Origin of the sequence: Cellulomonas sp. P24, assembly GCF_024704385.1 — a bacterium.
GTDB lineage: Bacteria > Actinomycetota > Actinomycetes > Actinomycetales > Cellulomonadaceae > JAJDFX01.
On sequence record NZ_JAJDFX010000002.1, the window covers coordinates 519,045 to 576,477 of the forward strand.

Sequence of the window (57,433 nt, forward strand, 5' to 3'; positions counted from 1 at the left end):
CGACCACGGATCAGCCCCGCGCGCGGACGCGCCTCGTCGCGGTACTTGGTCTGGATCTGGTACAGCGCGAGGGGAAGGTCCTTGTACGACGAGTAGAGGTCCTTGACGAGGAGGGTGAAGACCTCCTCGTGCGTCGGCGCCAGGAGGTAGTCCGCCTCACGGCGGTCCTTGAGTCGGAAGATGTTCGGGCCGTACTCGGTCCACCGTCCGGTGGCCTCGTAGGGCTCGCGCGGGAGCAGCGCCGGGAAGTGGACCTCCTGCGCACCGGCGGCCGCCATCTCGTCGCGGACGACCTGCTCGATCTTGCCGAGCACCCGCAGCCCGAGCGGCAACCACGTGTAGATCCCCGGCGCCGCGCGCCGGATGTAGCCGGCCCGCACGAGCAGGCGATGGCTCGCGACCTCGGCATCGACCGGGTCCTCCCGCAGGGTCCGCACGAACAGGGTCGACATCCGCAGCAGCATGGGGATCAGCCTACTGGGGCGCAGCACCTGCCCCGGTCCGCCGTCGTCAGAAGAGCACGGTCGCGAAGGTCCCGACCTGCCGGAAGCCCACGGCCCGGTACGCCGCGATCGCGCGCACGTTGTAGCTGTTGACGTAGAGCGAGACGACCGGGGCCACGTCGTGCCGGGTCGCGAGGACCACCGCCGCCATCCCGGACTCGGACAGGCGATTCCCACGGTGACGGGGCGGTACCCAGACGCCCTGGATCTGGGCGACGCCGCCCGCCACCGCGCCGATCTCCGCCTTGAAGACGACCTCCCGCCGAGGGGCCCGACCGTTGCGGCCGGTCGGCGTGGGGGGAAGGTCGTCGATCCTCGAGTACGACATCCCGGTGCCGACGAGCGTCCGCACCCGCGACTCGTACGGCCCACCGGGTCCTGAGACCGGCGAGTACCCCACCTCTTCCTCGAACATCGCGACGCACGCGGGAAGGAGCAGTCCGAAGTCGGCCGGTGACGACCGGACGACCCGGGGGTCCGGGGCGACGAGCGGTGCGTGGTCGATCATGAGCGACGGCTGGTCCGCGCGGATCTCGCGCGGCCGAGACCACCCGCGCGCGAGCCTGCTCCAGAGCCCCAGCACGACCTCGGCGTCGCCGACGATCGAGGAGCAGCGGCGCCCGTGCGCGAGGGCGAGGCTCGCGAACGCATCGAGGGCCTCGGGATCCGCGCCGGGCACGACCGGCGACAGGTTCGCACCGACCCAGCAGAACGCGGTCAACCGTTCCTCACGGAAGAACCCCCAGAACAGACCGCCGACGCTCCAGAGCCCCCGGGCGACCGCCGACTCGACGCGCGTCGCCGCCAGCACGGAACCGACCGGGTCGAGCGCGCACAGCCGGAGAGCCGACGGCAGGTCCGACTCCTGCAGGACCCGGGCCGGAGCGACCCCGTCCGCGAGAGGCGTCATGCGCCACCGTGCCATGAGCCGATTGTGCCGGACAGTGCTGTCCCCGGCACGGGCGCAGCGCCGATCGGGTCGCCGATGCCGGACGTCCTCGCGGGTCTCAGCTGACGGTGACGACCGGGGCGCCGTCCTCGACCGGGGTCATCGACTCCGCGAGTCGCATGGCTTCCTCGATCAGCGTCTCCACGATCTGCGCCTCCGGGACGGTCTTGACGACGACCCCCTTGACGAAGATCTGTCCCTTGCCGTTCCCCGACGCCACGCCGAGGTCGGCCTCCCGTGCCTCACCCGGTCCGTTGACGACGCAGCCCATGACGGCCACGCGCAGCGGGACGTCGAGCCCCTCGAGGCCGGCGGTCACCCGCTCGGCGAGCGAGTACACGTCGACCTGCGCGCGCCCGCACGACGGGCACGAGACGATCTCGAGCTTCCGCGGCCGGAGGTTGAGCGACTGGAGGATCTGGATGCCGACCTTGACCTCCTCGACCGGCGGTGCCGACAGCGAGACCCGGATCGTGTCCCCGATGCCCTGGCTGAGCAGCGCACCGAACGCGGTCGCGGACTTGATCGTGCCCTGGAACGCCGGTCCCGCCTCGGTGACCCCGAGGTGCAGGGGCCAGTCCCCGCGTGCGGAGAGCAGCTCGTAGGCGCGCACCATGACGACGGGGTCGTTGTGCTTGACCGAGATCTTGAAGTCGTGGAAGTCGTGCTCCTCGAAGAGCGACGCCTCCCAGACGGCCGACTCGACGAGCGCCTCGGGCGTCGCCTTGCCGTACTTGGCCAGCAGGCGCGGGTCCAGCGAGCCGGCGTTGACGCCGATGCGGATCGACACGCCGGCGTCGGCCGCCGCCTGGGCGATCTGCTTGACCTGGTCGTCGAACTTCCGGATGTTGCCCGGGTTCACCCGGACGGCCGCGCACCCCGCGTCGATCGCCGCGAACACGTACTTGGGCTGGAAGTGGATGTCGGCGATCACCGGGATCTGCGACTTGCGTGCGATCGCCGGGAGCGCCTCGGCGTCGTCCTGGGTCGGGACGGCGACACGCACGATGTCGCACCCGGCCGCCGTCAGCTCGGCGATCTGCTGCAGGGTGGCGTTGACGTCCGACGTCGGGGTCGTGCACATCGACTGGACGCTCACCGGGGCGTCGCCGCCGACCTCGACCTTGCCGACCTTGATCTTGCGGGTCGGGCGACGTGCTGACAGCACCGGGGCAGGGGCCTCCGGCATTCCGAGACTGATCGATGGGCTCACACGCGCCATTATCCCCCCGGCACCGGGGTCGCCCCTCGTCGGGCCGTGGACGTCACGATGTCCTCACTCAGCGGACACCCGACAGCCACCAGCGGTCGAGGTGATCCTCAGAGGTTCACCGGGCGCACGATGTCCGCATAGATCAGCAGCACACCCATGCCGGCGAGAAGGACGAACACGCCGTAGGCGATCGGCGTCATCCGGGCGATGTCGACGGGCCGCGGTCGCGGAAGCCCCCGCACCCGGGCGAGCTGCCGCCGAGCGCCCTCCCAGAGCGCACCGAGGACGTGACCGCCGTCGAGCGGGAGGAGCGGGATCATGTTGAACGCGAACAGGGCGAGGTTGAGGCCCGCGATCAGGCCGAGCATGTCGCGGATCCGCGCGCCGAGGTCGTAGCCGCTCACGTTCTCCGAGGCGATCTCCCCGGCGAACCTGCCGATGCCGACCACTCCGATCACGCTGGTGGTGTCACGCGGAGCGGTGCCGAAGGCCGCACGAGCCACGTCGACCACGCGCGCCGGGAGAGTCCCGATGACCGCGAACGTCTGCCCCAGCGCGTTCCCGACGTACGCCGGCACGCTGCTCAGCGGCTGCGGGACGAGGGCGGTGCTCGGGCTGATACCGGCGAAGCCGACCGAGGAGGTCAGCATGGTGCCGTCCGGGGCCGTGAGGACGGCGCCGTCGGCACCCACCCGGGGACGCTGGGCCTCGATCGGGGTGAGCGTGGTGGTGATCCGCTGACCGTCGCGCTTGACGACGACAGGGACGGAGCGGCCGCCGGAGTGCTGGATCAGTCCCTGCAGCTGGCTCCACGACGACACCTCGACACCGTCGTAGCTGACCACCGTGTCACCGGCCCGAAGGCCCGCCTCGGCAGCAGGGGCGACCTGGTCCGACGACGTGCAGGCACGTGCGGGAGCATCGGCGGGGAGGACGCACTGAGACACCTGGGAGAGCGTGGTGGTGCTCTCCGGGAGCCCGAACCCGGCGAGCACGATCGTGAACAGGACCACGGCGATGGCGAGGTTCATCGTCGGGCCGCCGAGCATCACGACGAGCTTCTTGGGCGCCGAGAGCCGGTAGAACGCGCGCGCGTCCTCGCCGGGACGGATCTCCTCGGCGCTGGCCTGCCGAGCCTGCTCGACCATCCGCCCGATGGCGCCCTTCGCCTCGGGGTTCCCGACCGCCTCGGCCGGTGGGTACATCCCGATGAGCCGCACGTAACCGCCGAGCGGGATCGCCTTGACCCCGTACTCGGTCTCCCCCTTGGTGCGGGACCAGAGCGTCGGGCCGAATCCCACCATGTACTGGCTCACGCGCACGCCGAACTTCTTGGCGGGCACCATGTGACCCACCTCGTGCAGGGCGATCGAGAGCAGCAGCCCGACGATCATCACCAGTACGCCGATCGCGTATGCCATTCCCGCTCCTCGCGTGCCCGTCGTCCCACCGTGCGTCGAGCCGCCAGGTCGCGCAGGGCGGCGGCCCCGGTCCGCACACCATCATCCCCTGCTGCCCTGAGAATTGTCCCAGCGCGTCGCCGGGCGTGATCGCGCGACCGGTTCGGGCTGCCTCGACGCTCTCTTCAGCGCGACGAATATCGTCGATGACGTCTCCACATCCGGCGCAATCCGCATTACAGTCACCCCATGACGCCGGAATCCGCGCTGAGCTCCCTGATCCCCGCAGACCTGCCGCAGCGCCGGCAGCTCGTGACACCGATACCCGGCCCCCGGTCCGCCGAGCTCGCCGCGCGTCGCGCGACGTCCGTCGCCGCCGGTGTCTCCTCCAGCCTGCCGGTGTACGTCGAACGCGCCGGTGGCGGCGTGATCCAGGACGTCGACGGCAACTCGTTCATCGACCTCGGCGCCGGGATCGCCGTCACCTCGGTGGGCAACGCCGCGCCCGCCGTCGTCGCCGCGGTCGCCCGACAGGCGCAGGACTTCACCCACACGTGCTTCATGGTCGGGCCGTACGAGGAGTACATCGCGGTGTGCGAGCAGCTCGCCCGCCTCACTCCCGGCACCCACGCGAAGCGCTCCGTCCTGGTGAACTCGGGCGCCGAGGCCGTCGAGAACGCCGTCAAGATCGCCCGCTCGGCGACCGGACGGCCCGCGGTCGTCGTCTTCGACCACGCCTACCACGGCCGCACGAACCTCACGATGGCGATGACGGCGAAGGCGATGCCGTACAAGTCCGGGTTCGGCCCGTTCGCCGGCGAGGTGTACCGGGCGCCGGTCTCCTACCCGCTGCGCGAGGCCGCGCCGATCACCGGGGAGCAGGCGGCCGCCCGCACGATCTCGATGATCGAGAAGCAGATCGGGGCGGACCAGGTCGCCGCTGTCGTCATCGAGCCGATCCTCGGCGAGGGCGGGTTCATCGTCCCGGCGCGCGGCTTCCTGCCGGCGCTCTCCGCCTGGTGCACCGCGAACGGTGTCGTCTTCGTCGCCGACGAGATCCAGACCGGGTTCGCGCGCACCGGAACCATGTTCGCGTGCGAGGACGAAGGCGTGGTCCCGGACCTCATCACGCTCGCCAAGGGGATCGGTGGCGGTCTGCCGCTCGCGGCGGTCACCGGCCGCGCCGACCTCATGGACGCCGTCCACACCGGCGGCCTCGGCGGCACGTTCGGCGGGAACCCCGTCGCCTGCGCCGCCGCCCTCGCCACGTTCGAGGCGTACGAGAGCGCCGACCTCGCCGGCGCCGCGCGTGCGATCGAGGCGCAGGTGGTCCCGCGCCTGCGGTCGATCGCCGAGCGCGCGCCGCAGATCGCCGAGGTCCGCGGTCGGGGGGCGATGATCGCGATCGAGCTGGTACGACCCGGGACCCTCGAGCCGGACGCCGCCGAGGCAGGACGGGTGGCGCGCGAGTGCGCCGCGCAGGGCGTACTCGTGCTCACCTGCGGCACCTACGGGAACGTCATCCGGCTGCTGCCGCCCCTCGTCATCCCGCCCGAGCTGCTGGACGACGCCCTCGACGTGCTCGAGAGCGCCCTGATGTCGGTCGTCCGGTGAGCACGGGCGTCGACCGCGCTCGCGTGGACGCGGCGTACCGCGCCGAGACCGACCGGCTGGTGGTCGACCACCCCCGGTGCGCCGCGCTCGCCGAGGCCGGACGCGCCCACATGCCCGGTGGGGTCCCGATGCTCTGGATGGAGAAGTGGCCCGGGCCCTTCCCGTTGCACGTCACCGAGGCCACCGGCGCGCACTTCGTGTGCGCGGACGGCATCGAGCACGTCGACCTCTGCCTCGGCGACACCGGGGCCATGTGCGGGCACTCCCCCGCACCGACGGTCGCGGCCATCCGGAAGCAGGCCGCGATCGGGCTGACGGCGATGCTCCCCACCGCCGACGCCGCTGTCGTCGCAGCCGAGCTCACCCGCCGCTTCGGCGCGGCGCCGTCGTCGGTGACGAGCTGGCAGTTCACGCTCTCGGCCACCGACGCCAACCGCCACCTGCTCCGCTACGCGCGGCAGGTCACCGGCCGACCGAAGGTCGTGGTCGTCGACTACTGCTACCACGGCTCGGTCGACGAGAGCTTCGCGACCCTCAGCGAACCGGACGCGACCGGCACGCGTCACGTCGTCCCCCGTCGCGGCACGATCGGTGCACCCGTGCCACCGAGCGAGACGACCCGCGTCGTCCCCTTCAACGACGTCGAGGCTCTGGCCGCCGCCCTGGCCGCCGGGGACGTCGCCGCCGTGCTGCTCGAACCGGCCATGACCAACATCGGCATCGTCCTCCCGGAACCGGGCTACCTGGACGCCGTCCGCCGCCTGACCCGAACCACCGGCGCCGTGCTGATCGTCGACGAGACCCACACCTTGTGCGCCGGTCCGGGCGGGTGCACCCGCGCCTGGGGCCTGGACCCCGATGCCGTGGTCGTCGGCAAGACCATCGGTGGTGGCGTTCCGGCGGCGGCCCTCGGGACGACCGCCGACCTCGCCGACCGGATCGCGGCGAGCCTCGCCCTCGAGGACATCGACGTCGGCGGGGTCGGTGGGACGCTCGCGGGCAACGCCCTGTCGCTCGCCGCGATGCGCGCCACGCTCACCGAGGTGCTCACCGACGACGTGTTCCCGGCGATGACGGCACGCGCGGACCGCTGGGCCGACGGTGTCCGGTCGGTGATCGACCGGCACTCCCTGCCGTGGCACGTCACCCGGCTGGGGGCACGCGCCGAGTACGCGTTCTCGGCGCAGGAGCCCCGCGACGGTGCCGAGGCGGCCGCCGCCGACGACTTCCCCCTCCAGCAGTACCTCCACCTGCAGGCGCTCAACCGGCGGGTGCTGCTGACGCCGTTCCACAACATGGCGCTGATGAGCCCCGCGACCACCGACGCCGACGTGGACGCGCACACCGCGGCGTTCGCCGAGGCGGCCGACGTCCTCGCGGGCTCGTGACCGCTGTCAGAACCAGCGGGCTCGTGACCGCTGTCAGAACCAGCGGGCGCTGACGCCGGTCATCGGCGCCGAGGCCTCGGGTTACCGGTCAGCCCCGCGGTTCGCGCTCTTCCATGCCCCACGGTGACCCGAAGCCGGCCGGCTCCGGTGCGCGGAGCAGGTCGAGGAACGGCACCGCGTCGAAGGCCTCCGGCCCGAGCACCCCGGACCCGGACCACACCCCGGTCGCGAGCAGCTCGAGAGCGACGACCGGGTTGACGGCCGTCTGCCAGACGACGCACTGGGCGCCGTACTCCGCCATCGACCACGCGTTGTCGACCACGTGGTACAGGTAGACCTCACGCGCGGCGCCATCCGGCCCGGTGCCCGTCACGAGCAGACCCGCACACGTCTTGCCCCGCATCCGCGGCCCGAGCGTCGCCGGGTCGGGCAGCACGGCCGCGACGACGTCCCGCGGGCTGACCGCCACCGGTCCGGGGTGCTCGGGATCCGCAGACCGGACCCGCACCGGTGCCGTGCTGTCGAGACCGAGCGTGTGCAGGGTGCGCAGCACGCCGATGAACTCCTCGCCGAGCCCGTACTTGAACGTCACCTTGCGCGCGTCGAGCCACCGCGGCATGAGGAGCACCTCCTCGTGCTCCACGTGCACGCACTCGACCGGGCCGATCCCCTCGGGGAACACGAAGACCTCGGGCTCGGTGAACGGCGGGACCGTGTACCAGCCACGGTCGGCCTCCCAGATCACCGGCGGGTTCAGGCACTCCTCGATCGTGGTCCAGATCGAGAACGACGGGGCGAACACGGGGTTGCCGTCGTCGTCGAGGACTTCGAGGTCCGCACCGTCCCGGGTGCCGAGCTCGTCGACGGTGGAGAACAGGTGGTCGGTCGCGTACCGCGCGAACACGTCGGACAGACCCGGTTCGACCCCCATCCCGACCAGGGCGAGACGTCCGGCGTCCTCCCACTGCTGGGCCTGCCCGAACTGCTCGTCGCCGAGCTTGACCCCGGTTCGCGCGTAGGGCTGCTCGGGGTCCGGTCGGGACAGGGACATCGCCATGTCGAGGTAGTCCGCACCGGCCGCGAGCGCCCCCTCGAACACCGGGAGCACGAACCTCGGGTCCACGGCGTTGAGCACGTGCGTGATGGCGTACCGGCGGGCCAGCGCGGTGATCGCGGCCGCGTCGGACGCGTCGACGGTCTCCGCGATGAACCTCTCGTCGCCCGGCTCCCCTGCCGTCGCGGCGCCGCGCGCACGCCCGGCCCGCGCTGCCTCGACGGTGCGCTCGGCGCGCGCGAGGTTCACGTCGGCGACGACCATCACCTCGAAGAAGTCCCGCCGGGCCGCGATCCGTGCGACCGCGTCACCGACCCCGCCGCTGCCGACGACCAGGATGCGCATCTGAGCTCCTTCTTGACGGCCGGGTCGTCGACCCGGCGGGATCGTGCCGATTGACGCCGTGCCGACTAGCGCCGGGCCGCGCGGCGCCGGGCCGCCGCGATGACCTGGATCGCGACGACGAGGATCAGCGCGAGGGCGAACATGGACGACCCGATGACGTTCGCCTGCGGGGGGATGCCTCGCGTCGCGGACACGTACACGAACTTCGGGAACGTCGTGAAGTTGCCCGAGTTGAAGTTCGTGATGATGAAGTCGTCGAAGCTCAGGGAGAACGCGAGCAGCGCGGCGGCCGCGATGCCCGGGACGAGCAGCGGGAACGTGACCTTCCAGAACGCCTGCCAGTTCGAGGCGTAGAGGTCTGCCGCGGCTTCCTCGAGCTTCGGGTCGAGGCTGGCGACCCGTGCCTTGACCGTCACGACGACGAACGAGATGCAGAACATGATGTGCGCGATGACCACGGTGCCGAAGCCCGGCTGCACGCGCAGCGCGAGGAACTGGGCGAGCAGCGCCGCACCGAGGACGACCTCGGGGGTGGACATCGGCAGGAAGATCAGCAGGTTCGCGAGCGCCCGGCCACGGAACTTGTAGCGCACCAGCGCGAGCGCGATGAGCGTCCCGAGGATCGTGGAGATCACGGTGGCGAGGATGCCGACCTTGAGGGAGTTGCCGAACGCCTCGCACACCTGCGGCGCACCGCACGGGTTCTTCCAGGCGTCGAGGGTGAAGCCCTTCCAGATCAGGTTCGACTTCCCGGCGTTGTTGAACGAGAAGGCCACGGTGTAGCCGATCGGCACCATGAGGTAGATGAAGGCGATGCCCGCGAACACCGGGACGATCACCTCGCCGAGCGACCACCGCCGCCGACGCCGGGTCATGGTCGGGTTCGCAGCGGTCACGGCGCTCACAGCAGGTCCTCCGTACCGGCGCGTCGGACGTACAGCCCGACGAGGATGAGGATCGCGACCATCAGGACGACCGAGAGCACCGAGGCCGTCGGGTAGTCGTTCACCACGAAGAAGCGCGAGTCGATGATCTGGCCGACCATCGCGGTGCTCGTCGGGTTGCCGAGCAGGACCGCGTTGACGTAGTCGCCGGAGGCCGGGATGAAGGTCAGCAGCGTCCCCGACACGACGCCGGGCATCGACAGCGGCAGGGTCACGCGCCAGAAGGTCGTCGGACCGTTGGCGTACAGGTCGCCCCCGGCCTCGAGGAGGCGGGAGTCCATCCGTTCGAGGCTCGCGTAGATCGGCAGCGCCATGAACGGCAGGAAGTTGTAGGTCAGGCCGGCGACCACGGCGAACGCGGTCGCGGTCAGCCGGCCGTCGGGCGGCAGCAGGTGCAGCCACTTCATCGCGTGGACGACGAACGAGTCGTCCGCGAGGATCTGCTTCCAGGCGATCGTCCGGAGGATGAAGCTCGTGAAGAACGGGGCGATGAGGAGCACGAGCAGCATGCCCTGGAGGAAGGTCTTCCCCCGCGCTCGCACCGCGATCACGTAGGCGATCGGGTACCCGATCACCAGAGCCGCCAGGGTGGCGATGATCGCGAACACGAACGACCGGACGATCTGCGGCCAGAACTCCTGGAGCGACGTCACGTAGTTCTGCCAGTGGAACGCGGGCTCGAACTGACCGATGTCCCCTCCGGGCACCGGGACGTACAGCGAGGTCGCGAGCAACGAGAACACCGGCAGGACGAAGAACACGACCAGGTAGGCGAGGCCGGGCAGGAGCATCAGGTAGGCGCCGCTGCGCGCGGGCTTGGTCGCTACCGCTGCCGGCGCCCCACCGACGGGACCTTCTTCGGCACCCTGGCTGAGTGCTGCGGCGATGCTCATGCGACCCCGTCCAGCGCCAGCGCGCCCGAGCTGACGTCGTCGTGCCCGTCGAGGCCGAACGTGAAGCCGGTCTGCCAGGCGAGCCGCACCGTGTCGCCCCAGGCGATGGTGGCGCCCCCGACGAGGTTCTGCACGAAGACCCCGAACGTCCCCAGGCCCGGGAGCATCACCTGGTACTGCGTGCTGACCCCGCTGAACGACACGTCGACGACGGTGCCGGGACCGAGGACGTTGCAGCCCGGAGGCAGCGGGTCCCGTTCGGTCAGGATCATGACCTTCTCGGGTCGGACCCCGACCAGGACGTTGCCGTCGTGCGAGACGGCACGGGCGGCCGGGACCTGGATGCGGGTCCCGGCGACGTCGACACCGAGCACGTCGCCACGCTCGACGACGGTTCCTCCGAGGAGGTTCGACTGCCCGAGGAAGTTCGCCACGAACGCCGTGCGCGGCAGCTCGTAGAGCTCGGCGGGCGCGCCCATCTGCTCGACGCGCCCGGCGTTCATCACCGCGACCGTGTCGGCCATCGTCATGGCCTCCTCCTGGTCGTGGGTCACGTGCACGAACGTCAGCCCGACCTCGGTCTGGATCCGCTTGAGCTCGACCTGCATCTGCCGTCGCAGCTTGAGGTCGAGCGCGCCGAGAGGCTCGTCGAGCAGCAGCACCGCCGGGCTGTTCACGAGCGCTCGGGCAAGCGCCACGCGCTGCTGCTGCCCGCCGGAGAGCTGGGACGGCTTGCGGTCGGCGAGGTGACGGAGCTCGACGAGGTCGAGACCGTCGCCCGCCTTCGCCAGCGCATCCTTCGCGTGGGTCCGGCGCAGCCCGAACGCGACGTTCTCCAGCACGGTCAGGTGCGGGAACAACGCGTAGCTCTGGAACACCGTGTTCACCGGCCGCTGGTACGCCTTGGTGGCGGTGATGTCCTTCCCGCCGATGCGGATCTGGCCCGCCGACGGCCGCTCGAGACCGGCGACCATGCGCAGCGTCGTCGTCTTCCCGCACCCCGACGGTCCCAGGAGCGCGAAGAACGATCCCGAGGGGATGGTCAGGGTGAGGTCGTCGACCGCAGTGAAGGCGCCGAACTCCTTGGTGACCCGGATGAGCTCGAGGTCCGCTCCGGACTCGGCCCCGGCGCCAACGACTCCCATCAGGCCCCGATCACGGCGAGGAACGCCTTGTTGTACCGCGTCTCCTCGTCCGAGGTCAGCGTGCGGAACACGTGCGCCTTGGCGAGCGTGCTCGCGCTCGGGAAGATCAGCTCGTTGTCGACGAGGGTGCTGTCGATCGACGCCATCGCCTCCTTGGCCCCCTCGACCGGGCAGATGTAGTTGACGTAGGCGGCGACCGTGGCGGCCACCTCGGGCTCGTAGTAGTAGTTCATGAGGGTCTCGGCGTTCTTCTTGTGCGTCGCCGCGATCGGCACCATGAGGTTGTCGCTCCAGAGCGTGCCGCCGGCCTCGGGCAGCTTGAACTCCCACTTGTCGCCCTGCTCGAAGTTGATCTGCGTGATGTCGCCCGACCAGCCGATCACCGCCACGGCGTCACCCGAGATCAGGTCCTCCTTGTAGGAGTTGCCCTTGACCTGACGGATCTGGCCCGAGCTGATCTGCGCCTTGAGGACGTCGAGCGCCGCGTTGAACTCGTTGTCGCCCCACTTGCCGGTGATGTCCACGCCCTGGTCGAGCATGATCAGGCCCATCGTGTCGCGCATCTCCGAGAGGACCTCGATGCGGCCCTTGAACTCCGGCTTCCAGAGGTCGGAGACGGTCCCGATCCCGCCGGGGACCTTGTCCTTGGTCCACGCGATGCCGGCGAAGCCCGACTGCCACGTGAGCGAGTAGTTGCGGCCGTTGTCGAAGTCGACCTTCTGGAGGTCCGGCAGGAGGTTCTTCCAGTTCGGGATGTTCGCGTGGTCGAGCTTCTGGGCGTAGCCCAGGCGGATCATCCGCGAGGCCATCCAGTCCGTGAACACCACGATGTCCTGGCCGATGTCCTGGTGGTTCGAGAGCTGGGCCTGGATCTTGCCGAAGTACGTGTTGTTGTCGTCGATGTCCTCGGCGTACGTGACCTTGATACCGGTCTGCTTGGTGAACGCCTCGAGCGTCGGGTACGTCTTGGTCTTGTCGTCGTAGTCGAGGTACAACGTCCAGTTCGCCCAGTGCACCGTCTTGTCGGTGTCCGAGACGTCCTTGACGGCGGCGGCCGACGCCGTCGGGGACGTGGTCCCGCCGGTGCCGCACGCAGCCAGCAGGGCTGCGCCGCCGATGCCGAGAGCGCCGCCGAGAACGGTCCGTCGGGAGACGGTGCGGGCTGCCGCCTGGGCGCGCGCGGCAGTGGCCTGCCGGACGAGCTCCTGGAGCATCGGGTCCTCGGGCGGCTGCATGCGGTGGGGGGTCATCGGGTGCTCCTGTCGACGGATGGTGCGGCGGTCACTTCGTCCATGAACGGGTCTCGTTGCGGATCGTTGCAGCAGATGTGGCGTCCGACAAGAGAATCCGTCGTCTGTGTACACGTCTGCAACGAAATGGTTTCCTGCCTGGAACATTCGCGACGATTACCGCGGCCCAGGCAGGAGGCGGGTCAGGCGTCCAGCGAGCTCATCACGTGCTTGATCCTGGTGTAGTCCTCGAACCCGTACATGGACAGGTCCTTGCCGTAGCCGGAGTGCTTGAACCCGCCGTGCGGCATCTCGGAGACGAACGGGATGTGCGTGTTGATCCAGACCACGCCGAAGTCGAGCCCCTTGGACATCCGCAGGGCCGTCCCGTGGTCCTTGGTCCAGACGGAGCTCGCCAGCGCGTACTGCACGCCGTTCGCGAGGATCAGCGCCTCGGCCTCGTCGCGGAACGTCTGCACCGTGATGACCGGACCGAAGATCTCGGTCTGGATCGCCTCGTCGTCCTGGTGCAGGCCGTCCACCACGGTGGCCTCGTGGAAGTACCCGTGGGTACCGACGCGACCGCCACCGACCACGATCTCGGCGTGGTCCGGCAACCGGTCGAGGAAGCCCTGCACGCGGTCGAGCTGGGCCGCGTTGTTGAGCGGACCGAACGCGACCGCCGGGTCGTCGGGCATCCCGGTGCGCTGGCCACGTGCCTGCTCCGCGAGCGCGGCGACGAACTCGTCGTGCACCGAGGCCTGCACGAGGATGCGCGTCGCGGCCGTGCAGTCCTGCCCCGCGTTGAAGTAGCCGCCGAGGGCGATCGCCTCCGCCGCCGCCGCGAGGTCCGCGTCGGCGAACACGACGACCGGCGCCTTGCCGCCCAGCTCGAGGTGGACCCGCTTGACGTCGCGCGCGGCGCTGCCGGCGACCTCCATCCCCGCACGCACGGACCCGGTGATCGACACCATCCCGGGGACGGGGTGGTCGACGAGCGCGCGACCCGAGTCACGGTCGCCGCACACGACGTTGAAGGTGCCTTCTGGCAGGAACTCCGCGGCGACCTCGGCGAGCAGGAGCGTCGAGGCGGGCGTGGTGTCCGACGGCTTGAGGACCACGGCGTTCCCGGCCGCGAGCGCCGGGGCGATCTTCCAGACCGCCATCATCAGGGGGTAGTTCCAGGGGGTGACCTGGGCACACACGCCGATCGGCTCGCGCCGGACGTACGACGTGAATCCCCGCATGTACTCACCGGCGGACGCCCCCTCGAGGATCCGCGCCGCACCGGCGAAGAACCGGAGCTGGTCGCCGCAGAGCGGGACCTCCTCGGTGGCCGTCAGACCGAGTGGCTTCCCGGTGTCCTTCGACTCGACGTCGACGAACTCCTGGGCCCGTGCGTCGATCGCGTCGGCGAACCGCAGCAGGGCGAGCTGGCGCTCTCCCGGCGTGGTCTCACGCCAGACCTCGAAGGCCGACGACGCGGCGCGCATCGCCGCGTCGACATCGGCGGCGCCCGACACCGGTGCGGTCGCGTAGGCCTCACCGGTCGTCGGATCGATGACCTCCGACGTCCGTCCCTCGGCGGCGGGTACATGCCTGCCGCCGATGAAGTTCTCGAACCTGAGCAGGGATGTGCTGGCCTCGGCCACGGCTGGCTCCTTCGTGACGGTCCTACGGGGATCCTCTGGCGGGTCGTGCGGCAGCGCACTCGGGGCGTCTTTGCCCCGCTGTCAGCAGGTTAACGCCGATCTCGCCGAAATCAACGGTTGAAACGAAGAAGTTACATGGATTTCGCAGTTCCATCGGCCCGGTTCGACGGAATCGCTTGCGCAGCGAACCTCTCCGAGGCACCATCAAGCGGTGAAGCCACGCCACAACGGGACCACGCCCCCCGCGCTCGACGACGTCTCGAAGGCGATCGTCGAACAGCTCCAGGAGGATGGTCGCCGACCATACGCCACCATCGGTCGAGCGGTCGGGCTCTCGGAGGCCGCCGTCCGACAACGGGTCCAGCGCCTGATCGACACGGGCGTCATGCAGATCGTCGCGGTCACCGACCCGACCCAGGTGGGCTTCTCCCGCCAGGCGATGATCGGCATCCGCGCCTCCGGGGACCTGCGCACGCTGGCCGACTCCCTGGCTGCTCTCGCGGAGGTCGACTACGTCGTCATCTGCGCCGGCGGCTTCGACCTGCTGATCGAGGTCGTCTGCGAGGACGACGCCCACCTCCTCGAGGTCCTCGACGAGCGGGTGCGGTCGCTCCCCGGCGTCCAGGCGACCGAGACGTTCGTCTACCTCAAGCTCCGCAAGCAGCTCTACAACTGGGGGACCAGATGAGTACCAGCCCGTCCGCGCACGCCGGCACGACGCCGTTCGGTACCCCCCGGCCGCAGGCCGCGCGGGACCACCTGTGGGGGCACTTCACGCGTCAGAGCGTCTGGGAGACGAGCGACGTCCCGACGATCGTCCGCGGGGAAGGGCACCACATCTGGGACGACGCCGGCCGACGCTACATCGACGGACTGTCGGGGCTGTTCGTCGTGCAGGCGGGCCACGGCCGGGTCGAGCTCGCCGAGCGCGCCCGCGAGCAGGCGTCCGAGCTCGCGTTCTTCCCGCTGTGGTCCTACGCGCACCCGCAGGCGATCGACCTTGCGGAGCGCCTCGCGCACCACGCCCCCGGCGACCTCAACCGGGTCTTCTTCACGACCGGTGGCGGCGAGGCCGTCGAGACCGCGTGGAAGCTCGCCAAGCAGTACTGGAAGCTCATGGGCCAGCCGACCAAGTACAAGGTCATCTCGCGGGCCGTCGCCTACCACGGCACCCCGCAGGGCGCCCTGTCCATCACCGGGATCCCCGGCATGAAGGCCCCGTTCGAGCCGCTCGTGCCCGGCGCGCACAAGGTGCCCAACACGAACATCTACCGAGGACCGGAGGAGCTGCGCCACGACCCGAAGGCCTTCGGCCTGTGGGCAGCGAACCGGATCGAGGAGGCCATCGAGTTCGAGGGCGCCGAGACCGTCGCAGCGGTGTTCCTCGAGCCGGTGCAGAACTCCGGCGGGTGCTTCCCGCCGCCGCCGGGGTACTTCGAGCGCGTACGGGAGATCTGCGACGCTCACGACGTCCTCCTCGTCTCCGACGAGACGATCTGCGCCTTCGGCCGCATCGGCGAGATCTTCGCGTGCAACGACTACGGGTACGTCCCGGACATGATCACGTGCGCCAAGGGCCTGACGTCGGGCTACTCGCCGATCGGCGCGATGATCGCGTCCGACCGGCTGTTCGAGCCGTTCCGCCACGGGTCGACGACCTTCTACCACGGGTACACGTTCGGCGGTCACCCGGTGTCCGCCGCTGTCGCGATGGCGAACCTCGACATCTTCGAGCGCGAGAAGCTGACCGACCGCGTGCACGAGAACGGGCCGATCTTCCGTCGGACGCTCGAGAAGCTCCTCGACCTGCCGATCGTCGGCGACGTCCGCGGGGACGGCTACTTCTACGGGATCGAGCTCGTCAAGGACAAGGTGACGCGCGAGACGTTCGACGACGACGAGAGCGAGCGCCTGCTCCGCGGGTTCCTCTCCAAGGCGCTGTTCGACGCCGGCCTGTACTGCCGTGCGGACGACCGCGGTGACCCGGTGGTCCAGCTCGCACCGCCGCTGACCTGCGGTCCGGCGGAGTTCGACGAGATCGAGCAGATCCTCCGGTCGGTGCTCACCGAGGCGTGGTCACGCCTGTGACGCGTCACTCCCGGACGCCGACCCACGTGGTCGGCGGCAACCGGCCGTACTCGACGCTCTCGCTCTGGTTCGACCAGCGTGCGGGCGACGGCGACCTGCTCGTCCCGCGTGCCCCGCTCGACGGGGACACCGAGGCCGACGTCGTGATCGTCGGCGCCGGGTTCACCGGGCTGTGGACCGCGTACTACCTGACCGAGCTCGACCCGGGCCTCCAGGTGGTCGTGGTCGAGCAGGAGATCGCCGGCTTCGGTGCGAGCGGGCGCAACGGCGGGTGGTGCTCGGCGCTGCTGCCCACCTCTGCCGCGGCCATCGCACGCGAGCACGGCCTCCAGGCGGCCCGGGCGATGCGCTCGGCCATGCGGGACGCGGTGGTCGAGGTCGGTGGCGTCGCCGCCGCCGAGGGGATCGCGTGCGACTTCGCCATCGGTGGCACGGTGCAGCTCGCGCGGTCCGAGGCCCAGCTCGCACGCGCCCGCGCCGAGGCGGCCGAGGCCGCCATCTGGGGGGACGAGGTCACGCTGCTCGACATCGAGGCCACGCGCGAGCACGTGCGCGCGGCAGGGGCGATCGGTGCGTCGTTCACCCCCGACTGCGCGCGCCTGCACCCCGGCCGTCTCGTGAGGTCGCTCGCCGACGTCGTCGAGCAGCGCGGGGTACGGATCGTCGAGGGCACGCGCGCCCTGCGGTTGTCGCCGCGCGCGGTCGTCACGGACCACGGGACCGTCCGGGCGCAGCACGTCATCCGCGCGACCGAGGCGTGGACCTCGCAGCTGCCGGGCAGCGAGCGCGACGTGGTGCCCGTGTACTCGCTGATGGTCGCGACCGAGCCGTTGCCCGCCGAGGTGTGGGAGCAGATCGGGCTGGCTCGCGGTGAGACGTTCTCCGACCACCGCCACCTGATCATCTATGGCCAGCGAACCGCCGACGACCGTCTCGCGTTCGGCGGGCGCGGTGCCCCCTACCACCGCGGGTCACGGATCCACGCGGACTTCGACCAGGACCCGCAGGTGTTCGCCCACCTGCGCAGCACGCTGGTCGATCTCTTCCCGGACGTGGCCGACGCGGAGATCACGCACCGCTGGGGCGGACCGCTCGGGATCGCGCGGGACTGGCACGCCTCGGTCGGTCTGGACCCGACGACGGGGATCGGCTGGGCCGGCGGGTACGTCGGCGACGGTGTCGCGACGTCCAACCTCGCAGGTCGGACGCTGGCGGACCTCGTCCTCGGTCAGGACACCCCGCTGACGCACCTGCCATGGGTCGGGCACCGGTCCCCTGCGTGGGAGCCCGAACCCCTGCGGTGGACCGGGATCAACCTGGGCCTGCGGGTCGCGACGGCGGCCGATGCCGAGGAGCGAGCCACCGGACGTGCGAGCGTGCTCGCGCGTGGCCTCGGCAGGCTCACCGGCGGGTAGCGGTTCGGCAGGCTCGCCGGTGACACAGCGCCGCGGGACGGACCGGCTCGGCTCACACCCGGGCGAGGAACTCCTGGGCGGTCGTCCTCGCCCAGGTCTCCGCGGCGAGCACCTCGGCAAGGCCCGCCCCGGAGGCCTCGTGCCGCTCGAGGACGCGTGCCACCGTGTCGACGATGTCGAGGAAGCCGATCCGGCCGGCGAGGAAGGCCGCCACGCACTCCTCGTTGGCCGCGTTGTACACCGCAGGATGGGTGGGCGAGGCCGCCAGAGCGGCCCGCGCGAGAGCGACCGCAGGGAAGGCCTCCTCGTCGAGCGGCTCGAACGTCCAGCTCGTCGCTGTCGTCCAGTCGCACGGCGGGACGACAGGGTCGAGCCGGTCGGGCCAGGACAGCCCGAGGGCGATCGGCAGCCGCATGTCCGGCGGGGACGCCTGCGCGATCGTCGAGCCGTCGACGAACTCGACCATCGAGTGGACCACCGACTGCGGATGGACGACGACCTGGATGTCCGCGGCCGGCACCCCGAAGAGCAGGTGCGCCTCGATCAGCTCGAGACCCTTGTTCATGAGCGTCGCCGAGTTGATCGTCACGACCGGCCCCATCGACCAGGTGGGGTGCGCCAACGCCTCCTGCGGGGTGACAGGCTTGAGCTCGTCGCGCATCCGCCCGCGGAAAGGGCCTCCGGAGGCGGTGAGGATCAACCGTCTGACCTCGGTCGCCCCGGTCGAGCCCCGGCGCAGGTCGTGACGGCCGGACCGCAGCGCCTGGGCGATCGCCGAGTGCTCGGAGTCGACCGGCACGATCTGGTCGTCCCGGACCATCGCGGCGTGCACCAGGGCGCCGCCGACCACCAGCGACTCCTTGTTCGCGAGCGCGAGGGTCGACCCGGCAGCGAGAGCCGCCAACGTGGGTCCGAGCCCGACGGACCCGGTGATGCCGTTGAGCACGACGTCGGCACCACGACCGGCCAGCTCGGTCGCGGCGGTGGCACCGGAGAGAATCGCGACGTCGGCGGCACCACGACCGGACAGGGCCTCGCGCAGGCGTGGCACGCTGCGGGCGTCGGCGATCGCCACCGTCGTGACGCCGAGCACGGCGGCCTGGTGGGCGAGAGCCTCGGGGTCCGCTCCCCCGGCACTGAGACCGGTGACCCGGAACCTCTCCGGATGACGCGTGACGACATCGATGGCCTGGGTCCCGATCGACCCCGTGGACCCGAGCAGGGTGACGGTGCGTTGACTCACCCCGTCAGTCTGCCTGCCCGGGGTCCCGGCGTGCACACGACGGTGCCCTCACGTCGCGGCTCACCCGTGACAGACTCGCGCCATGGCCCCCGGTCACCGCGCAGGTTCCTCGACCCGGTTGCTGATCCTGGGGTGCGTGCGCCTCTTCCAGCCGGTCCACGGCTACTTCATCCGTCGTGAGCTGCTGTCCTGGCACGTCGACGACTGGGCGTTCGTGCACCCGGGGTCGATCTACAACGCGTTGCGATCGCTGACGTCCCAAGGCCTGCTCGAGGAGGTCCGCACATCGGCGGGCGGCGCCCGGCCGGCGCGGACGTCGTACCAGCTCACCGACGCGGGCGAGTCGATGTTCGGCGTCCTCCTTCGCGACTCACTATCCGACCCCGACGACGCGATCGCCTTCCTCGTCGCGGTGAACTTCGCCCCGTCCCTCTCACGGGACGAGGTCGTCACGCTGGTCGGCGAGCACGCCGACGGCCTCCGTGCGCAGGTCGAGGCCGCCCCGGCCGCTCTCGCCGCCTTCCTCGCGCGACGGGACTCGCCGCCCTCGGCGTCCGAGACGCTGCGCCTGCTCGCGGCACGATCCGCCGGTGAGCTCTCCTGGTGCGAGGAGTACCTCGCGCGGGTCCGCTCCGGTGCGTACGCCTTCTTCGGCGAGGAGCCCGACTGGGTCCCGTCGGAGGAGCAGGTCGCCGAGGCGGTCGCCGCCGGCGCCGGCGGAGGCATGCGCGACGTCCGCGCCGCGGAGAACGGTGCGACGGGGACCGGAACGCGACAGCACGGTGCCGAAGCCGGGATGAACGACCTCCCCGAACCGGACGGGTCAGACGACCCACACGGCAAAGACGCGTAATAGTCAACCTTGACGAGTAATAGTCGTCGCTGAATACTGGTGCCCTCACGAAAGGAGCCCCGGATGATCCACGCACGCGGCCTGGCCCGCACCTTCCGCACCCGCCGAGGAGACGTCGACGCGGTGCGCGGCGTCGACCTGGACGTCCAGCCCGAGGAGATCGTCGGGTTCCTCGGCCCCAACGGCGCCGGCAAGACGACCACCCTCCGCATGCTCACGACCCTCCTCGAGCCGACCCGCGGCGAGGCGACGGTCGCCGGACTCGACCTCCGCCGGGACCCCGCCGGCGTGCGTCGCCGTATCGGGTACGTCGCCCAGTCGGGCTCGACCTCCGGGAACGCCCGTGCGGGTGAAGAGGTCGTCGACCACGCCCTGCTCTACGGCGAGGACAAGGCCGTCGCGACCGCCCGCGGCAAGGAGCTCTTCGAGCAGCTGGACCTGGACGGGCTCTGGGACCGCACGTGCTCGTCGCTCTCCGGCGGGCAGCGCCGCAGGCTCGACATCGCGATGGGGCTCGTGCACGTCCCCCGACTCGTGTTCCTCGACGAGCCGACCACCGGGCTCGACCCCCAGGCGCGCGCGAACCTCTGGGAGCACGTCCGCGCCCTGCGCGACGACCGCGGAAGCACCGTGTTCCTGACGACGCACTACCTCGACGAGGCCGACGCCCTGTGCGACCGCATCCTCGTGATCGACCACGGCACGATCGTCGCCGAGGGCAGCCCGGACGAGCTCAAGCGGCGCGTCTCGGGCGACGCCGTCATCCTCACCGTCGCCCAGCACGCAGACCTCGCCCGAGCCGAGGCCGCTGCGGCAGCCCTCCCCGGCGCGACCCTCGTCGGCACCAAGGACCGCACCATCGTCGTCCGCGTCCCCGCCGGCGCGACCCTGCTCGCCGGGCTGCTGCGATCCCTCGACCACGACGGCGTCGCACTCGACTCGGTCGAGCTCCGCCGCCCGACCCTCGACGACGTCTTCCTCACCCTGACCGGCCGTTCGCTGCGCGACGGCGAGACCGCCCCCACCCCTGCCGGAGCCACCGCATGACGACCACCGACTCGCTCGCACGCACCCGCAGCACCTTCGTCCACGACACCCTGGTGGTCTTCCGCCGCGCGATGCGGCTCTCGCTGAGGAACCCGGTCTGGACAGTCATGGGACTGGCTCAACCGATCCTGTACCTGACGCTCTTCGGGCCGCTGCTCGAGCCGCTCAAGGCACAGCTCGGCGTCGGCAACGCCTACCAGTTCTTCGTCCCGGGGCTCCTCGTGCAGCTCGGGATGTTCGGCGCGATGTTCGTCGGCTTCGGGCTCATCGCCGAGTGGCGTGACGGGGTCATCGAGTCCGAGCGCGTGACGCCCGCGCCCCGGTCGGCCCTCGTGCTCGGGCGTGTCCTGCGAGACGTCGCGGTGATCGCGGTCCAGGGCACCGTGCTGTGCGCCGTGGGCTTCCTCCTCGGGCTCCGGGCGCCCCTCCTCGGGATCGTGATCGGTGTGCTCTCGGCAGCGCTGCTGGGGGCGGCCTTCGCCTCGGCGTCGTACGCGGTGGCCCTCACGGTCAAGAGCGAGGACGCCCTCGCGCCGCTGCTGAACGGCATCGCGCTGCCGCTCCTGCTCCTGTCCGGGATCCTGCTGCCCATCGTCTCGCCGGCGTGGCTCAAGCACGTGAGCGACGCGAACCCGCTCAAGCACGTGGTCGACGGGATCCGTGCCGAGTTCCTGGGCCACCTGACGTCCGCCGAGTCGCTCTGGGGCTACGCGGTCACGATCGGGCTGGTGATCCTCGGTGTGTGGTTCGGGACACGCACGTTCCGGCGCGAGAACAGCTGAGAGATCAGGCCGGGCTCACTCCACGCCAAGCAGGACCTCGATCGCACGCGCGCAGAACGCATCGACCGGTCCCTCGGCGTATCCCCTCGCCCCGTGGCGTCGCCGGAACGTCGAGGAACGGATCTCGTGCGCGGTGAGCGGGTCACCGTGGTCGAAGTAGGCCGTGAGCCGGTGGCACAGCGCGTCGACGTCGTCCATGTCGTACCCGAGGTGGCCAGGCTGGGCCGGGGCGAACCGTTGCCGCTCGGGCCGGCCCAGCCGCCCGTAGAGCGACCGGGCCTGCTCGGCGAGGTGGTTCATCCACGCCTGCTGCCCCTCCGCCGCCAGCTTCTGGGCACGCGCCCGGGCCACGAACGCCGCCTCGAGGCGATCGAGCGCCGCGTCGACCGCGGCCGTCGAGTAGCCTCCCCGCACCAGGTCGAACGCGGCGAGCCGGACGTCGTGACCCGACAGGTCCCCCGCGACACCGTTCTCGTAGACCTCGCGCGCGTGGTCGAAGAACTCGTCGACGTCCTCGGGCGCGTAGCCGGTGCGCAGCCGCGACACGGTACGGAACATCCCCGCCATCATTCCTCCTCCGCGGCCAGCTGGCCGCACGCCCCATCGATGTCGCTCCCACGTGTGTCCCGCACCGTCGTCGGGATCCCATGGGCCCGAAGACGCTCCACGAAGACCCGCTCGACAGCAGGATCGCTCGCCGTCCAGATCGACCCGGGGGTCGGGTTCAACGGGATCGGGTTCACGTGCACCCATCCCCGCCCCCGGGCGTTCAGCTTGGTCCCGAGCAGGTCCGCACGCCAGGCGTGGTCGTTCATGTCCTTGATCAGCGCGTACTCGATCGACACCCGGCGACCGGTGACCTCGAAGTAGTTCCGTGCCGAGTCGAGCGCCTCGTCGACGCTCCATCGCGTGTTGACGGGCACGAGCTCGCTCCGGAGCTCGTCGTCGGGCGCGTGCAGCGAGAGCGCCAACGTGACCGGGATGCCCTCCTGCGCGAGCCTGTCCATCGCAGGAACGAGCCCCACGGTCGACACGGTGATGTTCCGCGCCGACATCCCGAAGCCGTCAGGCGCCGGGGCGACGAGCCGACGGACCGTCTCCATCACGGCGCGGTAGTTCGCGAGGGGCTCACCCATCCCCATGAAGACGACGTTGCTCAGCCGCGCCGGTCCACCCGGGATGTCACCGTCCGCGAGCGAGCGGGCCGCCGAGCGCACCTGCTCCACGATCTCTGCGGTCGACAGGTTCCGCGTCAGTCCAAGCTGCCCGGTCGCGCAGAACGGGCACGCCATGCCACAGCCCGCCTGGCTCGAGACGCACAACGTCGTCCGGTTCGGGTACCGCATGAGGACCGACTCGACCTTCGCCGCGTCGAACAGGTGCCACAGCGTCTTGACGGTGGTCCCGGCGTCGGCGGTGAGGGTGCGCGCAGCGGTCAGCAGGTTCGGGAAGAGCTCAGCCACGAGCGTGGTGCGGGTGGCGAGCGGGAGGTCGGTCATCTCAGCCGCGTCGGCGGTCAGGTGGGTGAAGTAGTGCGTCGCGAGCTGCTTGGTCCGGAAGGGCTTCTCCCCGAGCTCGGCGACCGCAGCGGCCCGCTGCTCCGGCGTCAGGTCGACGAAGTGACGTGGCGGTTTGCCACGGGCGCCCCGCGTCGACGTGGAGAAGCTCAACGGGACGGGACCCCCGCCGTCGATCGGCACCGGGCGCACCTGTCGCGCACGCGCGGCCGCGCGTCCGGCCGGCGTGCGAGGGCTGCCCCCGCTCGGTGCGGCGGATCGTTCGGGCGTGGGAGGTGCTGTCGGCTCAGGCATCAGGTCCAGGATCCCATGACTCAGTCCCCGACCGGCAGGGCTGCCATGAGGATGACGTACACGACCGGGGCGGTGAGCAGCAACGAGTCCAGCCGATCGAGCACGCCGCCGTGCCCCGGGAGCAGGCTCCCCATGTCCTTGAGCTCGAGGTCGCGCTTGAGAAGCGACTCGGACAGGTCGCCGACCGTAGCGGTCACCACCGTCGCCAGTCCGAGGAGCACCCCGATCGCCGGCCCCTGCTTGAAGAGCACCATGACGCCCACGACACCGACGACGACAGCCAGGACCACCGAACCGACGAGACCCTCCCAGGTCTTCTTCGGGCTGACCGACGGGGCCAGCGGGTGGCGGCCGATGAGCACGCCGAACGTGTAGCCGCCGACGTCGCTCGCGACGGCGAGCAGGACGAACAGCGCGACGCGACGCTCGCCATCCGCCATGGACAGCATCAGCATCACGAAGCCGGCGAGGAACGGCAGGTACGCCGCAGCGAACGTCCCTGCGGTCGCGTCGCGCAGCGCCGACTCGCCGCTGCCGTCGAGGACGCGCCAGATGACCACACCGCCGGCCGTGAGCATCGTCGAGACCAGGAGCGCCTCGGCACCGGCCGTGTATGCGGACACCAGGACGCCGGCTGCGCCCACCAGGAGCGGCAGCAGCGGGAGGTGGATGCCCCGCCGGGCGACGGCCTGAGCGAGCTCCCACAACGCCGCACCGACGGCGAGGATCGCGAAGACGACGAAGAGCTCCTTGCGGAACACCAAGGTCGCGGCGACCGCCGCCAGCAGGCCGACGCCGACGAGGACCGCGACCGGGAGGTTGCGGCCCGCCCGTGGCATCGGGTGCGACTCGTGGCCGACGTCGTCGGCGTGGACCAGGTCAGTCATCAGACCTCGAGCAGCTCGCTCTCCTTGGCGAGGAGCACGGTGTCGATCACGTCGATGTGGCGCTTGGTCACGGCCTCGAGCTCCTTCTCGGCGCGCGCGACCTCGTCTTCGCCGGCCTCGCCGTCCTTCGAGATGCGGTCGAGCTCGTCCTTGGCGCGTCGGCGGATGTTGCGGACCGAGATGCGCGCGTCCTCCGCCTTCGCCTTCGCGAGCTTGACGAAGTCCTTGCGGCGTTCCTCGGTGAGGGCCGGCAGCACCACCCGGATGACGTTGCCGTCGTTGGTCGGGTTGACGCCGAGGTCCGAGTCGCGCAGGGCCTTCTCGATCCCCACGCTCGCGGACTTGTCGAACGGCGAGATGAGGATCGTGCGCGCCTCAGGGGTGTTGAACGACGCCAGCTGCTGCAGCGGTGTCGGCGAGCCGTAGTAGTCGACGAAGATCTTGGCGAACATCGCCGCACTCGCCCGTCCGGTCCTGATCGACGCGAAGTCCTCCTTCGCCACCTCGATCGCCTTGTTCATCTTCTCCTCAGCCTCGAGGAGGGTCTCGTCGATCACGTGTGCTCCTTCATCGTCGTCTCGTCCGCCGTCAGCGCGCCGGGCCGGGCAGCCGTCACCAGCGTGCCGATCTTCTCACCCAGGAGGGCCCGTGTGACGTTCCCACCCTCGCTCATCCCGAACACCCGCATGCGCACGCCGTTGTCCATGCACAGGCTGAAGGCCGTCGCGTCCACGACGCGCAGCCCCTCCACGAGCGCCTCGGTGTAGGTCACGTGATCCAGCCGGCGAGCCTGCGGATCGAGGTGAGGGTCAGCCGTGTAGACGCCATCGACGCCGTTCTTGCCCATCAGGACCTCGTCGCAGTGCGTCTCGAGCGCTCGCTGCACGGCCACCGTGTCGGTGGAGAAGTACGGCATCCCCGCACCGGCGCCGAAGATCACGACGCGCCCCTTCTCCATGTGTCGGATCGCGCGGAGCGGGATGTAGGGCTCGGCGACCTGCCCCATGGTGATGGCGGTCTGCACCCGGGTGCTCACGCCGGCCTGCTCGAGGAAGTCCTGCAGCGCCAGACAGTTCATGACCGTACCGAGCATGCCCATGTAGTCCGCACGCGCACGGTCGAGCCCACGCTGGGAGAGCTCGGCCCCGCGGAAGAAGTTCCCGCCGCCGACCACGATCGCAACCTGGACCCCGGCGCGCACCGCATCCGCGATCTCGGCGGCGACCCGCTGGACGACGTCGGGCGCGAGTCCGATCGCACCGCCGCCGAACGTCTCGCCCGAGAGCTTGAGCAGGACCCGTCGCGCCGGCGCGACCCCGTCGTGCGACTTGCCGCTCCGCGATGCTTCAGGATCCTGGCTCATCTGCTCTCCTCGCCGGTACGGGTGACGCTGGTGGTGCGCCGGTGGCCTCGACCCCGCAGGGTCGAGGCCACCGGCTGGGTCGACGCCTCAGGCGCCGACGCGGTACCGCACGAAGCCCGTCGCGGTCCCGCCGACCTCGGCGAGGACCTGCGCGACCGACTTCTTCGGGTCCTTCGCGAACGCCTGGTCCACCAGGACGTTCTCCTTGAAGAACCCGTTGAGGCGCCCTTCGACGATCTTCGTGAGAGCGGCCTCGGGCTTGCCCTCGTTCTTCGCCGTCTCCTCGGCGATGTGACGCTCCGAGGCCACGATCTCCTCCGGGACGTCGGTGCGCGAGAGGTACACCGGCGAGTACGCCGCGATGTGCATCGCGATGTCCTTCGCCACGGGTGCTCCGGCGGCGTCGGTCGCGACGAGGACGCCGACCTGCGGCGGGAGGTCCTTGTTCACCTTGTGCAGGTAGACCGTGACCTTCTCGCCCGCCACCCGGTCGACCCGCCGGACGACGATGCGCTCGCCGAGCGTCGCAGCCGTCTCGTCGACGACCGTCTGCAGCGGCGTGCCGTCGACGTCGGCTGCGAGCAGCGTCGCGGCGTCTGCCGCACCCGAGGCGACCGCCGTGGCGAGCACCGTCTCGGCGAGCGCGACGAACGCCGGGCTCTTCGCCACGAAGTCGGTCTCGGAGTTGACCTCGATCAGCACGCCGACCTCGCCCAGGCCGTCGGCAGCCGGGATGATCTGCGCCGCCACGAGGCCGTCGGAGGCCGCGCGGTTCTCGCGCTTGCTGACGCCCTTGAGGCCCTTGACGCGGATGATCTCCAGCGCCTTGTCGGCGTTGCCGTCAGCCTCGTCGAGCGCCTTCTTGACGTCGAGCATGCCGGCACCGGTGCGCTCACGGAGCGCCTTGATGTCAGCGGCGGTGTAGTTCGCCATTACGGTGTCCGTCCTTCGTCAGTTCGCGTGGTCGTCGGTCCGGGTCACTCGGACGCGGGACCGGCTTCGGTGGTCTCGGCGGCAGCAGCGACCTCGGTGGTCGCCTCGGCGGCAGGAACCTCGGTGGTCGCCTCGGCGGCAGGAACCTCGGTGGTCGCCTCGGCGGCAGGGGCCTCGGTGGCCTCGACCGCGACGGGTGCCTCGGCGGCAGGAGCCTCCGTGGCAGGCGCCTCTGCGACAGGTGCCTCGGCAGGAGCCTCCGTAGCCTCCGAACCTGCGAGGAGCTCACGCTCCCACTCGGCAAGCGGCTCGGCCTCGGTGGCTGTCGCGTCGGCAGCCCCACCCGAGCGAGCGGTGTGGCGCTGGATCAGGCCCTCGGCGACGGCGTCTGCGACGACGCGCGTCAGGAGCGAGACGGCACGGATGGCGTCGTCGTTGCCCGGGATCTTGTAGTCGACGACGTCCGGGTCGCAGTTCGTGTCGAGGATCGCGACGATCGGGATCCCGAGCTTGCGCGCCTCGTCGACCGCGAGGTGCTCCTTGTTCGTGTCGACGATCCACACCGCGGACGGCACCTTGGCCATGTCGCGGATCCCGCCAAGGGTCTTCGCAAGCTTGTCGCGCTCGCGACGCATGATGAGGAGCTCCTTCTTCGTGAAGGCACTCCCGGCGACGTCGTCGAAGTCGATGAGCTCGAGCTCCTTGAGGCGCTGGAGCCGCTTGTTCACCGTCTGGAAGTTGGTGAGCATCCCACCGAGCCAGCGCTGGTTGACGTACGGCATCCCGACCCGCGCGGCCTGCTCGGCGACGGGCTCCTGCGCCTGCTTCTTCGTCCCGACGAAGAGGATGGTCCCGCCGTGCGCGACCGTCTCCTTGACGAAGTCGTACGCGCTGTCGATGTACGAGAGCGACTGCTGCAGGTCGACGATGTAGATGCCGTTGCGCTCGGTGAAGATGAAGCGCTTCATCTTGGGGTTCCAGCGACGGGTCTGGTGCCCGAAGTGGACACCGCTCTCGAGCAGCTGGCGCATGGTCACGACGGCCATGGCACGTCCTTCCGGCGCGCACCGCGAGGTGCACGCTGAGCAGCGGGCCCACTGCTGGGTCCGCGATCCGGTTGTCGGCACCGTCCGGGTGGTCGGTGCCCCTGGCGCCATGTCCGTGCTGGCGCCGGGGTGACCCGGACCGCTGCCAGCGCGAACTCTCGACCTGCTCGAAGCCAGGAGGCTGCCGGTCGGCAGTCGGTCCACGATCGCCGTGGAACCGGTGCCTCTGGGCGGCAGTCATCGAGAAGATGGCGCGCGATGTCGATCGACTGACGTCGGTCGCGGTGCACAGACTACCCGAGTTCGCGGCGGTGTCCCACCGGATCCCGCTCCCCCGGACGACCTCGCCCACCGGGGGCACCGGCCGACGGGCGAGCCGACCACAATGCGGGCCTCGCTGACGGTCGCCACCCACCGCCGGTGGAGCCCGGGAGTGACGCACACGTGGCCGCCCAGGATGGGCGCATGCTCCCGTCACACCGTCGCTCCAGCATCGGGACCGGACGGCGCGCCGCAGCGGTGGCTGCCCTCGGCGCGGCTCTCCTGCTCGTGACAGCGGGTGCTCCGGCTGCCTCGGAGATGCCCGGTCCGGGAGACGCGGTGCCCCACGAGGCGCCCTCCGAGACCACCGACCTGCCTGCACCGGGTGCCGTCGCTCCGGTCACGGCGCCGATCGAGGTCATCCGCCCGTTCGTCCGCCCGGCGCACACCTGGTCGTCCGGGCACCGCGGCGTCGATCTCGCCGCGGAGGTGGGTGCGCTCATCGTGTCGCCGGTCGACGGGGTCGTGACATTCGCCGGCACGGTCGTCGATCGCGGGGTCCTCACCGTGCAGGACTCCCACGGCACCCGGTCGAGCGTCGAACCGGTGAGTCCACTCGTGCATGCAGGCGAGACGGTCTCACGCGGGCAACCTGTCGCCACGGTCATGCCGGGGCACTGCACGGACCGACCGTGCGTGCACTGGGGCGTCCGGGTCGGGGCCGCCTACGTCGACCCGATCGACCTCCTGCGGCGACGGACGCGGATCGTCCTTCTCCCCGTGCCGGACGTCCGGTCCGGGTGACGGTGCTGCCCGGTGGCTGCCCAGCGGCTGCCCGGTGCGGGTCAGCCGCGCTCGGAGCTCTGCAGCGTCGCCCGCAGTCGCAGCATCGCCGCCGTGTGCATCTGCGAGATCCGCGACTCGGTCACCCCGAGTACCCGGCCGATCTCTGCCAGCGTCATGCCCTCGTAGTAGTACAGGACGAGCACGATCTTCTCGCGCTCGCCGAGCTGCTCGACCGCACGGGCGAGCAGGAACTTGGTCTCCTGCACCTCGAACGAACCTGCCGGGTCCTGAGCCCGCGAGTCGCCGAGCGTGTCGATCAGCGCGATGTTGTCAGCGCGGTCCTCGCCGGCCCCGAGCACGTCGTCGAGGGCCGCGACGTTGACGGTGGAGAGCTGGCTGAAGACGGCCCTCAGCTCACCGACCCCCATCTCCAGCCTGGCGGCGACCTCGGCCTCGCTGGGGGTACGTCGCAGCTCGCCCTCGAGCTCCGCGTAGGCGCGGTCGACGGCGCGGGCCTTGGTGCGGACGGAGCGCGGGATCCAGTCGATCGCCCGGAGCTCGTCGATGATGGCCCCGCGCACGCGGGCGCTCGCGTAGGTCTCGAACTTCACGGCGCGGCCCAGCTCGTACTTCTCGATCGCGTCGATCAGCCCGAACATCCCGTAGGAGACGAGGTCCGCCTGCTCGACCGTGCTCGGCAGCCGCATCCCGACCCGCCCGGCCACGGCCGTGACGAGCGGTGCGTATCGCAGGATGAGCTGTTCACGCAGCATCCGGTCCCCGGTCGCCTTGAACTCGGCCCAGATCTCCCCGATCGTGTCGACGGCCTCGTCGACCTCGGTGTCGTCTACGACCACGACACCGAGGTGCCGGGCACCGGGTGTCGTCGCCGGACCACCGTGCTGATGCGGCAGGACGCCCGACGCAGACGGGAATCGGGCAGCGACGCTCCCTGCCGGAATGCGTTCCGTCTGTGCGCTCATGGCCGTCTCACTTCCTGCTCAAGCACGGGGGTGTGCCTGGTGGTATGACGCACGGAGCCGCTCCGCCGTCACATGGGTGTACCGCTGGGTCGTGGCAAGGCTCGAGTGACCGAGCACCTCCTGGACGCTTCGGAGGTCCGAGCCGCCCTGGAGGAGATGTGTCGCTGCGGTATGACGCAACGCGTGGGGCGCGATGTCCGCGACACCGGCGATCTCGGCGATCTCGTGCGAGACCGCCCGCAGCTGCCGCTGGTCCAGCCGCTGACCGCGACGACCGAGCAGGAGGGCAGCTCCCGACCCAGCGCCTGCCAGGACCGGGCGCCCGGACCGCAACCACGCGAGCGAGGCGCGTGCGGCAGGGACGCCGAGCGGGACGATGCGTTCCTTGCTCCCCTTGCCGAGCACCCGAAGAGTGCGCCGATCCAGGTCGAGGTCGTCGACGTCCGCCGCGACCAGCTCCCCCACCCGCACCCCCGTGGCGTACAGCAGCTCGAGCGCGGCCCAGTCGCGCAGGTGCACCGCGTCGCGGTCGTCCGCCCGGCTGCGCGCGGTGTCGAGGAGGAGCGCAGCGTGCTCGATCCCCAGGACCGTCGGGAGGCTGCGGATCGGTCGGGCGCTCGCGAGCCGCACCGCCGGGTCGACGGCGATCCGCCCGGTGCGATGGGCCCATTCGAAGAAGGTCCGCGCCGCAGCACCCCGCCGCGCGATCGTCGCCCTGCTGAGGTTCGCCTCGGACATCGCGGCGAGCCAGCCACGCAGCACCCCGAGGTCGATCTCGTCGAGACCGTGATGCCCTTGCGACTCGGCGAAGGCCAGCAGGTGGTCGATGTCCCCCCGGTAGGCACGCACTGTGTGCGGCGAGAGGCCCCGCTGAGCATCGAGGTGCAGCACGAAGTCCGCCATCTGGGGGATACGGCTTGTGACCGTCGCCGCCGACGTTGCGGAACTCATGTCCCTACCGTGGTGGTAATCCGCGTTGAGAACAAGTCACACTTCCGCTACTTCACCCTCTGTGTCCCGAATTCTGTCCGATTCGCCCGTAATGCGCGTTCCTGCGTGCGGGTGAATTCTCGAATCACCCGTTCGAGTGCTCGTGTCGCGGCGACCGGTCGTCCGGTTTGCGCCACTCGGAACCGTTCCGGAGCGCCATGCCGAGAAGCTCGAGCGTGCCGAGCGCCCCCCGCACCTCGTTCTCCGACAGCCCGGCCTCGCGCGCGAGCAGACCCGGCGTGAGCCCACCCCGAATCGGCAGGGTGTCGCGCACCCGACGCGCGACCGCGTCGAGGCCGTCCGCGACCTCTCCGTCCGGTTCGCGACCCGGTGCAAGGTCCCGGCCGATCTCCCCGACCAGCTCGACCACCTCGTCGGCGTCCGTCACGCACACCGCGGCTCCCTCGCGGAGGAGCCGATGGCAGCCGGCCGAGGCCATCGACGTGATCGGGCCTGGTACCGCACCGACCGGGCGCATCAGCTCGCCCGCCCTGTTCGCGGTGCTCAGCGCTCCGGAACGCCAGGCGGCCTCGACCACGACCGTCCCCCGAGAGATCGCCGCGATCAGCCGGTTCCGCTGGAGGAACCGCCAGCGCGACGGTGCACCTCCGGGAGGCACCTCGCTGACGACCGCTCCTCCCTGCTCGACCACCGTCCCGAGGAGGGAGGCGTTCCCCGGCGGGGTAGGCGCGGTCGACGCCGCCCGCGAGGAGGACGATCGTCGTCCCGCCGGCGACGAGAGCACCACGATGGGCAGCCGCGTCGATCCCGTAGGCGCCCCCGGAGACGACAGCGACGTCGCGCGCGACCAGACCCGCCGCGAGGTCACCGGCGACGTGGTTCCCGTACGCCGTGCTCGCCCGAGCCCCGACCAGGGCGACCGAACGAGAGGCGGGCTCCGTGAGAGCAGGATCACCACGGACCCAGAGGCACGGCGGAGTCGCGGCGCCGAGGTCGTCGAGCGCCGCGGGCCAGCCGGGCAGCTCCGGGGTCACGAGCGTGCCGCCCAGCGAGCGAAGGACCCGGAGCTCGCGACGGGGATCGAGATCGACCAGGCGAGGGCCCCAGCGCGCGACCGCCGCCGACAGGGCCCGCGCCCCCGCCGGCACGATCGGGACCCGTTCGGCGAGCGCATCCGTCGCACGTCGCACCGAGTCGGCGTCGCCGTGAGCCGCCTGGAGCCAGTGCAGGGCACGCGACGGCCCGAGCGCACCGACGAGCGCTCCCGCCGTCGCATCCCCTGGCTCGGTGAGCCTGCTCCAGGCGACCCGGGCGAGCGTGTCGTCGTCCAGGTCGAACGCCACGGCTGTCACGCGCCCACCTGCCCTCGGGTGCGGAGCAGCATCCCCTGACCGATCTCCGTCCGCCCGGGTGCCGGGCGGCCCGCGAGGTCCGCGAGCGTCCACGCGACCCGCAGGACGCGATCGACCCCGCGCAGGCTCAGGAGGCCGCGGTCCAGTGCCCGGTCGAGGTCCTGCATCATGGCGCCGCCGGCGCCGAGGGTGCGACGGAGCCACGGACCCGGCACCTCCGCATTCGTCCGCCACGGCGTCCCGGCGAGTCGGGACGCCTGTGCGGCGCGCGCCTGCAGCACCCGCTCCGCCACCTGGGCCGACCCCTCGCCCCGCGCACCGGCCCCGAGCGCGGAGCGCGGCACCGGGAGGACGTCCACCTGGAGGTCGACACGGTCGAGGAGCGGCCCGGACAGACGCGAGAAGTACCGGCGCCGGGCCAGCGCGGTGCACGTGCAGTCGAGGCCCTTGCCGATCGCGTTCCCGCACGGGCACGGGTTTGCGGCCAGCACGAGCTGGAAGCGGGCCGGGTAACGCGCGGTCCCTCCGGCGCGCTGGATCACGAGCTCTCCGTGCTCGAGGGGTTGTCGCAGGGTCTCGAGGACCCGGGGGAGAACTCCGGCGCCTCGTCCATGAACAGGACGCCCCGATGCGCTCGGGAGGCAGCTCCGGGGCGAGGGACGCCGGACCCTCCACCCACGACGGCCGCCGCGGTGGCGGTGTGGTGCGGGTCCTCGAAGGGCGGACGTCGGATCAGCCCGTCGGCCGGGTCGAACGTTCCGGCGAGCGAGTGCACCGCCGTGACCTCGACCGCCTCGTCCGGGGTGAGATCCGGCAGGAGGCCCGGCAGGCGCGCGGCGAGCATGGTCTTCCCAGCGCCGGGAGGCCCCACCAGCAGCAGATGGTGGCCACCCGACGCCGCGACCTCGAGCGCCGCACGGGCGTCGTCCTGACCCAGGACGTCCGCGAGGTCGGGACCCGGGTCCCGACGGACCCGCTCGACGACGGCCCGCGGCGCAGTGACGTCCGGCACGGCGACATCGGCGCCGTAGCGTCGTGCGACCTCGGCGAGGTGCCGGGCGCCGACGACCTCGGCGCCCGGGACGAGCGTCGCCTCGAGTGCGTTCGCCGCCGGGACCACCAGATGACGGTGGCCTGCAGCCACCGCCGCCGCCACGGCAGGCAGGATCCCGCGGACCGGGCGAAGCCGCCCGTCGAGCCCGAGCTCACCGAGGTGCACGACCCCGCTCGGTGCCTCCGCCGGGACGATCCCCGCTCCCGCGAGCATCGCGACGGCGATCGCCAGGTCGAAGCCCGAGCCCGATTTGGGGAGCGACGCAGGTGAGAGGTTGACCGTGATCCGCCGCTGCGGCCAGCCGAGAGCCGACGAGGTCACGGCGGCTCGCACCCGATCGCGCGACTCGGCCAGCGCGGCGTCCGGGAGGCCGACCAGTGTGAACCCGGGTACCGACGCGGCCAGGTGTGCCTCGACCTCGACGACGTGCCCGGTCAGCCCGACCAGCGAGACCGCGAGCGTGCGTCCGAGCCCCATCAGACGACCCCGACCAGGTGCTCGACGCCCGCGGCGCCGCGACGTGCGACCTGCACGGCGATCACGTCGATCCGGACGGATCGCGTCGTCACCGGGTGCTCGGACAGCCACTGACCGGTCAGACGACGGATGCGAGCGAGCTTGCGCGGGGTGACCGCCTCTGCCGGATGACCGAACCCGGTGCCGCGCCGGGTCTTGACCTCCACGGCGACGAGCACGTCACCGTCGAGGGCGACGATGTCCAGCTCCCCCTGGTACCCACGCCAGTTCGTGTCGAGCACGACCCAGCCGGCATCCCGCAAGAACTGGGCAGCAACTCGCTCCCCGTACCGCCCGACCGCATCTGTGGCACGCATGTGACCACCTCCGGCGTTCACCCTGACGTGCGCAGGGGCCCGGGACGGTCCTCCCGTCCCGCTCCGGGGACACCGCTCTCGACGCCTCGACCCTGTGGACAGGTCGCGGGCCCGTGCCGGTCGACCGGGCCCGTGCCGGTCGGCCGAGGCCGGACCGGTCTCACCTGCTCAGCGCCGGAACGCCCCGCCGTCCGGCAGGTCGAGCTCGGGCTTGGCGAGCTCCTCGACGTTGACGTCCTTGAACGTGACCACGCGCACCGACTTCACGAACCGGGCCGAGCGGTAGACGTCCCAGACCCACGCATCCGCCAGACTGACCTCGAAGTACACCTCGCCCGCCGCCGACCTCACCTGCAGATCCACCTGGTTGGCCAGGTAGAAGCGTCGCTCCGTCTCGACGACGTAGGCGAACAGCCCCACGACGTCTCGGTACTCGCGGTACAGCGCGAGCTCCATGTCGGTCTCGTAGTTCTCCAGGTCCTCCGCGCTCACCGGTCCATCATCGCCCATCAGGTCGCGACGCGGTGCACGCCGGTCCGCGACGACGTGCACCGGTCCGGACCGGGAACGGATCGGGCCGGTCCCCGGCAGCCTCTCGACTGCGGCACGGACGGGTCGGGTCAGCCCACCGCAGGTGACGTCCCAGGCAGCCGCCAGGTGCGCCGGTGCAGCGGGCTGGGCCCGAGAGCGGTGAGCGCCGCGAGGTGCTCGGCAGAGCCGTACCCCTTGTTCGCCGCCCACCCGTACGCCGGGTGCGCAGCCGAGAGCTCCACCATCAGGGCGTCGCGTTCGCACTTCGCGAGCACGCTCGCCGCCGCGACCGACGCGCAACGCCGGTCCGCCTTCACGAGCATCCGCACCTCGGGCGGGCCCCCGGCCGAGGTGCGGCATCCTCGAGGAGGTCGTCGAGCGGAGCCCGGCTGAGCCAGTCGTGCGAGCCGTCGAGGATCACGACGTCGACCGGGTGGTCCGTCGACACAGCATCGAGCGCTCGCCAGCCCGCGAGCCGCAACGCACCGACGACCCCCCACCGGTCGACCTCGGCGGCGCTCGCGTGCCCGACCGCTCGCGCCACCCCCCAGGTCGAGAGCGCCGGCAGCAGCGCGGTCCGTGCACCTGCCGACAGCAGCTTCGAGTCGGCCACGCCGTGCGGCGCCGGTCCTGTCTCGATGTCCACGACCACGAGCCCGACGGACACCGGACCGGCAAGAGCACCACGGCCCACCTCGTCCATCCCGGCGACCCGGCGCGCACCGGCGCGCAGCGCCTCCGCCTCGACGAGGAGATCCGGTGCCTGCGCCGAAGGGCGTGCCGCCATCGCGACGGACGAGCGCCGCCTGCCGGTCATGGGGCAGGGACGGCCGCGAAGGTCGACGCGGGGTTGCGGAGCAGCCCGATCCGGTCGGCGGGCCACAGCTTGACGAACGCGACGCCGACGACGTTCGCGAGCGGGATCGAGCCGCCGCCGGGGCGTCCCTGGTTGTAGCGCGAGTCCGCCGAGTGAAGCCGGTTGTCCCCCTCGACCCAGAGGCTGTCCGGAGGCACGGTCGTCGTGAAGGGCATGTCGGTGTTGATCGAGCCGGGCTTGAGGTACGGCTCGTCGATCCCGACGCCGTTGACCGTCACACGGCCCTGGGCGTCGCAGCAGGCGACGGTGTCACCGGCGACCCCGATCACGCGCTTGATGAGGTGCTCGCCGGAGTCCTGCGGGAGCAGCCCGACGAACGTCAAGGCGTCGTTGACGCCCTTCTGCAGCGGGCTCGTGCTGGTCGCCGTGACCGGCGGGAGCCACCCGCCGGGATCCTTGAAGACGACGATGTCGCCACGGTGGACGGCGAACGGGCCGGGGGCGAGCTTGGTCACCAGCACGCGGTCGCCCACCTGGAGCGTGTCCTCCATCGAGCCGCTCGGGATGTAGAACGCCTGCACGAGGAACGTCTTCACGAGCCACGAGAGCACCAGCGCGCTCACGAGGATCACCAGGCTCTCGCGCAACCACGCCATGAACGGGCTGCGCCGAGGCTCCTCGTTCCGGGGCAGGAGCAGCTCGTCGGTCCCGGTGTGGTCGCTCACCCCGTCACTGTGCCATCCGATCCTGGGAGCCACCTAACGGGCGCGCCCTGGGACCGGCCACCGGTGCACCCGCCAGGGACGACGACGGGCGGCGACCGGTGTCGGTCGCCGCCCGTCGTCGTCGGCTGGGAACAGGCGGGGGCGATGCCCCGCCGGACTACTTCGCCGGGATGGTCGAACGCTTCTCCTTGATCTTCGCCTTCTTGCCGCGAAGCTTGCGAAGGTAGTAGAGCTTCGCGCGGCGCACGTCGCCACGCGTGAGGACCTCGATCGACTCGAGGCTCGGGGAGTGGACCGGGAAGGTGCGCTCGACCCCCACACCGAAGCTGACCTTGCGCACCGTGAACGTCTCACGCACGCCGTCGCCGGCGCGCGAGATGACGACGCCCTGGAACAGCTGGACGCGAGAGCGGTTGCCCTCGACGACCTTGACGTTCACCTTGAGCGTGTCGCCGGGCCGGAAGTCCGGGATGTCCGTACGCAGCGAGGCTGCATCGACGTCATCGAGAATGTGCATGTGAGTCGCTTTCCCGTCCTGCCCCAGGTCAGTCACGTTGTCGACGGGCACGCACGACGGCGGCCCGATGGCTGGTGTCTCGCGGTGGCGCCTGGATCTCATCCGGTCGACATCGTCCCCCCTGAGGCAGGGACGCGACCGGCGCACACCGACCTCCGAGTGTGCCACATCCTGCGACCCCACGTCATGTCGGCCCGAGCGGCCGGCACCGGCGCACCGTCACCGGGGCGACGGGTCTCCCTCGGTCACCCGGGGCCGGCGTAGGCCGTCCGCCCCGACGTCCCACCCCCACGAGGACAAGAGGTCGCGGTCCGCCGCGTCGAGCTCCGCGGGATCCGCGCGCTCGAGGATCTCCGGTCGCCGCTCGGCCGTCCGTCGGAGCGACTCGTCACGTCGCCACCGCTCGATCCGGGCGTGATGGCCGGAGAGCAGCACGTCGGGGACCTCACGGCCCCGCCAGGTGGGCGGCTTGGTGTACACGCCGTACTCGAGCAGCCCGGACGAGCCGTGCGACTCCTCGACGAGCGAGTCCGGGTTGCCCACGACACCAGGCAGGAGCCGGGCGACGGCCTCGATCAGCACGAGCGCAGCCACCTCACCCCCGTTGAGGACGTAGTCCCCCAGCGAGAACTCGGTGACCGAGACACCGCCGTGCTCGGCGCCGACCTGCCGGTAGTGCTCGGCGACCCGGGCGTCGATCCCCTCGTAGCGCCCGCACGCGATGACGAGGTGGCCCTCACCGGCGAGCGCCTCGGCGGTCCGCTGGTCGAACGGCGTGCCTGACGGCGTGGGGATCAGCAGGTGCGCCGGTGCGACGCCGTCGGGCGCCGCTTCCGCATCGCCCGCACGGCCGAGTCCGAGCACGTCGTCCAGCGCGCTCCCCCAGACGTCTGGCCGCATGACCATGCCCGCTCCGCCACCGAAAGGCGTGTCGTCGACGGTCCGGTGCCGATCCGTGGTCCAGCTGCGGAGGTCGTGGACACGCACGTCGAGGAGACCCACCGAGCGGGCCTTGCCGACCAGCGAGAGGTCGAGCGGCGCCAGGTACTCAGGGAAGATCGTCAGGACGTCGATGCGCATCTCAGCCCTCGTCCTCGCGTCCACCCGAGTGGGTCTCCGGCGAGACCACGAGGTTGGCGACGTCCGAGGCGAGCAGTCCACCCGGCGGGTCGAGCACGACGCGCCCACCGGCGACGTCGACGACCGGCACGATCGCCCGCACGAACGGCACGAGACTCCGCTCTCCGGTCGGCTCGAGGATCAGGAGCGCGTCGTGCGCCGGCAGGTGCTCGAGCGCCAGCACCGTGCCGAGAAGCCTGCCGTCGACGTGCTCGGCACGCAGTCCGACCAGCTCGTGCGGGTACCAGGCGTCCTCCTCGTCCGAGGCGTCCTCGTCGACGACCAGGCTGACGCCCCGCAGACCCTCGGCACCGGTCCGGTCAGTCACCTCGGCGAAGGTCACGAACCAGCGGCCCTGGTTCTCCCGGGTCGTCGCGACCGTGAGGCTGCCGAGGCGGGAGTCGTCGGTCCGGAGAACGGCACCGACCACGAACCGCTCGGCCGGGGTGTCGGTGCGGATGTCGAGCGCGACCTCACCACGCAGCCCGTGCGCGCGGCCGATCTTCGCAACGGTCAGCTGCATGGTGGTGCCCTCCGGTCTCGACGTGCTCGTGCGGCGCCCTGCGGCGAAGACCGACCGAGGCCCGGCCCCGTGGCGGGGACCGGGCCTCGGTCGCATCGGTACAGCGGTTGCTCTGGTGCTCAGCGCCGGTCGACGTCCACGACGTCGATCCGCACCGAACCGTCGGTCGAGAGCGCGCCGACCACCGTGCGCAGTGCGCGTGCGGTCCGCCCGTTCCGACCGATGACGCGCCCCAGGTCCTCGGGGTTGACCCGGACCTCGAGCAGCTCGCCACGACGGAGCGCCTTCGCGTTCACCTGGACGTCGTCCGGGTGGTCCACGATGCCCCGCACGAGGTGCTCGAGCGCGTCGGCGAGCATCAGGCCTGCTCGTCCGCGGCCGGCGCAGCGGCCTCGTCGGCAGGTGCCTCGACCGGAGCAGCCGACTTCTTCTCGGCGGCCGCGGCCTTGACCTTCTCGGCGGCGTCGGCAGCGGCCTGGATCGCCGCAGCTGCGTCGACCTTGTCACCCTTGACCCGCAGCGTGCCCTCGGCACCCGGCAGACCCTTGAACTTCTGCCAGTCGCCCGTGATCTTGAGCAGCACCTCGACCTGCTCGGTCGGCTGGGCGCCGACGCCGAGCCAGTACTGCGCACGCTCGGAGGAGATCTCGATGAGAGACGGCTCCTCGGTCGGGTGGTACTTGCCGATCTCCTCGATCACGCGACCGTCACGCTTGGTGCGCGAGTCGGCGACGACGACGCGGTAGTACGGCGCCCGGATCTTGCCCAGACGCTTCAGACGAATCTTGGTGGCCACTGTGTGGTCTCTCCTGGTTTCTGCTGGTGCGGTCACAGCGACGTGACCCGTGGGGCAGGTCTGCCGGTGTGGCCTGAGGACGCGGTCGCGTGCGGCTAGAGGGTCCGACGCACCGGGTACAGCGGGCCATTCTGCCAGATCCTCGGCGTGCGACCCAACACCTCGCCCGAGTGCCGCATTCGGCTCGCGCCGGACCCGGCGCCGGACTGTGTCAGCGACCGAGGTACTTCTCGAGGCCGGGCGGCAGGCCGAGGGCGGCGGGGTCGAGGTCGCTCTTCTTCGGTGCCGCTGCCCCGAAGGCCGACCCTGCCGGTGCCTTGGGCGCCTGACCGGCGGCCCGCGCCGCGGCCTCGCGCTCCTGCTGAGCGCGCTTCGCCGGGTTGCCGGACCGCCCCTTGACCTTGGCTCGCGGCTGCGGCGTCATGCGGCCACGCGACTTCTTGCCCCCCATGCCCGGGAGGTTCCCCATCCCCGGCAGCCCCGGAGCACCGCCGCCACGCGCCATCTGCTTCATCATCTTCTGCGCACCGGCGAACCGGTCGAGGAGCTGGTTGACGTCCGTCGTCGTGGTGCCGGAGCCGCGTGCGATGCGGGCGCGCCGCGACCCGTTGATGATCTTGGGCGATCGTCGCTCCGCCGGTGTCATCGAGCGGATGACCGCCTCGACCTTGTCCACCTCGCGCTCGTCGAAGTTGTCCAGGGCCTCGCGCATCTGCCCCATCCCCGGCAGCATGCCGAGCATCTTCTTCATCGAGCCCATGTTCCGCATGGCCTGCATCTGCTGCAGGAAGTCCTCGAGGGTGAAGTCCTCGCCCGCGGCGAGCTTGCCCGCCATCGCCTCGGCCTGCTCGGCGTCGAAGGCCTTCTCGGCCTGCTCGATCAGGGTGAGGATGTCGCCCATGTCGAGGATGCGCGACGCCATCCGGTCCGGGTGGAACACCTCGAAGTCGGTCAGCTTCTCACCGGTCGACGCGAACAGCACCGGTCGCCCGGTCACGGAGGCGACCGACAGGGCCGCACCACCGCGCGCGTCGCCGTCGAGCTTCGAGAGGACGACCCCCGTGAAGCCGACGCCGTCCGCGAACGCCTGCGCGGTCGTCACCGCGTCCTGGCCGATCATGGCGTCGATCACGAACAGGATCTCGTCCGGGTCCACCGCGTCGCGGATGTCGGCAGCCTGCTGCATCATGTCGGCGTCGACACCCAGCCGGCCGGCGGTGTCGACGATGACGACGTCGTGCTGGCGGTCGCGCGCGAGGGCGACCCCGTCTCGCGCGACCGCGACCGGGTCGCCTGTCGGCTCCCCGCCGTCCTCGCCCTGGACACCGGGGTGCGGTGCGAACACCGGGACGCCCGCGCGCTCCGCCACGACCGTGAGCTGGGTGACGGCGTTCGGCCGCTGCAGGTCGGCAGCGACGAGGATCGGGGTGTGCCCCTGCTCACGCAGGTGAAGGGCGAGCTTGCCCGCCAGTGTCGTCTTGCCCGCACCCTGGAGGCCTGCCAGCAGGATGACCGTCGGAGGGGTCTTCGCGAGCACCAGTGGTCTGTTCTGACCGCCGAGGATCCCGACGAGCTCGTCGTTGACGATCTTGACGACCTGCTGCGCCGGGTTCAGCGCGCCGGAGACCTCCACCGAGAGCGCGCGCTCGCGCACCCGCCCCGTGAACTCCCGGACCACCGGCACCGCGACGTCGGCGTCGAGGAGCGCACGCCGGATCTCCCGGACGGTGGCGTCGACGTCGGCCTCGGACAACCGGCCCTTGGTGCGGAGATTCTTGAAGGTGGACGCAAGACGGTCGGACAGGGTCGCGAACACAGATCGTTCCTCACGGGTGGCCGAGCGGTCGGAGGGTTCCCAGGGTACCGCCGACCTCCGCCCTCCCAGGAGCCCGCGCGGCGCGTCAGGGGGTGCCGAGCGCCAGCCGTGCCCGGGCCGTGAGGTCGTCGACCAGCCTGGCACGCCACGAGCTCCAGGCCTGGCTGCCCGCCGCAGAGGCGTCGGCCTCCGTCAGCGCGCGCAGGAGCTCGAGGAGGTCCGCGCGATGATCGACCGCGTCCAGCAGCGCCTCGACCGTCTCCGGGGCGTCCGGGTCGGCCGTCGTCGCCAGCTCGGCGAGCGTGAGGTGGTGCCGGACCAGCCGGACGACGTCGTCGACCTCCTGCGGCGCGAGGCCCATCCGCGTCGCGATCGGGCCCGCCAGGCGGGCACCCTCCTCCGCATGGCCGGCGACGCCGGGGCGTTTGCCGATGTCGTGCAGCAGCGCCGCCACGAGCAGCACCTCGGGCTCGGAGATCCCCCGCTTGAGCTGCGCGGCCCGCGCGACGGTCTCGATCAGGTGCCGGTCGATGGTGTGCCGATGGATCGGCGACCGTTGCGGCCGGTTGCGCACCGCCGACCACTCGGGGATCCAGCCCGTCACCACACCGGCGAGATCCAGCGCCTCCCAGACGGGGATCTGCGCCGTCCCGCTGCCGAGGAGCGTCAGCAGGTAGCTCTTCGCGGCCTTCGGCCACGGGTCGCCGAGCGGTGGCGTGGCGGCGAGGCTCGTCACCATCACCGGGGAGAGCGGCAGGCCGGTCCGTACCGACGTCGCGGCCGCCCGGAGCGACAGCAGCGGGTCGTGCGAGGGCTGGGCGTCGATCGCCAGCACGATCTCACCGGCATGCTCGACGAGACCGTCGGCGACGGCCCGCAGACGCGGTGCACCGCGGCGTCCCCGGATCAGCACGGGCCGACGCGACGTCAGCGGCTGCTGGAGCGCCTGCCGGGCGTTGCGGACCGTCACGTCGAGCGCGTAGGAGACGACGCGACCCGACTCCGCGAGACTCGCGAGCAGGTCGTCCCGGTCGCCGTACCCGCACAGCGCGGCGACCTCCTCCTGGTCGGCCTGCAGCAGACGGTTCGTGGAGCGGCGCGTGACGACCTGCAGGGCGTCACGCACGTCGAGCAGATGGCGGTAGGCGTGGTCCACCGCGCCGTGCGGCCGGTCGGTGAGCCACGTGGCCGCCAGGGCGAACAGCACGATCGCGTCGCGGATCCCGCCACGCGCCTCCTTGAGATCCGGCTCGATCAGGTAGGCGAGCTCGCCCTGACGGTCCGCCCGCTCGCGGGCCGAGCTCAGGAGCTCGGGGAGACGCCTGCGCGCCGCACCGCGCCAGTCGGTGAGCAGCGCCGTGCTCGCCCGGTTCACGACGCCGATGTCACCGGCGACGTGGCGCAGGTCGAGCAGCCCGACCGCAGCCGGAAGGTCCTTCGACGCCACCTGCCGGCACTGCGCCAACGACCGCACCGAGTGGTCGAGGTCGAGGCCGGCGTCCCAGATCGGGTACCAGAGCCGTTCCGCGAGCTCGGTCACGACCTGGGGCGGGTGCGAACGGCCGTCGTGCACCAGCAGCAGGTCCAGGTCGCTCATCGGGCTCGGGTCACCCCGCCCGACGCTCCCGACCGCGGCGAGGGCGATGCCCTCGTCCGCGAGGAGTCCGTCGGTGGCCCGCGACCAGAGATCGCGCAGCCGGGCGACGACGAGGTCCACCAGAGCCTCGCGCCGCAACCCGCCGTCCTGGATCGCGCCGCCCGCCAGCGGACCGGTCAGGCGGGTCGCGAGGTCGAGCCGTTCAGCCTTGAGGTCCCGCACCCCGTGGACGGGGAGCGGGACCTCAGAGGCATCGCCGCCGACCGCACCCCCTGCGGGCGGTCGTTGAGTGGTCATCGGACTACAGCGCGCCCGGACCGCGCTCGCCGGTGCGAACCCGGACCACGTCGTCGACCGGCGAGATCCAGACCTTCCCGTCGCCGATCTTCCCGGTCTGCGCCGCCTTCACGAGAGCGTCGGTGACCGCTGCCGCGTCCGCGTCGTCCACGAGAGCCTCGATCCGCACCTTCGGGACCAGGTCCACCGTGTACTCCGCCCCGCGGTAGACCTCCGTGTGACCGCGCTGGCGACCGTAGCCGCTGGCCTCGCTCACGGTCATGCCCCGGACACCCGCGGCTTCGAGCGCGGACTTCACGTCGTCGAGACGATGCGGCTGGATCACTCCGGTGACGAGCTTCATGCCTTCACCTCCGTGTTGAGGCGCGTTGCGCCGATGGACTCGTAAGCGGTCTCGCCGTGGACTGCCAGGTCGATCCCGCCGACCTCGGCCTCCTCGCTCAGTCGCAGGCCGCCGACCTTCTGAATGATGTACCCGATCACGTAGGTGAGCACGAACGAGAACACCACGGCGAACGCGGCGACGACGATCTGCGACAGCAGCTGCGTGATGCCGCCACCGTAGAGCAGCCCGTCCTTCGCGCCGTCCGGGTACCAGGCACCCTGGTGGTGCGTCGCGAAGAACCCGATCAGCACCGTGCCGGTGATGCCGCCGACGAGGTGGACACCGACGACGTCCAACGCGTCGTCGAAGCCGTACTTGAACTTCAGGCCGATCGCGAGGGCGCACACGACACCGGCGATGCCACCGATCGCGATCGCACCGAACGAGTCGACAGCGGCAGCCGCGGGCGTGATGGCCACGAGGCCGGCGACGATGCCCGACGCGGCACCGAGCGAGGTCGCCCGGCCGTCACGAACCTTCTCCGTGAGCAGCCAGGTGAGCATCGCGACGGCCGTCGCGACGAACGTGTTGATCCACGCACGGGCGGCCGTGCCGTCCGCCGCACCCTCGGAACCGGCGTTGAAGCCGAACCAGCCGACCCACAGGAGCGCTGCACCGAGCATGACGTAGGGCAGGTTGTGCGGGCGGAACGGCCCACCCGGCCATCCCTTGCGCTTGCCGAGCAGCAGGACCAGGGCAAGACCGGCAGCACCGGCATCGATGTGGACGACAGTCCCACCGGCGAAGTCGATCGGCGCCGACAGCCACGAGGCGACCGGACCGGACGGGCTGAGGAAGCCACCGCCCCACACCATGTGGGCGAGCGGGAAGTACACCGCCGTCGCCCAGATGACCGTGAACGCGACCCAGCTGCCGAACTTGACCCGGTCGGCGATCGCACCGGTGATCAGCGCGACGGTGATCACGGCGAAGGTCGCCTGGAACGCGACACCTACCAGGGCCGGGACGCCGGAGGCGAGGTAGTAGCTCTTGTCATCCGTGAGGTTGATCAACCCGAAGTACTCGAACGGGTTGGCGAAGAACTGGTTGATCCCCGTCGTCGCGCTGCCGAACGACTCCGAGTAGCCGTACAGGATCCAGATGAATCCCACCGTGCCGGCCGCGATGAAGTTCATCATCAGCATGTTCAGGACCGACTTGCTCCGGACCATGCCGCCGTAGAAGAACGCCAGCGCGGGAACCGTCATCATGAGGACGATGACCGCGGAGGTCATCATCCACGCGGTGTTACCGGTGTCCAGCTTGAAGGCGTCTCCGGCTATCAAGGTGAAGGTCATTACCCGTCTCTCCACTCCCCGACCGGGCGGCCGGACGGCTCAACTGTTGGGGAGACGGGTTTCGGGACCGCACCCGCCGCGTTACGTCTGGGTGACATGCGACGACTACGTGTAAACGTTGTGTTTCGACTGTGCGGTCGGCCGGTGAGCGACCCGTGAGGGCGGGGCGCGATTCGGACCGCGGGGGTGCGTCAGGACTGCAGGAGCCCGTCGACGAACGCCTCGGGGTCGAACGGCGCGAGGTCGTCCGGACCCTCGCCCAGGCCGACGAGCTTGACCGGGACGCCCAGCTCGCGCTGCACCGCGACGACGATCCCGCCCTTCGCGGTGCCGTCCAGCTTGGTGAGGACGATCCCCGTGACCCCGGCGACCTCGGAGAACACGCGCGCCTGGTTCAGCCCGTTCTGCCCGGTCGTCGCGTCGAGCACCAGGAGGACCTCGGTCAGCGGGGCCTCGCGGGTGATCACCCGCGTGATCTTGCCGAGCTCGTCCATCAACCCGGCCTTGTTCTGCAGGCGTCCGGCGGTGTCCACGAGCACGACGTCCCGCTTGTCCCGCACCCCTGTCCGGACCGCGTCGAACGCAACCGCCGCAGGGTCGCCGCCGTCCTTCTCCGCACGGACCGTGGGCACACCGACCCGCGAGCCCCAGGTCTGGAGCTGGTCCGCCGCGGCCGCACGGAACGTGTCCGCCGCGCCGAGGACGACCGACCGTCCGTCCGCCACGAGGACCCGCGCGAGCTTGCCGACCGTCGTCGTCTTGCCCGTCCCGTTCACCCCGACGACCAGGACGACCGCCGGGCGGTGCCCGCCGTCCTCCGACGACGACGGCGCCGTGCCGAGAGACCTGTCCAGCGACGGGTCGACGAGGGCGAGCAACGCGTCCCGGAGCATGGTCCGGACCGCCGCAGGGTCCTTGACCCCCTGGACGCGCACGCTCGTGCGCAGGCGATCGATCAGCTCCGCGGACGGACCGGCGCCGACGTCGGCCAGCAGCAGCGTCTCCTCGAGCTCGTCCCAGTCGTCCTCGGCGAGGTGGTCGCGCGAGAGCACCGCGAGGAGCCGGGCACCGAGCGGTGACCCGGACCGGGCGAGCCGCTCGCGCAGGCGCGACAGCCGCCCCGTGGTGGGAGCCGGGACCTCGAGCACCGGGGCGGCCTCAACTGGGGCGGGCGCCTCGACCTCCTCCGCACCTGCCGGAGCGCCCGGCAGGCCCACCTGGACGCCGGTCGGAGGCGTCTCCTCCTCGACGGACGGCGTGGCGCCCTCCGGCACTCCGGGGCGGGCGGTGGTGACCGGCGCGCGCGGGGACCGGCGTCGCCGGGCGAGGACGCCGATCGTTGCGCCGAGGACGACGAGGGTCGGGAGGCCGATCTCGAGGATGGTCGTGAGGGTCTCGTTCACGACGTCAGTCTGTCAGGACTTGGCGGTGTTCCCGGCTGGTGCACGTTCCGGTGCGGCGGCACGAGCCGCGGGGAGGCAGTCGCCCGTGGCGGGAAAGTCACCGGTGAGACAGGGGTCAGTGGTGGGAGATCCCGTGCAGGCTCTTGACCGCACGCTCCCGAGCGCGTGCGAACGTCTCGGTGATGTCGTCGACGTGGAGGTAGCCGTCGTCGTCCTCGGCCGCCTCACGGAAGAGCGCCTCGATCGACAGGTCGACCGGCGCGGGTTCGTCGTCGAGGTCGTCGGCCGGAACCCGACCGCGACGGGCGGCGATGCCGTTGCGCAGGTCGCGGACGAAACCGGCGACGGCCCCCGTTCCCCCGTGTCACCCGACTCGGCCCCCGCCAGGACGAGGACGCCGAGCGCGACGACCAACGCGATGAAGCTCAGGACGAGGTACAAGGTCATGAGTCGAGTATCCGGCGATCGTGAGAGCGCACCCGACGCCCTCGCGGCACCGGCCACGGATGTGCACACAACGTTCACACCGCGACTCCGGCACGCGCTCCTGTGGCGTCAGCGGTCCGCCGTGACCGGCTCGTCCTCGCGCATGCGTTGGCTGATCACGGTCGTCACACCGTCGCCGCGCATCGTCACGCCGTACAGCGCGTCGGCGATCTCCATCGTGCGCTTCTGGTGGGTGACGACGATCAGCTGCGAGTCCTCCTGGAGCTCGCGGAACAGGACCAGCAGCCGCCCGAGGTTCGCGTCGTCGAGCGCCGCCTCGACCTCGTCCATGACGTAGAACGGGCTCGGTCGGGCCTTGAAGATCGCGACCAGGATCGCCACGGCGGTCAGGGACCGCTCGCCTCCTGACAGCAGCGAGAGACGCTTGACCTTCTTCCCTGCAGGACGTGCCTCGACCTCGATCCCGGTGGTGAGCATGTCGGACGGGTCCGTGAGCACGAGTCGCCCCTCGCCGCCCGGGAACAGCCGTGGGAAGACACGGTCGAACTGCTCGGCGGTGTCACGGAAGGCCTCGGCGAACACCTGCTCGACGCGTTCGTCGATCTCGCGGACGATCTCCAGGAGATCGGTCCGCGACTTCTTGAGGTCCGCGAGCTGGTCGGTGAGGAAGCGATGACGCTCCTCGAGGGCGGCGAACTCCTCGAGCGCGAGCGGATTGACCCGGCCGAGGAGCGCGAGCGCACGCTCGGCCGCGCGCAGCCGCTTCTCCTGCTCCTCCCGCACGTAGGGCACCTCGTCGACCGTGGCCTCCTCCGAGCCCTCGGCCGAGGCGACCGCGTCGGGTCCCGGCCGCGGCGCCGCCACGGGGACCCCGCGATGGGGGCCGTACTCGTCCAGGAGAGCCTGCGGCTCCATACCGAGCTCCTCGACGCAGCGGGCTTCGAGCTGCTCGATGCGCAGGCGCTGCTGAGCCCGCGCCACCTCGTCCCGGTGCGCGACGTCGGTGAGCTCGGCGAGCGCCGTCGATCGCGCCTCGACCTCGACGCGCAGCGCGCTCAGGGCCTGGTCGCGTTCGGCCCGTTCGGCCTCGGCGGCGGCACGCGCCTCCCCGGCCAGCACGAGCGACCGCTCGACGTGGGCCAACGTGGCGGCAGAACCGGCGCGGACGGCCTCGGCCAGGTGGGCCTGGTGCGCGCGCACCCGTTCGCGCTCGGCCGCGCGCTCCTGCGCCACCCGCTCGGCTCGCGCGGCGCGCTCGAGCGACTCGGCTCGACCGGCGAGCGCACGGGCACGCTCCTCGCTCGTCCGGAGCGTGAGCCGCGCCTCGGTCTCCCGCGCCCGCGCGGCCGTCGCCACGGCGGCCACCTCGTCGCGCCGGGTGGTTCCCGCCGCGATCGCGTGCTCGGCCTCCTCAGGCTCTGCCTCGGCCGCGGTGAGACGCTGCGACAGCTCGGCGAGCTCGACCTCGTCGCCGGCGAGCGAGGCCAGCGCCGCGTCGAGGGAGGTCTGGACGCGCGCCGCCTCCGCGTGTGCGGAACGGGCGACCGCGCCCAGCTGACCGAGCTGTTCCGCGACGGCGGCGAGCGCGGCGTCCGACTGGTTCAGCCGGTCGAGCGTGTCCTCGTACCGCGCACGCGCCTCGGCAGCCGCCTCGGTAGCCGCGACGAGCTCGAAGCGGGTGCGTTCCGCCCGCGCCACGGCCTCGGCCGAGCCGGCGCGGGCGGACTCGAGCGCCGCCTGCAGGTGCAGCGCGCTGGGCGCCGTCGCCGATCCGCCCGAGGCGTGGTGGGCGGAGAGCAGGTCCCCGGCCCGCGTCACGACCACCAGCTCGGGCCGGTCCGCCACCAGGGCGCGCGCCTCGGTGAGGTCGTCGACCACGACGACCTGCGCGAGCAACGTCGCCACGGGGCCCCGGATGCCTGCCGGGGCCTGGACCAGGTCGGGTGCCCAGCTCGCCGTCGCCGGCAGCCCCTCCGGCCGGGCGGGCTCCACGAGGCCCGCGCCGTCCGGGCCGCCGACCAGCAGTGCCGCACGCCCGACGTCGTCGGTCCGCATCCACCGGATCGCGTCCACCGCGGCATCGACGGACTCCATCGCGACCGCGTCCGCGAGCGGCCCGAGCGCCGCCACGATCGCGTCCTCGTTCCCGGGGACCACACCCAGCAGCGCCGCGACCGACCCGACCGTGCCGACGACCTCGTCGGCCGCGAGCAGAGCACCTGCGCCGTCCTTGCGCGTGAGGCTCAGCTCGAGCGTCTCGATCCGCGAGTTCAGCGTGTCGCGCTCCCGCTCCGCAGCGGTCAGGGTCTCCCGCAGCTCGGCGAGCCGGGCCGTGGTGCGCTCGACCGCATCGGCGGCCTCCTCGTGCTCGGCGTCGAGGCCCTCCTCGCCCTGCTCGACACCGGCGACCTGGCCCTCGAGCGCAGCGAACTGCGTCGTCGCCTCGATCCCGCGCCGTTCGGCCTCGGCGAGCGCGCCCTGCAGCCGGTCGACCTCGTTCTGGGTGGCCTCGAGCCGGCTACGACGCGCCGCGACCTGTCCGGCCAGGCGGGCGAACCCCTCGCGGCGGTCCGCGGCGCCGCGCAGCAGCGTCGCGAGCTCACGCTCCGCCGCCGCGGCGTCGTCCTCCGCCTGCTGACGGTGGGCGACCGCCGCGTCGAGGGCCGCCCGCGCCATCTCGACCTCGGCGGCGAGCTCGGCCTCGGCGGCGCGCACCCGCTCCGCCTGGGCGTCGAGGTCACGGGGGTCGCTCGGACGCTCGGGCGCGGCCGCGGAGCTGCCGAGCAGCCTCAACCGCTCCGACGCGAGTGTCTGGGTGCCGCGCAGCCGTTCTCGCACCGACGACAGCCGGTACCAGACCTCGCTCGCCTCGCTCGCTGCCGGTGCTGCGGCCGCTGCGGCCTGCTCGAGCTCCGCGAGCCGCTCACGCGCCGCTCCGAGCTCGCGCTCGACCTCCGTCCGACGAGCCTGGACGGCGGTCTCGTCGGCGATCTCCTGCTCGAGGGTGGCCGTCAGCTGCGCGAGGTCGTCGGCGAGCAGCCGGGCCCGGGCGTCGCGCAGGTCGGTCTGCACCTGCTGGGCCTTGCGGGCGACCTCTGCCTGCCGGCCGAGCGGACCGAGCTGGCGCCGGATCTCCGTGGTGAGGTCGCCGAGCCGGGTGAGGTTGGCCTGCATCGCCTCGAGCTTGCGGAGCGCCTTCTCCTTGCGCTTGCGGTGCTTGAGAACGCCCGCGGCCTCCTCGATGAACCCGCGCCGTTCCTCGGGCGTCGCTCGGAGCACCGCGTCGAGCTGTCCCTGGCCGACGATCACGTGCATCTCTCGGCCGAGGCCTGAGTCGGACAGCAGGTCCTGGATGTCGAGCAGGCGGCAGGAGGCGCCGTTGATCGCGTACTCGGATCCCCCGCTCCGGAACAACGTCCGGGAGATCGTCACCTCGGTGTACTCGATCGGCAGGGCACCGTCGGTGTTGTCGATCGTCAGCGCGACCTCGGCGCGTCCCAGCGGTGGACGCCCCGCGGTCCCCGCGAAGATGACGTCCTCCATCTTGCCGCCGCGGAGCGACTTGGCCCCCCTGCTCCCCCATCACCCAGGCGAGTGCGTCGACGACGTTCGACTTCCCCGACCCGTTCGGTCCGACGACGCACGTGACACCCGGCTCGAAGTGCAGCGTCGTCGCCGAGGCGAACGACTTGAACCCGCGCAGGGTGAGCGTCTTGAGGTGCACGAGGGGAAGCCTAGGAGGTTCTCAGGGGGAACGGGCGCACGCGCGGGGCGGGCGCGCGCGTGGTCGGACCGGCCGACCGCTCAGAGAGCCGGGAACCAGAGCGCGATCTCGCGCTCCGCGGACTCCACGGAGTCGGAGCCGTGCACGAGGTTCTGCTGCACCGCAAGACCCCAGTCCCGCCCGAGGTCGCCGCGGATCGTGCCGGGCGCCGCGGACGTCGGGTCGGTCGTGCCCGCGAGCGACCGGAAGCCCTCGATGACCCGTTCTCCCTCGGCGACCACCGCGAGGACCGGGCCGGACGCCATGAACTCGACGAGCGGGGCGTAGAACGGCTTGCCGACGTGCTCCGCGTAGTGGGCGGCGAGCAGCGCGTCGTCGGCCGTCCTCAGCTCGACGGCGGTCAGCCGGTAGCCCTTCGCCTCGACGCGTCGAAGGATCTCGCCCGACACCCCCCGTCGGACACCGTCGGGCTTGACGAGGATGAGGGTGCGTTCGGTCCGCGGTGCGCCGGTCGTGTCGGTCATGGCGGACACCCTAGCGGTCGCGGCCGTGGCCCCTCACGCGCTCACCTGACCCGGGTGCGCGGCGTCCCACGCGGCCCGCTCGCGGTCGATCCGGCCGCCGAGCCGCAACGCCACGACCCACAGCACCACGAACAGACCACCGATCGCGAACATCGCGGTGACAGCGACCCCACCTGCCAGCACGGCGACCTGCACGACGCTCCCTGCGACGTACCCACCAGGTCGGCCCACGACCCCGGACAGCAGCACGAGCACCACCGTGAGGGTCCCCCCCCACGGTCCACACCGTGGCCGACGGGGCGACCCGCAGGCCGTACGCGACCAGGGTCGCGAACAGCACCACGAATGCCTCGAGGATCAGGATCGTCTGCGTGAACTGCACCATCGCGGGTCGCTTGCGGACCACCCGGGTGCCCGCGCCCGGGTGCACGGACCGGTTGTCGGCCACGTTGTCAGCAGGAGGCGTCGTCATGGCGCCAGGGTAGTCGGTGACGGCCCACCTCCCGGCGGCACGTCGCGTCCGTCACCCAGCGCTCAGGCCTCGCCGAATCCCCCGTCGACGGCACGGGACACGGCCTCCACAGCGGCGGCGGCCTCGGGTCCCACCGCGTGGACGACGAGGCGCTGGCCGCCTGTCGCCCCGAGCTTCATGAGCTCGAGCACGCTCACGGCGTTCACCCCGCCGATCGTGACGGTGGCGTCGAAACCACTGACCATCCGCGCGAGCTCGGCTGCCGGCCGCGCGTGCAGGCCGAGGGGGTTGCGGAGCACGACCTCACGGACGACGCCGTCGGACGCTGCCGCGCTGCCGTCCGCTGCACCGCTGCCCTCCGCACCGTGCGTCGCACCGTGGCCGAACGCCGTGCCGGCGTCCTGCGCCGCGGCCACGACCTCGTCGAGACCGGCACCACCGGCGGCGGCCACCGCAGCCGCCACGGCGCCCTCCACGAACGGTGCATCGGCGAGCCGGACACGTTCGACGACGTCCTCGTCCGCGAAGTCGAGGACGGCCTCGGTGGTCAGCACCGCCGAGCCGAGGTCCGTCAGCACGACGGCCGCCCTCCCGTCGCCCGTCGCCTCGACCAGCGACTCGGAGACGAGGTCGAAGCTCGTCCCGAGACCGTCGGGCGTCCCGCCGGCCGGCACGATCAGGACCCCTGGTGCCATCTGCCCCGCCAGCGCGGCGGTGCCGCGGGCCAGGTCGCGCGAGTGCGAGACGAGGATCAGCGCGACGGGCACCGGTGCACTCACCCGGCCACCCTCGCGGCGGTGTCGGCCGCGGCCCGCATCACCAGGGCGCTCGACGTCGCGCCCGGATCGATGTGACCGATGCTGCGCTCGCCCAGGTAGCTCGCGCGCCCCTTCGTCGCCAGCAGGTCCTTCGTGTCCTTGGCGCCCTGCTCGGCTGCGGTCGCCGCGGCTGCGAGGACCCCGGACGGACCGGCACCGTCCGCCGCGGCCGCGACCGCTGCGGCGACGGCCGGCGTCCAGGCGTCCACCATGGTCTTCTCGCCCGGGTTCGCCTTGCCCCGCACGACGATCCCCTCGAGACCCGCCTCGAGCATCGCGACCAGCCCGGCGCCGTCGAGGTCGTCGACCATGGTCACCTTCGCGGCACGCAGGTACGCCGTGCCGTAGAGGGCCCGGCGGCGCCGCCGACCGTGGACATGAGGGTGGTCGCGACGAGCTTGAGGACATCGCCGACCGTGGCCGGCGGCTCCGTCAGGGCGTCGAGCTTGGCGACCACGGCCGAGAACCCGCGGTACATGTTCTCGCCGTGGTCGCCGTCGCCGATCTGCCTGTCGAGCTCGATGAGCTCGGCCCGATGCTCCGTCATCACCTGCGCGGTCAGGCGGGTCCAGTCAAGAGCCCAGTCGGGTCCTAGCGTCATGCGAACTCTCCTTGCTCGGGACTCATGGAACTGTCGGTCACCACCGTAGAGCGGCGGTGTGCACCGGAGCGTCCCACAACGTGGTGAGTTCGTCGTCGAGCCGCAGCACCGTGACCGAGCAGCCCTGCATCTCGAGCGACGTCACGTAGTTGCCGACCAACGACCGGCTCACCTCGACGCCTCGGGCCTCGAGGAGCCGCCGCGCCTGGCGGTAGACGATGTACAGCTCGGACGCGGGCGTGCCGCCCATCCCGTTGACGAGCAGCAGGACCTTCTCGCCGCTCGCGAGGCCGAGGTCGTCGGCCACCGGGGTCAGGAGCATCTCGGTGATCGCGTCGGCCGGCGCGGCGGGGATCCGGTGCCGTCCGGGCTCGCCGTGGATGCCGATGCCGATCTCGATCTCCTCGTCCGTGAGGTCGAAGCTCGGCCTCCCGGCGTGCGGGACGGTGCAGGCGCTGAGCGCGACGCCCATGGTCCGCACGTTCGCGATGACCTTCTCCGCGACCGCGACCACGGCGTCCAGGTCGGCACCGCGCGCGGCAGCCGCGCCGGCGATCTTCTCGACCGCGACGGTACCGGCGACGCCTCGTCGACCGGCCGTGTACAGCGAGTCCTCGACGGCGACGTCGTCGTTGACGATCACCGAACGCACCTGCGTGCCCTCGGCGTCGGCCAGCTCGGCGGCGGTCTCGAAGTTGAGGACGTCGCCCGTGTAGTTCTTCACGATCGCCACGACCCCGACGCCACCGTCTGCGGCGATGAGCGCGGGGGCGATCTGGTCAGGCGTGGGGGAGGTGAACACCGCACCCGGGACGGCGGCGTCGAGCATGCCGTGGCCGACGAACCCGGCGTGCAGGGGCTCGTGACCGCTGCCGCCCCCGGACACGAGCCCGACCTTCCCGGTCACCGCTCCACCTGCGCGGAGCACGTACAGCGGGTCGGTGTGGACCTCGACGACGTCTGCGTGGGCAAGACCGAACCCTTCGACCGACTCGGCGACGACGGACTCGGGGTCGTTGATGAGCTTCTTCACGGAGATTCCCTTCTGCACGACGGTGTGATCAGGGCTGCACCAGGGTGCCGCAGCTCGTCATCCACACTGACCTGGGCATTCGCGCGCGTCAAGGGGAGAAGGTTCAGCGGCTGTGCACATTTGTGCAGGTCTGTCCGGTCACCCGCGCCCGAGCAGGATCCGCGCGTCCGCGACCATCGTGATCGACCCCGTCACGATGATCCCCGCCCCGTACTGCTCCTCGCTCTCGGCACGTCCGACCGCGACGTCGATCGCCGCGTCGAGCCGCTCGGCGACGTGCACGCGGTCCTCGCCGAAGACGTCGTAGGCCACCTCGGCGAGCTCCTCGACCGGCATCGACCGCTCCGAGCTCGACATCGTCACGACGACCTCGGCCACGAGCGGTTCCAGCCCGGCGAGGATCCCGACGGCATCCTTGTCCGCGAGGACACCGACGACGGCGACGAGCCGGGTGAACTCGAACGCCTCCTCGACCGCGGCGACGAGGGCAGCGACCCCGGCCGGGTTGTGCGCCGCATCCACGAGGATCGTCGGGCTCGTGCGCACCACCTCGAGCCGACCCGGCGACGTCACGTCGGCGAACGCGGCACCGACCACGTCGCCGTCGAGCGCCGCGCCCTGGTTCAGCAGGACCTCGCACGCGACGAGTGCCAGAAGCGCGTTGTGGGCCTGGTGCTCGCCGTACAACGGGACGAACACCTCTGTGTACAGACCCCCGAGCCCCTGCAACGAGAGCAGCTGACCACCGACCGCGACGTGCCGCGACGACACCGCGACGTCGACCCCCTCGCGCACGACGCGGGCCCCGTGGGTCGCCGCCGCCGCGAGGATGACGCCCTCGACCTCGTGGGTCTGGTCCGCGAGGATGACCGTCGCGCCGTCCTTGATGATCCCGGCCTTGGTCCCGGCGATCTCGGTCAGCTCGTGACCGAGCCAACGCTCGTGGTCGTACGCGATCTGCGAGATCACGGCGACGTCCCCGTCCGCGACGTTCGTCGCGTCCCAGTCGCCCCCCATCCCGACCTCGAGGATCGCGACGTCGACCGGCGCGTCCGCGAACGCCGCGAACGCCATCACCGTGAGGACCTCGAAGAAGCTCATCCGCGGTCCTCCCTCGGCGAGCGACCGCGTGTCGACGAGGTGCACGTACGGTGCGACCTCCTGCCACACCTCGACGAACCGCTCGTCGCTGATCGGCTCACCGTCGATGGCGATCCGCTCGGTCGGGCTCGTCAGGTGCGGGCTCGTGAACCGGCCGGTGCGCAGCCCGTGCTCACGGATCAGCCGCTCGACCATCCGCGAGGTCGAGGTCTTGCCGTTGGTGCCGGTCAGGTGCACGACCCGGAACGCGTGCTGCGGGTCGCCGAGCAGCTCGCACACCGCACGCACCCGGTCGAGGGTCGGGGCGAAGTCGTGCTCCGGGGCACGGTCGAGGATGCCCGCGTAGACCTCGCGCGCGGCGGATCGTGCGTCGTCCGTGCCGCCGGACGGGCGCGGGCCGCGACGTCGCTCGTCGGGGCTCATGCCTGCACCCGCTCGACCTCGGCGGTCGGTGCGTCGACGTCGGCGCCGACTACCACGACCTCGTCGGCGAGGGTCTCGCGGGCGATCAGGTCGCGGTGCTCCTCCATCGCCGCGACCCAGTCCCCCGGGACCTCGAGCCGGAGCCGGACCCGGTCGCTGACGTGCAGGTCCGCAGCCTTGCGGGCGTCCTGCACGACGCGGACGGCGTCCCGCGCGTACCCCTCGGCACGCAGCGCGTCGTCGATCGCGAGGTCGAGCACCACGAAGCCGGAGTCGGTCAGCACCGCCGCGGCGACGTCCTGCCCCGCGTCGGCACCGGTGTCGATGACCGTCGTGAGCTCGAACTCGCCCTCCTGCAGCGACACCTCGCCGTCCGCGGTCCGCACGACCACGGCACCCTGCGGGGTCGAGGACCACTCCCCCGCCTTCGCCGCCCGGATGACGTCCTGCACCCGCTTGCCGAGCCGGGGGCCGACGGCGCGGGCGTTGACCGCGAGCCGCGACGTCACGCCGAACCGTTCGGCCGCCCCGTCGGCGAGCGCCACGAGCTCGACCGTCTTGACGTTGAGCTCGGCCGCGATCAGCGCGCGGTACGGCTCGATCGCCGCAGGGTCGTCGCTCGCGACCGAGAGCGCACGCAGCGGCTGACGCACGCGCAGCGCGTTCGCCTTGCGGAGGCCCAGGGCGACCGAGACGATCTCGCGGACCCGGTCCATCGCCACGACGAGGTCGTGGTCGCCCGCGAGCACGACGTCCGGCTCCCCCGCGCCGATCGCCGGCCAGTCGGTCAGGTGCACACTGCGGGCTCCCGTCAGCCCCCGCCAGATCTCCTCCGAGATCAGCGGAGCCAGCGGAGCCATCACGCGCGTCAACGCCTCGAGGGCGGTCCACAGCGTGTCGAAGGCGTCGTGGTCCTCCGCCCAGAACCGATCGCGCTGCGTGCGCACGTACCAGTTCGTGAGCACATCGAGGTGCGCACGGACCGTGTCGCACGCGCCGGGCACGTCGTACGTGTCCAGCTGCTCGGTCACCGTGCGGACCAGGTCGCCCGTCCGGGCCAGGAGGTACCTGTCCATCGGGGCCAGGCCGTCCACGCGGTCGACGGTCATCGGTCGTGCGGTGTACCCGGCGCCACCGTCGGCCGCCCCGGCGTAGAGCGTGAAGAAGTACCACGTGCTCCACAGCGGGAGCAGGACCTGGCGCACCTCGGCCCGGATCCCCTCCTCCGTGACGACGAGGTTCCCGCCCCGGAGGATCGGCGACGCCATGAGGAACCAGCGCATCGCGTCGGAGCCGTCACGGTCGAACACCTCGGTCACCGCCGGGTAGTTGCGCAGCGACTTGCTCATCTTGCGGCCGTCCGAGCCGAGCACGATCCCGTGCGACACCGACGTCCGGAACGCGGGCCGGTCGAACAACGCGGTCGCGAGCACGTGCAGCAGGTAGAACCAGCCGCGTGTCTGGCCGATGTACTCGGTGATGAAGTCACCCGGGTAGTGGTGCTCGAACCAGTCCGCGTTCTCGAACGGGTAGTGCACCTGCGCGAACGGCATCGAACCGGAGTCGAACCAGACGTCGAGGACGTCCGGGATCCGGCGCATCGTCGAGCGGCCCGTCGGGTCGTCCGGGTTCGGCCTCGTCAGGTCGTCGATGAACGGCCGGTGCAGGTCGGTCACCTCGACGCCGAAGTCGGCCTCGAGCTCGGCGAGCGAGCCGTAGACGTCGACGCGCGGGTATGCGGGATCGTCGCTGCGCCACACCGGGATCGGCGTCCCCCAGTAGCGGTTGCGCGAGATCGACCAGTCGCGTGCACCGGCGAGCCACTTGCCGAACTGGCCGTCCTTGATGTGCTCGGGCACCCAGGTGATCTCCTGGTTCAGCTCGACCATCCGGTCGCGGAACGCGGTGACCCGGACGAACCAGCTGGACACGGCCTTGTAGATCAACGGGTTCCGGCACCGCCAGCAGTGCGGGTAGGAGTGCTGGTAGGTCTCGTGCCGGACGAGGACCGCCCGGTGGGCGACGTCGACGCCCGCCAGGTCGCCCGTGCCCGCCTTGAGGTCGGCGATCACCTTCGGGTTCGCGTCGAACACCTGCAGACCGGCGTAGTCCGGGACCTCGGACGTGAAGCGGCCCTTGGAGTCGACCGGGACCACCGGGGTGATCCCGGCGGCGTCGCACGCGAGCATGTCGTCCTCGCCGAACGCCGGCGCGAGGTGCACGAGCCCGGTGCCGTCCTCCGTGGTCACGTAGTCGGCGGCAAGCACCTGGTGCACGTGCGGACGGCCGGCGAAGTAGCTGAAGATCGGCGTGTACGACCGACCGACGAGGTCGGCACCCGACAGCCGCGCGACGACCTCCGGGGACTCACCGAGCTCGCGCGCGTACGACGCGAGCCGGGAGGCGGCGATCAGGACGCGGTCCCCCGCGAGCGCGCCCTCCGCCGGGA

At 71.5% G+C, this 57,433-nt stretch carries 51 protein-coding genes and 4 pseudogenes (2 of these 55 only partly in view); 9 read left to right on the top strand and 46 right to left on the bottom strand.

Translation table 11 applies throughout. The annotated features are described in order from the left end of the window. The 4 genes from LJB74_RS02515 to LJB74_RS02530 all read right to left on the bottom strand — a co-directional run. On the bottom strand, positions 1-464 hold the start of the coding sequence (locus LJB74_RS02515; RefSeq protein ID WP_259307050.1) for a proline--tRNA ligase. Its footprint begins 1,333 nt before the window's first position; only the first 464 of its 1,797 coding nucleotides appear in the window; it begins with the start codon at positions 462-464; the stop codon falls past the left edge of the window. Positions 465-510: 46 nt separating this feature from the next. Beyond that, on the bottom strand, positions 511-1,428 hold the full coding sequence (locus tag LJB74_RS02520) for a DUF4081 domain-containing GNAT family N-acetyltransferase (RefSeq protein WP_259307051.1): 918 nt from the start codon (positions 1,426-1,428) through the stop codon (positions 511-513). 82 nt (positions 1,429-1,510) lie between these two features. Continuing rightward, a complete protein-coding gene (ispG, locus tag LJB74_RS02525) occupies positions 1,511-2,641 on the bottom strand; it encodes a flavodoxin-dependent (E)-4-hydroxy-3-methylbut-2-enyl-diphosphate synthase (protein WP_396125210.1) in 1,131 nt (376 codons plus the stop codon). A gap of 131 nt (positions 2,642-2,772) precedes the next feature. Next, positions 2,773-4,086 carry an RIP metalloprotease gene (locus LJB74_RS02530; RefSeq protein ID WP_259307053.1) on the bottom strand — a complete coding sequence of 438 codons (1,314 nt, stop codon included), beginning with the start codon at positions 4,084-4,086 and terminating at the stop codon, positions 2,773-2,775. A gap of 228 nt (positions 4,087-4,314) precedes the next feature. On the opposite strand from LJB74_RS02530, the gene gabT reads away from it, so the two are divergent. Both gabT and LJB74_RS02540 read left to right on the top strand, forming a co-directional pair. After that, positions 4,315-5,679, top strand: coding sequence for a 4-aminobutyrate--2-oxoglutarate transaminase (gene gabT, locus LJB74_RS02535; RefSeq protein ID WP_259307054.1), 1,365 nt, complete (start codon positions 4,315-4,317; stop codon positions 5,677-5,679). Then, positions 5,676-7,067 (top strand): transaminase, encoded by a 1,392-nt coding sequence (locus LJB74_RS02540; RefSeq protein ID WP_259307055.1) that lies wholly within the window; start codon positions 5,676-5,678, stop codon positions 7,065-7,067. The genes gabT and LJB74_RS02540 overlap by 4 nt, the downstream gene beginning before the upstream one ends. 88 nt (positions 7,068-7,155) lie before the next feature. On the opposite strand, the gene LJB74_RS02545 is transcribed toward LJB74_RS02540, so the two are convergent. From LJB74_RS02545 to LJB74_RS02570, 6 genes are all read right to left on the bottom strand, one after another. After that, the gene (locus tag LJB74_RS02545; protein WP_259307056.1) at positions 7,156-8,466 is read right to left on the bottom strand and encodes a saccharopine dehydrogenase family protein; all 1,311 of its coding nucleotides are present in this window, start codon (positions 8,464-8,466) and stop codon (positions 7,156-7,158) included. Positions 8,467-8,531: 65 nt separating this feature from the next. Continuing rightward, complete coding sequence (locus LJB74_RS02550; protein ID WP_259310260.1) at positions 8,532-9,341, bottom strand: ABC transporter permease; 810 nt, start codon at positions 9,339-9,341, stop codon at positions 8,532-8,534. 26 nt (positions 9,342-9,367) lie between these two features. Next, complete coding sequence (locus LJB74_RS02555) at positions 9,368-10,303, bottom strand: ABC transporter permease (protein WP_259307057.1); 936 nt, start codon at positions 10,301-10,303, stop codon at positions 9,368-9,370. Further along, the gene (locus LJB74_RS02560; protein WP_259307058.1) at positions 10,300-11,448 is read right to left on the bottom strand and encodes an ABC transporter ATP-binding protein; all 1,149 of its coding nucleotides are present in this window, start codon (positions 11,446-11,448) and stop codon (positions 10,300-10,302) included. Before LJB74_RS02560 ends, LJB74_RS02555 begins: the two co-directional genes overlap by 4 nt. Further along, positions 11,448-12,698 carry a spermidine/putrescine ABC transporter substrate-binding protein gene (locus tag LJB74_RS02565; protein ID WP_259307059.1) on the bottom strand — a complete coding sequence of 417 codons (1,251 nt, stop codon included), beginning with the start codon at positions 12,696-12,698 and terminating at the stop codon, positions 11,448-11,450. The genes LJB74_RS02560 and LJB74_RS02565 overlap by 1 nt, the downstream gene beginning before the upstream one ends. Before the next feature lie 182 nt (positions 12,699-12,880). Beyond that, positions 12,881-14,329 (bottom strand): gamma-aminobutyraldehyde dehydrogenase, encoded by a 1,449-nt coding sequence (locus LJB74_RS02570; protein WP_259307060.1) that lies wholly within the window; start codon positions 14,327-14,329, stop codon positions 12,881-12,883. A gap of 211 nt (positions 14,330-14,540) precedes the next feature. Here LJB74_RS02570 and LJB74_RS02575 point away from each other — a divergent pair, with 211 nt between their 5' ends. From LJB74_RS02575 to LJB74_RS02585, 3 genes are read left to right on the top strand one after another with little or no spacing between them, the layout of a single operon-like run. Beyond that, a complete protein-coding gene (locus LJB74_RS02575) occupies positions 14,541-15,017 on the top strand; it encodes an Lrp/AsnC family transcriptional regulator (RefSeq protein ID WP_259307061.1) in 477 nt (158 codons plus the stop codon). Further along, positions 15,014-16,417 carry an aspartate aminotransferase family protein gene (locus tag LJB74_RS02580; RefSeq protein ID WP_259307062.1) on the top strand — a complete coding sequence of 468 codons (1,404 nt, stop codon included), beginning with the start codon at positions 15,014-15,016 and terminating at the stop codon, positions 16,415-16,417. The genes LJB74_RS02575 and LJB74_RS02580 overlap by 4 nt, the downstream gene beginning before the upstream one ends. Then, positions 16,414-17,832, top strand: a complete 1,419-nt coding sequence (locus LJB74_RS02585; RefSeq protein WP_259307063.1) for an FAD-binding oxidoreductase — start codon at positions 16,414-16,416, stop codon at positions 17,830-17,832. The genes LJB74_RS02580 and LJB74_RS02585 overlap by 4 nt, the downstream gene beginning before the upstream one ends. Before the next feature lie 52 nt (positions 17,833-17,884). On the opposite strand, the gene dxr is transcribed toward LJB74_RS02585, so the two are convergent. Next, positions 17,885-19,075, bottom strand: coding sequence for a 1-deoxy-D-xylulose-5-phosphate reductoisomerase (gene dxr / locus LJB74_RS02590; protein WP_259307064.1), 1,191 nt, complete (start codon positions 19,073-19,075; stop codon positions 17,885-17,887). Positions 19,076-19,157: 82 nt separating this feature from the next. Here dxr and LJB74_RS02595 point away from each other — a divergent pair, with 82 nt between their 5' ends. The 3 genes from LJB74_RS02595 to LJB74_RS02605 all read left to right on the top strand — a co-directional run bounded on the left by LJB74_RS02595 (position 19,158) and on the right by LJB74_RS02605 (position 21,757). Further along, positions 19,158-19,928, top strand: coding sequence for a PadR family transcriptional regulator (locus tag LJB74_RS02595; protein ID WP_259307065.1), 771 nt, complete (start codon positions 19,158-19,160; stop codon positions 19,926-19,928). A 63-nt stretch (positions 19,929-19,991) separates the two neighbouring features. Further along, positions 19,992-20,975 (top strand): ATP-binding cassette domain-containing protein, encoded by a 984-nt coding sequence (locus tag LJB74_RS02600; protein ID WP_259307066.1) that lies wholly within the window; start codon positions 19,992-19,994, stop codon positions 20,973-20,975. Next, positions 20,972-21,757, top strand: coding sequence for an ABC transporter permease (locus LJB74_RS02605; protein WP_259307067.1), 786 nt, complete (start codon positions 20,972-20,974; stop codon positions 21,755-21,757). The genes LJB74_RS02600 and LJB74_RS02605 overlap by 4 nt, the downstream gene beginning before the upstream one ends. Positions 21,758-21,772: 15 nt before the next feature. Here LJB74_RS02605 and LJB74_RS02610 read toward each other — a convergent pair whose 3' ends face one another. The 7 genes from LJB74_RS02610 to rpsB form a co-directional block, all read right to left on the bottom strand. After that, a complete protein-coding gene (locus LJB74_RS02610) occupies positions 21,773-22,324 on the bottom strand; it encodes a DivIVA domain-containing protein (protein WP_259307068.1) in 552 nt (183 codons plus the stop codon). Then, positions 22,324-23,568 carry a 23S rRNA (adenine(2503)-C(2))-methyltransferase RlmN gene (gene rlmN / locus LJB74_RS02615; protein ID WP_396125109.1) on the bottom strand — a complete coding sequence of 415 codons (1,245 nt, stop codon included), beginning with the start codon at positions 23,566-23,568 and terminating at the stop codon, positions 22,324-22,326. The genes LJB74_RS02610 and rlmN overlap by 1 nt, the downstream gene beginning before the upstream one ends. A gap of 20 nt (positions 23,569-23,588) precedes the next feature. Then, positions 23,589-24,455: a phosphatidate cytidylyltransferase gene (locus LJB74_RS02620; protein WP_259307070.1), complete on the bottom strand. Its 867-nt coding sequence runs from the start codon at positions 24,453-24,455 to the stop codon at positions 23,589-23,591. Further along, entirely contained in the window at positions 24,455-25,012 is a 558-nt protein-coding gene (gene frr, locus LJB74_RS02625) for a ribosome recycling factor (protein ID WP_259307071.1), read from the bottom strand. The genes LJB74_RS02620 and frr overlap by 1 nt, the downstream gene beginning before the upstream one ends. Then, entirely contained in the window at positions 25,009-25,818 is an 810-nt protein-coding gene (gene pyrH, locus LJB74_RS02630; RefSeq protein WP_259307072.1) for a UMP kinase, read from the bottom strand. The genes frr and pyrH overlap by 4 nt, the downstream gene beginning before the upstream one ends. 87 nt (positions 25,819-25,905) lie before the next feature. Then, positions 25,906-26,751 carry a translation elongation factor Ts gene (gene tsf, locus LJB74_RS02635; protein ID WP_259307073.1) on the bottom strand — a complete coding sequence of 282 codons (846 nt, stop codon included), beginning with the start codon at positions 26,749-26,751 and terminating at the stop codon, positions 25,906-25,908. A gap of 44 nt (positions 26,752-26,795) precedes the next feature. Then, positions 26,796-27,797 carry a 30S ribosomal protein S2 gene (rpsB, locus tag LJB74_RS02640; RefSeq protein WP_259307074.1) on the bottom strand — a complete coding sequence of 334 codons (1,002 nt, stop codon included), beginning with the start codon at positions 27,795-27,797 and terminating at the stop codon, positions 26,796-26,798. A gap of 465 nt (positions 27,798-28,262) precedes the next feature. Between rpsB and LJB74_RS02645 the strand changes: the two genes are divergently transcribed. After that, positions 28,263-28,862, top strand: a complete 600-nt coding sequence (locus LJB74_RS02645) for a M23 family metallopeptidase (RefSeq protein WP_259307075.1) — start codon at positions 28,263-28,265, stop codon at positions 28,860-28,862. Positions 28,863-28,903: 41 nt separating this feature from the next. Here the strand turns inward: LJB74_RS02645 and whiG are convergent, their stop codons facing one another. From whiG to ileS, 28 genes and pseudogenes are all read right to left on the bottom strand, one after another. Next, on the bottom strand, positions 28,904-29,827 hold the full coding sequence (whiG, locus tag LJB74_RS02650; RefSeq protein ID WP_259307076.1) for an RNA polymerase sigma factor WhiG: 924 nt from the start codon (positions 29,825-29,827) through the stop codon (positions 28,904-28,906). Between the two features lie 18 nt (positions 29,828-29,845). Next, entirely contained in the window at positions 29,846-30,778 is a 933-nt protein-coding gene (locus LJB74_RS02655) for a tyrosine recombinase XerC (protein ID WP_259307077.1), read from the bottom strand. 124 nt (positions 30,779-30,902) lie between these two features. After that, positions 30,903-31,469 carry a DNA-processing protein DprA gene (locus LJB74_RS02660; RefSeq protein ID WP_259307078.1) on the bottom strand — a complete coding sequence of 189 codons (567 nt, stop codon included), beginning with the start codon at positions 31,467-31,469 and terminating at the stop codon, positions 30,903-30,905. A gap of 82 nt (positions 31,470-31,551) precedes the next feature. After that, a pseudogene (locus tag LJB74_RS20535) lies at positions 31,552-32,223 on the bottom strand (DNA-processing protein DprA); the annotation flags it as partial. Continuing rightward, a pseudogene (locus LJB74_RS02670) lies at positions 32,127-33,661 on the bottom strand (YifB family Mg chelatase-like AAA ATPase). The pseudogenes LJB74_RS02670 and LJB74_RS20535, both read right to left, overlap by 97 nt. Beyond that, positions 33,661-34,017, bottom strand: a complete 357-nt coding sequence (locus LJB74_RS02675) for a YraN family protein (protein WP_259307079.1) — start codon at positions 34,015-34,017, stop codon at positions 33,661-33,663. The pseudogene LJB74_RS02670 and the gene LJB74_RS02675 overlap by 1 nt, the downstream one beginning before the upstream one ends. Positions 34,018-34,185: 168 nt before the next feature. Continuing rightward, positions 34,186-34,509, bottom strand: coding sequence for a DUF2469 domain-containing protein (locus LJB74_RS02680; RefSeq protein ID WP_259307080.1), 324 nt, complete (start codon positions 34,507-34,509; stop codon positions 34,186-34,188). Positions 34,510-34,637: 128 nt separating this feature from the next. Further along, positions 34,638-34,871 carry a hypothetical protein gene (locus LJB74_RS20540; protein ID WP_310650793.1) on the bottom strand — a complete coding sequence of 78 codons (234 nt, stop codon included), beginning with the start codon at positions 34,869-34,871 and terminating at the stop codon, positions 34,638-34,640. After that, positions 34,862-35,335 (bottom strand): hypothetical protein, encoded by a 474-nt coding sequence (locus LJB74_RS02685; RefSeq protein ID WP_310650794.1) that lies wholly within the window; start codon positions 35,333-35,335, stop codon positions 34,862-34,864. Before LJB74_RS02685 ends, LJB74_RS20540 begins: the two co-directional genes overlap by 10 nt. Positions 35,336-35,361: 26 nt before the next feature. Then, positions 35,362-36,090 carry a signal peptidase I gene (lepB, locus tag LJB74_RS02690; RefSeq protein WP_259307081.1) on the bottom strand — a complete coding sequence of 243 codons (729 nt, stop codon included), beginning with the start codon at positions 36,088-36,090 and terminating at the stop codon, positions 35,362-35,364. A gap of 157 nt (positions 36,091-36,247) precedes the next feature. Then, entirely contained in the window at positions 36,248-36,607 is a 360-nt protein-coding gene (gene rplS, locus LJB74_RS02695; RefSeq protein WP_259307082.1) for a 50S ribosomal protein L19, read from the bottom strand. Between the two features lie 219 nt (positions 36,608-36,826). After that, positions 36,827-37,687, bottom strand: a complete 861-nt coding sequence (gene trmD, locus LJB74_RS02700) for a tRNA (guanosine(37)-N1)-methyltransferase TrmD (protein WP_259307083.1) — start codon at positions 37,685-37,687, stop codon at positions 36,827-36,829. Position 37,688: 1 nt separating this feature from the next. Beyond that, a complete protein-coding gene (gene rimM / locus LJB74_RS02705) occupies positions 37,689-38,249 on the bottom strand; it encodes a ribosome maturation factor RimM (protein ID WP_259307084.1) in 561 nt (186 codons plus the stop codon). A 119-nt stretch (positions 38,250-38,368) separates the two neighbouring features. Next, positions 38,369-38,608 carry an RNA-binding protein gene (locus LJB74_RS02710; RefSeq protein ID WP_259307085.1) on the bottom strand — a complete coding sequence of 80 codons (240 nt, stop codon included), beginning with the start codon at positions 38,606-38,608 and terminating at the stop codon, positions 38,369-38,371. Continuing rightward, the gene (rpsP, locus tag LJB74_RS02715) at positions 38,608-39,045 is read right to left on the bottom strand and encodes a 30S ribosomal protein S16 (RefSeq protein ID WP_259307086.1); all 438 of its coding nucleotides are present in this window, start codon (positions 39,043-39,045) and stop codon (positions 38,608-38,610) included. Before rpsP ends, LJB74_RS02710 begins: the two co-directional genes overlap by 1 nt. 211 nt (positions 39,046-39,256) lie before the next feature. Continuing rightward, positions 39,257-40,861, bottom strand: a complete 1,605-nt coding sequence (ffh, locus tag LJB74_RS02720) for a signal recognition particle protein (protein WP_259307087.1) — start codon at positions 40,859-40,861, stop codon at positions 39,257-39,259. Between the two features lie 85 nt (positions 40,862-40,946). Continuing rightward, a complete protein-coding gene (locus LJB74_RS02725; protein ID WP_259307088.1) occupies positions 40,947-42,755 on the bottom strand; it encodes a [protein-PII] uridylyltransferase in 1,809 nt (602 codons plus the stop codon). Between the two features lie 4 nt (positions 42,756-42,759). Further along, positions 42,760-43,098, bottom strand: a complete 339-nt coding sequence (locus LJB74_RS02730; protein ID WP_259307089.1) for a P-II family nitrogen regulator — start codon at positions 43,096-43,098, stop codon at positions 42,760-42,762. Further along, on the bottom strand, positions 43,095-44,438 hold the full coding sequence (locus LJB74_RS02735; RefSeq protein WP_259307090.1) for an ammonium transporter: 1,344 nt from the start codon (positions 44,436-44,438) through the stop codon (positions 43,095-43,097). The genes LJB74_RS02730 and LJB74_RS02735 overlap by 4 nt, the downstream gene beginning before the upstream one ends. Positions 44,439-44,629: 191 nt before the next feature. Next, positions 44,630-45,841 carry a signal recognition particle-docking protein FtsY gene (ftsY, locus tag LJB74_RS02740; protein ID WP_259307091.1) on the bottom strand — a complete coding sequence of 404 codons (1,212 nt, stop codon included), beginning with the start codon at positions 45,839-45,841 and terminating at the stop codon, positions 44,630-44,632. 555 nt (positions 45,842-46,396) lie between these two features. Next, positions 46,397-50,012, bottom strand: a pseudogene (gene smc, locus LJB74_RS02745) (chromosome segregation protein SMC). 80 nt (positions 50,013-50,092) lie between these two features. After that, a complete protein-coding gene (gene ndk, locus LJB74_RS02750) occupies positions 50,093-50,536 on the bottom strand; it encodes a nucleoside-diphosphate kinase (protein WP_259307092.1) in 444 nt (147 codons plus the stop codon). Positions 50,537-50,569: 33 nt separating this feature from the next. Then, positions 50,570-50,791, bottom strand: coding sequence for a DUF4233 domain-containing protein (locus LJB74_RS20545; RefSeq protein ID WP_310650795.1), 222 nt, complete (start codon positions 50,789-50,791; stop codon positions 50,570-50,572). Positions 50,792-51,070: 279 nt separating this feature from the next. Beyond that, complete coding sequence (dhaM, locus tag LJB74_RS02760; RefSeq protein WP_259307093.1) at positions 51,071-51,787, bottom strand: dihydroxyacetone kinase phosphoryl donor subunit DhaM; 717 nt, start codon at positions 51,785-51,787, stop codon at positions 51,071-51,073. Continuing rightward, positions 51,784-52,427: pseudogene (gene dhaL, locus LJB74_RS02765) on the bottom strand (dihydroxyacetone kinase subunit DhaL). Before dhaL ends, dhaM begins: the two are co-directional and overlap by 4 nt. A gap of 37 nt (positions 52,428-52,464) precedes the next feature. Continuing rightward, positions 52,465-53,460: a dihydroxyacetone kinase subunit DhaK gene (gene dhaK / locus LJB74_RS02770; RefSeq protein WP_259310261.1), complete on the bottom strand. Its 996-nt coding sequence runs from the start codon at positions 53,458-53,460 to the stop codon at positions 52,465-52,467. Between the two features lie 138 nt (positions 53,461-53,598). Next, positions 53,599-54,984 (bottom strand): folylpolyglutamate synthase/dihydrofolate synthase family protein, encoded by a 1,386-nt coding sequence (locus LJB74_RS02775; protein ID WP_259307094.1) that lies wholly within the window; start codon positions 54,982-54,984, stop codon positions 53,599-53,601. After that, positions 54,981-57,433: the 3' portion of an isoleucine--tRNA ligase gene (ileS, locus tag LJB74_RS02780; RefSeq protein ID WP_396125110.1), read on the bottom strand. Its footprint extends 811 nt past the window's final position; the window shows 2,453 of its 3,264 coding nt (coding positions 812-3,264); its start codon lies beyond the right edge, outside the window; its stop codon occupies positions 54,981-54,983. Before ileS ends, LJB74_RS02775 begins: the two co-directional genes overlap by 4 nt.

Bases quoted from the DNA above. Each gene is read 5' to 3' on its own strand.
- LJB74_RS02520 (WP_259307051.1), bottom strand. From the start codon at position 1,428: ATGGCACGGTGGCGCATGACGCCTCTCGCGGACGGGGTCGCTCCGGCC.
- ispG (WP_396125210.1), bottom strand. From the start codon at position 2,641: ATGCCGGAGGCCCCTGCCCCGGTGCTGTCAGCACGTCGCCCGACCCGC.
- LJB74_RS02530 (WP_259307053.1), bottom strand. From the start codon at position 4,086: ATGGCATACGCGATCGGCGTACTGGTGATGATCGTCGGGCTGCTGCTC.
- gabT (WP_259307054.1), top strand. From the start codon at position 4,315: ATGACGCCGGAATCCGCGCTGAGCTCCCTGATCCCCGCAGACCTGCCG.
- LJB74_RS02545 (WP_259307056.1), bottom strand. From the start codon at position 8,466: ATGCGCATCCTGGTCGTCGGCAGCGGCGGGGTCGGTGACGCGGTCGCA.
- LJB74_RS02550 (WP_259310260.1), bottom strand. From the start codon at position 9,341: ATGACCCGGCGTCGGCGGCGGTGGTCGCTCGGCGAGGTGATCGTCCCG.
- LJB74_RS02555 (WP_259307057.1), bottom strand. From the start codon at position 10,303: ATGAGCATCGCCGCAGCACTCAGCCAGGGTGCCGAAGAAGGTCCCGTC.
- LJB74_RS02560 (WP_259307058.1), bottom strand. From the start codon at position 11,448: ATGGGAGTCGTTGGCGCCGGGGCCGAGTCCGGAGCGGACCTCGAGCTC.
- LJB74_RS02565 (WP_259307059.1), bottom strand. From the start codon at position 12,698: ATGACCCCCCACCGCATGCAGCCGCCCGAGGACCCGATGCTCCAGGAG.
- LJB74_RS02580 (WP_259307062.1), top strand. From the start codon at position 15,014: ATGAGTACCAGCCCGTCCGCGCACGCCGGCACGACGCCGTTCGGTACC.
- LJB74_RS02595 (WP_259307065.1), top strand. From the start codon at position 19,158: ATGGCCCCCGGTCACCGCGCAGGTTCCTCGACCCGGTTGCTGATCCTG.
- LJB74_RS02600 (WP_259307066.1), top strand. From the start codon at position 19,992: ATGATCCACGCACGCGGCCTGGCCCGCACCTTCCGCACCCGCCGAGGA.
- LJB74_RS02605 (WP_259307067.1), top strand. From the start codon at position 20,972: ATGACGACCACCGACTCGCTCGCACGCACCCGCAGCACCTTCGTCCAC.
- LJB74_RS02610 (WP_259307068.1), bottom strand. From the start codon at position 22,324: ATGGCGGGGATGTTCCGTACCGTGTCGCGGCTGCGCACCGGCTACGCG.
- rlmN (WP_396125109.1), bottom strand. From the start codon at position 23,568: ATGCCTGAGCCGACAGCACCTCCCACGCCCGAACGATCCGCCGCACCG.
- LJB74_RS02620 (WP_259307070.1), bottom strand. From the start codon at position 24,455: ATGACTGACCTGGTCCACGCCGACGACGTCGGCCACGAGTCGCACCCG.
- pyrH (WP_259307072.1), bottom strand. From the start codon at position 25,818: ATGAGCCAGGATCCTGAAGCATCGCGGAGCGGCAAGTCGCACGACGGG.
- tsf (WP_259307073.1), bottom strand. From the start codon at position 26,751: ATGGCGAACTACACCGCCGCTGACATCAAGGCGCTCCGTGAGCGCACC.
- rpsB (WP_259307074.1), bottom strand. From the start codon at position 27,797: ATGGCCGTCGTGACCATGCGCCAGCTGCTCGAGAGCGGTGTCCACTTC.
- LJB74_RS02645 (WP_259307075.1), top strand. From the start codon at position 28,263: ATGCTCCCGTCACACCGTCGCTCCAGCATCGGGACCGGACGGCGCGCC.
- whiG (WP_259307076.1), bottom strand. From the start codon at position 29,827: ATGAGCGCACAGACGGAACGCATTCCGGCAGGGAGCGTCGCTGCCCGA.
- LJB74_RS02655 (WP_259307077.1), bottom strand. From the start codon at position 30,778: ATGAGTTCCGCAACGTCGGCGGCGACGGTCACAAGCCGTATCCCCCAG.
- LJB74_RS02675 (WP_259307079.1), bottom strand. From the start codon at position 34,017: ATGCGTGCCACAGATGCGGTCGGGCGGTACGGGGAGCGAGTTGCTGCC.
- LJB74_RS20540 (WP_310650793.1), bottom strand. From the start codon at position 34,871: ATGCTCGTGAAGGCGGACCGGCGTTGCGCGTCGGTCGCGGCGGCGAGC.
- LJB74_RS02685 (WP_310650794.1), bottom strand. From the start codon at position 35,335: ATGGCGGCACGCCCTTCGGCGCAGGCACCGGATCTCCTCGTCGAGGCG.
- rplS (WP_259307082.1), bottom strand. From the start codon at position 36,607: ATGCACATTCTCGATGACGTCGATGCAGCCTCGCTGCGTACGGACATC.
- trmD (WP_259307083.1), bottom strand. From the start codon at position 37,687: ATGCGCATCGACGTCCTGACGATCTTCCCTGAGTACCTGGCGCCGCTC.
- rimM (WP_259307084.1), bottom strand. From the start codon at position 38,249: ATGCAGCTGACCGTTGCGAAGATCGGCCGCGCGCACGGGCTGCGTGGT.
- LJB74_RS02710 (WP_259307085.1), bottom strand. From the start codon at position 38,608: ATGCTCGCCGACGCGCTCGAGCACCTCGTGCGGGGCATCGTGGACCAC.
- LJB74_RS02725 (WP_259307088.1), bottom strand. From the start codon at position 42,755: ATGACCACTCAACGACCGCCCGCAGGGGGTGCGGTCGGCGGCGATGCC.
- LJB74_RS02730 (WP_259307089.1), bottom strand. From the start codon at position 43,098: ATGAAGCTCGTCACCGGAGTGATCCAGCCGCATCGTCTCGACGACGTG.
- LJB74_RS02735 (WP_259307090.1), bottom strand. From the start codon at position 44,438: ATGACCTTCACCTTGATAGCCGGAGACGCCTTCAAGCTGGACACCGGT.
- ndk (WP_259307092.1), bottom strand. From the start codon at position 50,536: ATGACCGACACGACCGGCGCACCGCGGACCGAACGCACCCTCATCCTC.
- LJB74_RS02775 (WP_259307094.1), bottom strand. From the start codon at position 54,984: ATGAGCCCCGACGAGCGACGTCGCGGCCCGCGCCCGTCCGGCGGCACG.